This is a genomic window from Paenibacillus sp. GQ49, assembly GCF_059759055.1.
In genome coordinates, this window is sequence record NZ_JCAXEL010000001.1 from 57672 (window position 1) to 115342 (window position 57671).

Annotated in this window: 57 protein-coding genes (2 of these 57 cut by a window edge); 6 read left to right on the top strand and 51 right to left on the bottom strand. The window is 44.8% G+C overall.

The window, feature by feature from the left end; genetic code table 11:
- On the bottom strand, positions 1-945 hold the 5' portion of the coding sequence (locus AC6CIF_RS00260; RefSeq protein WP_498197241.1) for an NADH-dependent flavin oxidoreductase. Its footprint begins 186 nt before the window's first position; only the first 945 of its 1131 coding nucleotides appear in the window; its start codon is at positions 943-945; the stop codon falls past the left edge of the window.
- 187 nt (positions 946-1132) lie between these two features.
- On the bottom strand, positions 1133-1810 hold the full coding sequence (locus tag AC6CIF_RS00265) for an SOS response-associated peptidase (RefSeq protein WP_036608866.1): 678 nt from the start codon (positions 1808-1810) through the stop codon (positions 1133-1135).
- Positions 1811-2038: 228 nt separating this feature from the next.
- Here AC6CIF_RS00265 and AC6CIF_RS00270 point away from each other — a divergent pair, with 228 nt between their 5' ends.
- Positions 2039-2560: a zinc metalloprotease gene (locus AC6CIF_RS00270; protein WP_215075283.1), complete on the top strand. Its 522-nt coding sequence runs from the start codon at positions 2039-2041 to the stop codon at positions 2558-2560.
- Positions 2561-2603: 43 nt separating this feature from the next.
- Entirely contained in the window at positions 2604-3275 is a 672-nt protein-coding gene (locus tag AC6CIF_RS00275; RefSeq protein WP_498197243.1) for a hypothetical protein, read from the top strand.
- A gap of 137 nt (positions 3276-3412) precedes the next feature.
- Here the strand turns inward: AC6CIF_RS00275 and AC6CIF_RS00280 are convergent, their stop codons facing one another.
- The 10 genes from AC6CIF_RS00280 to AC6CIF_RS00325 form a co-directional block, all read right to left on the bottom strand.
- Positions 3413-5323, bottom strand: coding sequence for an AraC family transcriptional regulator (locus tag AC6CIF_RS00280; protein ID WP_498197245.1), 1911 nt, complete (start codon positions 5321-5323; stop codon positions 3413-3415).
- A gap of 237 nt (positions 5324-5560) precedes the next feature.
- A complete protein-coding gene (gene msrB / locus AC6CIF_RS00285) occupies positions 5561-6649 on the bottom strand; it encodes a peptide-methionine (R)-S-oxide reductase MsrB (RefSeq protein WP_498197246.1) in 1089 nt (362 codons plus the stop codon).
- Between the two features lie 16 nt (positions 6650-6665).
- Complete coding sequence (locus AC6CIF_RS00290; protein ID WP_498197248.1) at positions 6666-7247, bottom strand: redoxin family protein; 582 nt, start codon at positions 7245-7247, stop codon at positions 6666-6668.
- An 18-nt stretch (positions 7248-7265) separates the two neighbouring features.
- On the bottom strand, positions 7266-7991 hold the full coding sequence (locus AC6CIF_RS00295; RefSeq protein ID WP_498198160.1) for a cytochrome c biogenesis CcdA family protein: 726 nt from the start codon (positions 7989-7991) through the stop codon (positions 7266-7268).
- Positions 7992-8025: 34 nt separating this feature from the next.
- On the bottom strand, positions 8026-9066 hold the full coding sequence (locus AC6CIF_RS00300; protein ID WP_076249627.1) for a sensor histidine kinase: 1041 nt from the start codon (positions 9064-9066) through the stop codon (positions 8026-8028).
- Positions 9063-9767 carry a response regulator transcription factor gene (locus tag AC6CIF_RS00305; RefSeq protein WP_498197250.1) on the bottom strand — a complete coding sequence of 235 codons (705 nt, stop codon included), beginning with the start codon at positions 9765-9767 and terminating at the stop codon, positions 9063-9065. The genes AC6CIF_RS00300 and AC6CIF_RS00305 overlap by 4 nt, the downstream gene beginning before the upstream one ends.
- 77 nt (positions 9768-9844) lie before the next feature.
- On the bottom strand, positions 9845-10396 hold the full coding sequence (locus tag AC6CIF_RS00310) for a hypothetical protein (RefSeq protein ID WP_498197252.1): 552 nt from the start codon (positions 10394-10396) through the stop codon (positions 9845-9847).
- Positions 10397-10562: 166 nt separating this feature from the next.
- Entirely contained in the window at positions 10563-13112 is a 2550-nt protein-coding gene (locus AC6CIF_RS00315; RefSeq protein WP_498197254.1) for a beta-mannosidase, read from the bottom strand.
- 247 nt (positions 13113-13359) lie between these two features.
- Positions 13360-14391: a LacI family DNA-binding transcriptional regulator gene (locus AC6CIF_RS00320; RefSeq protein WP_498197256.1), complete on the bottom strand. Its 1032-nt coding sequence runs from the start codon at positions 14389-14391 to the stop codon at positions 13360-13362.
- 189 nt (positions 14392-14580) lie between these two features.
- The gene (locus tag AC6CIF_RS00325; protein WP_498197257.1) at positions 14581-15528 is read right to left on the bottom strand and encodes a DMT family transporter; all 948 of its coding nucleotides are present in this window, start codon (positions 15526-15528) and stop codon (positions 14581-14583) included.
- Between the two features lie 165 nt (positions 15529-15693).
- Here AC6CIF_RS00325 and AC6CIF_RS00330 point away from each other — a divergent pair, with 165 nt between their 5' ends.
- On the top strand, positions 15694-16569 hold the full coding sequence (locus tag AC6CIF_RS00330) for a LysR family transcriptional regulator (RefSeq protein WP_498197259.1): 876 nt from the start codon (positions 15694-15696) through the stop codon (positions 16567-16569).
- Between the two features lie 45 nt (positions 16570-16614).
- On the opposite strand, the gene AC6CIF_RS00335 is transcribed toward AC6CIF_RS00330, so the two are convergent.
- The 5 genes from AC6CIF_RS00335 to AC6CIF_RS00355 form a co-directional block, all read right to left on the bottom strand.
- Positions 16615-16812, bottom strand: coding sequence for a hypothetical protein (locus AC6CIF_RS00335; RefSeq protein WP_498197261.1), 198 nt, complete (start codon positions 16810-16812; stop codon positions 16615-16617).
- A 29-nt stretch (positions 16813-16841) separates the two neighbouring features.
- On the bottom strand, positions 16842-17324 hold the full coding sequence (locus AC6CIF_RS00340; RefSeq protein ID WP_498197263.1) for a tetratricopeptide repeat protein: 483 nt from the start codon (positions 17322-17324) through the stop codon (positions 16842-16844).
- A 196-nt stretch (positions 17325-17520) separates the two neighbouring features.
- Positions 17521-18378 (bottom strand): heme o synthase, encoded by an 858-nt coding sequence (gene cyoE, locus AC6CIF_RS00345; protein ID WP_076216203.1) that lies wholly within the window; start codon positions 18376-18378, stop codon positions 17521-17523.
- A 157-nt stretch (positions 18379-18535) separates the two neighbouring features.
- A complete protein-coding gene (locus AC6CIF_RS00350) occupies positions 18536-19102 on the bottom strand; it encodes a hypothetical protein (RefSeq protein ID WP_498197265.1) in 567 nt (188 codons plus the stop codon).
- A 646-nt stretch (positions 19103-19748) separates the two neighbouring features.
- Entirely contained in the window at positions 19749-20102 is a 354-nt protein-coding gene (locus AC6CIF_RS00355) for a DUF3243 domain-containing protein (RefSeq protein WP_498197267.1), read from the bottom strand.
- 246 nt (positions 20103-20348) lie between these two features.
- Here AC6CIF_RS00355 and AC6CIF_RS00360 point away from each other — a divergent pair, with 246 nt between their 5' ends.
- Positions 20349-20564, top strand: a complete 216-nt coding sequence (locus AC6CIF_RS00360) for a hypothetical protein (RefSeq protein WP_076216209.1) — start codon at positions 20349-20351, stop codon at positions 20562-20564.
- A 111-nt stretch (positions 20565-20675) separates the two neighbouring features.
- On the opposite strand, the gene AC6CIF_RS00365 is transcribed toward AC6CIF_RS00360, so the two are convergent.
- From AC6CIF_RS00365 to AC6CIF_RS00425, 13 genes are all read right to left on the bottom strand, one after another.
- Positions 20676-21593, bottom strand: a complete 918-nt coding sequence (locus tag AC6CIF_RS00365; RefSeq protein ID WP_498197268.1) for an NAD(P)/FAD-dependent oxidoreductase — start codon at positions 21591-21593, stop codon at positions 20676-20678.
- Positions 21594-21981: 388 nt separating this feature from the next.
- On the bottom strand, positions 21982-23613 hold the full coding sequence (locus AC6CIF_RS00370; protein WP_498197270.1) for an S-layer homology domain-containing protein: 1632 nt from the start codon (positions 23611-23613) through the stop codon (positions 21982-21984).
- Between the two features lie 94 nt (positions 23614-23707).
- On the bottom strand, positions 23708-24307 hold the full coding sequence (locus tag AC6CIF_RS00375) for a nitroreductase family protein (protein ID WP_036670536.1): 600 nt from the start codon (positions 24305-24307) through the stop codon (positions 23708-23710).
- 148 nt (positions 24308-24455) lie between these two features.
- Complete coding sequence (locus tag AC6CIF_RS00380) at positions 24456-24710, bottom strand: YczO family protein (RefSeq protein ID WP_498197272.1); 255 nt, start codon at positions 24708-24710, stop codon at positions 24456-24458.
- A gap of 136 nt (positions 24711-24846) precedes the next feature.
- Positions 24847-25695 (bottom strand): AraC family transcriptional regulator, encoded by an 849-nt coding sequence (locus AC6CIF_RS00385; RefSeq protein WP_235200750.1) that lies wholly within the window; start codon positions 25693-25695, stop codon positions 24847-24849.
- Positions 25696-25775: 80 nt separating this feature from the next.
- The gene (locus AC6CIF_RS00390; RefSeq protein WP_036609037.1) at positions 25776-26324 is read right to left on the bottom strand and encodes a glutathione peroxidase; all 549 of its coding nucleotides are present in this window, start codon (positions 26322-26324) and stop codon (positions 25776-25778) included.
- Positions 26325-26513: 189 nt separating this feature from the next.
- Positions 26514-27410, bottom strand: a complete 897-nt coding sequence (locus tag AC6CIF_RS00395) for a carbohydrate ABC transporter permease (RefSeq protein WP_017688969.1) — start codon at positions 27408-27410, stop codon at positions 26514-26516.
- A 17-nt stretch (positions 27411-27427) separates the two neighbouring features.
- Positions 27428-28309 carry a carbohydrate ABC transporter permease gene (locus AC6CIF_RS00400; protein WP_339302849.1) on the bottom strand — a complete coding sequence of 294 codons (882 nt, stop codon included), beginning with the start codon at positions 28307-28309 and terminating at the stop codon, positions 27428-27430.
- 208 nt (positions 28310-28517) lie between these two features.
- Complete coding sequence (locus tag AC6CIF_RS00405) at positions 28518-29834, bottom strand: ABC transporter substrate-binding protein (protein WP_498197275.1); 1317 nt, start codon at positions 29832-29834, stop codon at positions 28518-28520.
- A gap of 168 nt (positions 29835-30002) precedes the next feature.
- Positions 30003-30854 (bottom strand): response regulator transcription factor, encoded by an 852-nt coding sequence (locus AC6CIF_RS00410; RefSeq protein ID WP_498197277.1) that lies wholly within the window; start codon positions 30852-30854, stop codon positions 30003-30005.
- A gap of 23 nt (positions 30855-30877) precedes the next feature.
- Positions 30878-32698, bottom strand: coding sequence for a cache domain-containing sensor histidine kinase (locus tag AC6CIF_RS00415; RefSeq protein WP_498197279.1), 1821 nt, complete (start codon positions 32696-32698; stop codon positions 30878-30880).
- A gap of 198 nt (positions 32699-32896) precedes the next feature.
- Positions 32897-35230 (bottom strand): endo-1,4-beta-xylanase, encoded by a 2334-nt coding sequence (locus AC6CIF_RS00420; protein WP_498197281.1) that lies wholly within the window; start codon positions 35228-35230, stop codon positions 32897-32899.
- Positions 35231-35592: 362 nt separating this feature from the next.
- Entirely contained in the window at positions 35593-36357 is a 765-nt protein-coding gene (locus AC6CIF_RS00425; RefSeq protein WP_498197282.1) for a helix-turn-helix domain-containing protein, read from the bottom strand.
- Between the two features lie 146 nt (positions 36358-36503).
- Between AC6CIF_RS00425 and AC6CIF_RS00430 the strand changes: the two genes are divergently transcribed.
- Complete coding sequence (locus tag AC6CIF_RS00430) at positions 36504-38753, top strand: FAD-dependent oxidoreductase (protein WP_498197284.1); 2250 nt, start codon at positions 36504-36506, stop codon at positions 38751-38753.
- Between the two features lie 59 nt (positions 38754-38812).
- On the opposite strand, the gene bglB is transcribed toward AC6CIF_RS00430, so the two are convergent.
- The 19 genes from bglB to AC6CIF_RS00525 form a co-directional block, all read right to left on the bottom strand.
- Positions 38813-39883 (bottom strand): beta-galactosidase BglB, encoded by a 1071-nt coding sequence (gene bglB / locus AC6CIF_RS00435; RefSeq protein WP_498197285.1) that lies wholly within the window; start codon positions 39881-39883, stop codon positions 38813-38815.
- A gap of 35 nt (positions 39884-39918) precedes the next feature.
- Entirely contained in the window at positions 39919-42474 is a 2556-nt protein-coding gene (locus AC6CIF_RS00440) for a hypothetical protein (protein WP_498197286.1), read from the bottom strand.
- 5 nt (positions 42475-42479) lie between these two features.
- Positions 42480-43304: a carbohydrate ABC transporter permease gene (locus AC6CIF_RS00445; RefSeq protein WP_498197288.1), complete on the bottom strand. Its 825-nt coding sequence runs from the start codon at positions 43302-43304 to the stop codon at positions 42480-42482.
- On the bottom strand, positions 43304-44209 hold the full coding sequence (locus AC6CIF_RS00450) for a carbohydrate ABC transporter permease (protein ID WP_498197290.1): 906 nt from the start codon (positions 44207-44209) through the stop codon (positions 43304-43306). The genes AC6CIF_RS00445 and AC6CIF_RS00450 overlap by 1 nt, the downstream gene beginning before the upstream one ends.
- Positions 44210-44301: 92 nt before the next feature.
- Entirely contained in the window at positions 44302-45573 is a 1272-nt protein-coding gene (locus tag AC6CIF_RS00455; RefSeq protein WP_498197292.1) for an ABC transporter substrate-binding protein, read from the bottom strand.
- Between the two features lie 22 nt (positions 45574-45595).
- Positions 45596-46477 (bottom strand): AraC family transcriptional regulator, encoded by an 882-nt coding sequence (locus AC6CIF_RS00460; RefSeq protein ID WP_091031576.1) that lies wholly within the window; start codon positions 46475-46477, stop codon positions 45596-45598.
- Between the two features lie 238 nt (positions 46478-46715).
- Entirely contained in the window at positions 46716-47510 is a 795-nt protein-coding gene (locus tag AC6CIF_RS00465; RefSeq protein ID WP_498197293.1) for a phosphotransferase, read from the bottom strand.
- A 17-nt stretch (positions 47511-47527) separates the two neighbouring features.
- Positions 47528-47803, bottom strand: coding sequence for a hypothetical protein (locus AC6CIF_RS00470; RefSeq protein WP_498197295.1), 276 nt, complete (start codon positions 47801-47803; stop codon positions 47528-47530).
- 175 nt (positions 47804-47978) lie between these two features.
- Entirely contained in the window at positions 47979-48518 is a 540-nt protein-coding gene (locus AC6CIF_RS00475) for a GNAT family N-acetyltransferase (protein ID WP_498197297.1), read from the bottom strand.
- Between the two features lie 204 nt (positions 48519-48722).
- Complete coding sequence (locus tag AC6CIF_RS00480; protein WP_498197298.1) at positions 48723-49910, bottom strand: glycoside hydrolase family 5 protein; 1188 nt, start codon at positions 49908-49910, stop codon at positions 48723-48725.
- A gap of 207 nt (positions 49911-50117) precedes the next feature.
- Complete coding sequence (locus AC6CIF_RS00485; protein WP_498197299.1) at positions 50118-50534, bottom strand: hypothetical protein; 417 nt, start codon at positions 50532-50534, stop codon at positions 50118-50120.
- A 26-nt stretch (positions 50535-50560) separates the two neighbouring features.
- Positions 50561-51589 (bottom strand): alpha/beta fold hydrolase, encoded by a 1029-nt coding sequence (locus AC6CIF_RS00490; RefSeq protein ID WP_498197300.1) that lies wholly within the window; start codon positions 51587-51589, stop codon positions 50561-50563.
- Between the two features lie 165 nt (positions 51590-51754).
- On the bottom strand, positions 51755-52288 hold the full coding sequence (locus tag AC6CIF_RS00495; protein ID WP_047842591.1) for a GNAT family N-acetyltransferase: 534 nt from the start codon (positions 52286-52288) through the stop codon (positions 51755-51757).
- Between the two features lie 361 nt (positions 52289-52649).
- Positions 52650-53117, bottom strand: a complete 468-nt coding sequence (locus AC6CIF_RS00500) for an NUDIX domain-containing protein (RefSeq protein ID WP_498197301.1) — start codon at positions 53115-53117, stop codon at positions 52650-52652.
- A 116-nt stretch (positions 53118-53233) separates the two neighbouring features.
- Positions 53234-53692: a GNAT family N-acetyltransferase gene (locus AC6CIF_RS00505; protein WP_498197303.1), complete on the bottom strand. Its 459-nt coding sequence runs from the start codon at positions 53690-53692 to the stop codon at positions 53234-53236.
- A 236-nt stretch (positions 53693-53928) separates the two neighbouring features.
- Positions 53929-54258: a P-loop NTPase family protein gene (locus AC6CIF_RS00510; RefSeq protein WP_498197305.1), complete on the bottom strand. Its 330-nt coding sequence runs from the start codon at positions 54256-54258 to the stop codon at positions 53929-53931.
- Complete coding sequence (locus tag AC6CIF_RS00515; protein ID WP_498198162.1) at positions 54255-54797, bottom strand: GNAT family N-acetyltransferase; 543 nt, start codon at positions 54795-54797, stop codon at positions 54255-54257. The genes AC6CIF_RS00510 and AC6CIF_RS00515 overlap by 4 nt, the downstream gene beginning before the upstream one ends.
- A gap of 2 nt (positions 54798-54799) precedes the next feature.
- Positions 54800-55300 carry a GNAT family N-acetyltransferase gene (locus AC6CIF_RS00520; RefSeq protein ID WP_498197307.1) on the bottom strand — a complete coding sequence of 167 codons (501 nt, stop codon included), beginning with the start codon at positions 55298-55300 and terminating at the stop codon, positions 54800-54802.
- Between the two features lie 19 nt (positions 55301-55319).
- Positions 55320-55679: an NIPSNAP family protein gene (locus tag AC6CIF_RS00525; RefSeq protein WP_498197309.1), complete on the bottom strand. Its 360-nt coding sequence runs from the start codon at positions 55677-55679 to the stop codon at positions 55320-55322.
- A 422-nt stretch (positions 55680-56101) separates the two neighbouring features.
- On the opposite strand from AC6CIF_RS00525, the gene AC6CIF_RS00530 reads away from it, so the two are divergent.
- Positions 56102-56689: an SMI1/KNR4 family protein gene (locus tag AC6CIF_RS00530; protein ID WP_498197311.1), complete on the top strand. Its 588-nt coding sequence runs from the start codon at positions 56102-56104 to the stop codon at positions 56687-56689.
- A 173-nt stretch (positions 56690-56862) separates the two neighbouring features.
- Here AC6CIF_RS00530 and AC6CIF_RS00535 read toward each other — a convergent pair whose 3' ends face one another.
- Both AC6CIF_RS00535 and AC6CIF_RS00540 read right to left on the bottom strand, forming a co-directional pair.
- Entirely contained in the window at positions 56863-57393 is a 531-nt protein-coding gene (locus AC6CIF_RS00535; protein ID WP_498197313.1) for an AAA family ATPase, read from the bottom strand.
- 12 nt (positions 57394-57405) lie between these two features.
- Positions 57406-57671, bottom strand: partial view of a GNAT family N-acetyltransferase gene (locus tag AC6CIF_RS00540; protein WP_498198164.1) — the 3' portion only. The gene runs 220 nt beyond the window's last position; only the last 266 of its 486 coding nucleotides appear in the window; its start codon lies off the right edge, out of view; its stop codon occupies positions 57406-57408.

Consider the following 57671-nt stretch of genomic DNA (forward strand, 5'->3'; position numbering starts at 1 on the left):
TGGTACTCCCGTTTGAAGCGCCTCAGCAGCCTGATCTGCCGTATGAATTGAACCTACGCCGATCACAGGCAATTTGCCGTTCACACGATCCAGGATGAATTCCATTCTCGAACGCGTGTCTGCTTCGCCACGTCTTGGCTTGGACCAGAATTCGTTCAGGGAAACGTGCAGGTAATCCAGGTTTTTATCTTTCAGCGCATCCACCAGTGCATACGTATCTTCCATTGTGAGTCCCGGTGTTTCCGGTTCTTCGGGGGAGAAACGGTAACCAATGATGAACGGCAGTTTGGTATGTTCGGCAACCACTTTCTGAATCTCATCCACTACAGCAAGGGGGAAAGTCAGACGTTTCTCTACACTTCCGCCCCAACGGTCTTCACGTCGGTTGGAATGCGGGGAGAAGAATTGCTGGATCAGATAACCATTAGCACCGTGAATTTCAACACCATCAAATCCGGCTTCAATTGCACGACGTGTCGCTTCACCAAAGTCTTTGATAATTGAAGTAATCTCTGCATCCGTCAATTCTCTTGGTTCAGGAGATCCTGGACGCTCACTTGCAACTGCACTAGGAGCAACCACTTGACCCGCAGGTACAGCTTGTTCAGGCGTCAGACGGCCCGCATGGAAAATTTGCAATACAGCTACGGAGCCCTGTTGTTTAATCGTATCAGCCAGTTTTTTCAGACCAGGAATGAAGCGGTCGTCATATACGCCAAATTGAGCCGGGAAACCAATGCCTGTCTCTGTTACATGCCCTACAGCCGTAATTGACATGCCCGCACCACCGGTGCGACGTGCATAATAAGCAAGTTCAGCGTCGGATATCGTACCATCAGCATTCGAGGACATATGAGTCATGGGAGCGAGCACGATACGGTTTTTCAGTGTAATGCCAGTCGGTAGTGAAACTTGTTCAAACATCTGGTTAAACTTTGGATTCATTCGTGGTTCCCTCCTGATTATAAATATCTCTTTTAATAGATATATGAATATATGCGTTCACTTACTGTAATGATTATAGTTACGTTTCACTGCAATTGCAACTTTTCATTTTCAGAAAGGAAAAAAAGAGCAGAGTGTCTCCAGACTCTCAGCCCTCTTCATTTTCTTCACATCATCCAAAAGATACTCAGAAACTCCGAACGTAAGCCAGCTTCTGATCCATCTCTTCTACGCATTCGTAACAGTCGTGTTCATCGTTGGCGACCATTGGTGTTACCGGATACAGATTCATCTCTGTACTGTTATACGATTTCAATAGCGGTAACAACTGAGTCACCCGTGTATTAGCCGGGTCAAGCCAGGTGTTGATCTCTTCTTCGGAAAGGATCGCTGGCATTTTACTGCCAAACTCGCGTGTAACCATGTTTGCGCCTGTCATAAGCATCGTGCAGGTCCGAAGCGGTTCTTTCCGTGTATCTCTCCACACCTCGTATAACCCGGCAATACCGAACAGACCGCGATCCGGCATGACAACACGTACCGCATAACTTTTTTTGCCCTCTTGCCGCCAATAATATAATCCATTGCAGGGAATGACGCAGCGCTTGGTCTCTACCAGTTTGTAATAGGAAGGATTCTCATGCACGGTCATGAGATTTGCGTTAACGGCATCACGACCCCAGAATGGAATGAACCCCCACCGGAACTCATCCAATACACGCTCACCATCCTGATGCAAAATAATTGGCGTATGCTGGGTTGGGCTGATATTGTATCGGTTTTTGTAATAATACATCACTCGCTGAATCTTGAAATGATCTCTGACATCGTCCAAATCGGCTGCCAATGAAAAACGGTTGCACATGTTCAAGCACTACCTTTCCCTATGAGAAGTTGAACGTATTGTTTGTAATTTTAGGGAAATTATTCATGAACATTGAACAGAAAATGACTTATTTTGACACCATTAGGGTCGGATCAAGATATATTTCATGTTTTTCACGACAAAAACAACGACCTCGGACTCATTTCAACTCCAATATTACTTGTTACTATAATAGAGAATAAAATACATTTATTGGAGGTTTTAAGTATGAAAAGGAAGTTTTTGATGAGCATCATGTTGTTCTCAGCGATTGCGATGTTTGGCAGTACCATCTATGCGGCAACCTTTCTAACCTACGGTTATCCCAGCACCACCATTCCCATTCGTACGTATAATTACGCCTCCGCATGGCAGACTCCCATGGACGCTTCCCTTACCAACTGGAACAATGCAGGTGCCAAAGTTAAATTCACCAAAACAAGTAACTCCCCAAACACCATCACCGCAGGAAACTTCAATAATACAGCATATGGTGTCAACTACGCCTCCGTATCCGGCAGTCAAGTCGTAAGCTTCCGCATCGAACTCAATGCATCCACGATCACCCCTGACGCAACCAACTTATCCAACTTCATTCAAAGCGTATTTGTCCACGAACTCGGACACTCCATCTGGCTCGGTGACAACCCAACAACAAGCAGTCCTTCCATTATGTCTTACTCCCGCAACCGCAATTCCATGACCAAACCCCAAACTTTTGATATCAATAACGTAAGATCCAAGTACTAATCCGCTACGAACTTATTCTAAAATCCAAGGAGGATTCCTATCCATGAACAAAAATCGAGTATTAACGCTGCTTCTCTCTTCCATTTTCATTTTATCTGCTGTTGGATGTTCTTCTGTCACACCTACCGCGTCCCCATCCGATGCACCCATGACCATTATTGCTTCTGAAGATTACCCGAGTTATGCCAGCATTGGGGACCTGTCCGAGAGAGCAAATACCATTGTGAAAGGCAGTGTTGTTGAGACTCGTGTGGAAGCTATAAACGATATCGTACAAGTTACCGATGCTGCCAATGAAAACGAGTTAAACCCCGCGTCCGATCCGGGCGGAGAGCCATCTTCTTTTGACAAAATCTATACGATCCACACGATTCAGGTCGCTGAATCCTATAAGGGCGGTTACACTGCCGGGGAAAAACTTGAAGTGAAGCAACTTGGCGGACAACTTGGCAACACCGAGATTATTAATGATGACAACCTCAAGCTGATTCCTACCAAAGACTATGTACTCTTCCTGGAAACGTATGAAGACACCCCTGCCAGCCTGCTCAACTCCGTTCAAAGTCTCTACGTGATCAAACCTGCCGCCAAGTCGAATCAGCCAGGTCAGCAACAATCACCGTCAGAAGTCATTGTGAGCGCAAACCCCGAAAATGACCTCACACTGCAACTGGAGGATCTGCAAGAAATTCAGAACGAACAAAAGAGCGAATAAACTCTTATACGGTAATCACACCACACTGTTATTTCATCTCCGTACAGGCAGCTAATCCCCTCTACTGTTCAGTCCTACATAAGAAAATGAAAACCGTGCTGCTCAGCAAACTGGGCGGCACGGTTTTTTGAAGTTCCTTATTTAGACGGTGTATTAAGTCCAATAATCCATTCAGCCAGATCCTGTGTCTGTTTCAACAAGGCGATCGGATCACGGAACCAGGATTGCTCTTCCGTCCATATGTACACTTTTCCATTTTTGATAGCAGGTAATGAACCCCAGATCGGATCTGCCTGAAGGTCTTTCAACTGAGACTTGCTGGTTAGCACAATGTAATCTCCAGCGTATTTGGAGAGCAGTTCTATGGAGAATTCATGATAGGCGCCCTGCATCAACTCGGATGGAATGTTTTTTGGTGCTTGCAAACCAAGCAATTCATAGATGTTACGCCCTCCCCGGCCCGACTGATTGCCAAAAATGAAGACTTGGCGATCATATTCCTGCATAACGGAGAATGTAGCATCAGCTGGAACAACACTCTGCACCTCCTGCTTGATTTTGGCAATCTCCTCATCAAAATCAGCCAGCCACTTCTCTGCTTCCGCTTCTTTGCCAAGGACTTTACCGAAATAGTTCACTTCGTCCTTGAGTGTCGGAAAAGTGATGGATGCGATCGAAACGGTCGGAGCAATCTTGCTATATTTCTCATAAGCCGCCTTGTCCGGATTCAATGTAATAATGAGATCAGGTTCCAGCTCCATCAATTGTTCAACGGAATCCCCTATCGTTTCAAGACCATCCATGTGACCTTCCAGATAAGGACTGTTCATTAGAAATTGGCCTCCACCAATCGGTTTGACACCAAGAGCAAGCACCGTTCCCAGATAATCTATGGCAGCAACTCGCTCCGGATGTACAGGAATCTCTACCTCACCAAAGGTCGTATTTACCATTTGGGTTTCCACGACTGCCGGTTGTTCGGGTTCAGCCGCAGCTTCGGATGTTTCTGCCCCCTGCTGGGCTGTTCCACAAGCACTTAATGTGAGTACAAGCGCAAGCGACATAATCGCTGATTTAAAATGGTTAAACATATTGATTTCCTCATCTCCCTTATATTGATAATGATTATCATCGTCAATTAAAGGATAACGTTCATCCCCTCCTGTTACAATGGATTCATTTGTTGCATTTAATGTACTTTTTGAAACTGATTTCGAGTTTTCCTGCTGCATCAACCGATATTGCCCCGGTGTGATACCGGTCTCTTTTTTGAATATACGATTGAAATAAAACGGGTCCGTATAACCCACATACGCAGCAATCTCCTGTAATGAAGCTTCTGTGGACGCAAGCAGACTCCTTGCCTCACCCATTCGTAACCGAATCACATATTCTGTCGGTGTACATCCCGTCTGTTCCTTGAATTTGCGTGATACATATTGCGGACTGTAACTCAAGGACTGGGCAAGCAAATCAAGTGAGATGGATTCCCGGTAATGAGCTTTGATATATCGCAAAACCTGATCGGTAAGCGAAGGCTGTTGAACTTCGTTAAACATGCGACTCCGCTGTAACAATACAAGCTGTACCAGTTGAAAAAAATACACTTTAACCTGAATTTTGCCCACTCGCTCCTGCCCTGACCAACATTCATGTATATTCCGCACAAGCTCACGCAGCTCAAGTGTATGATCCGGCACTGTCGCCCAAGACTCTTCAAACGGATTACGCTGGTTCAACATCATTCGGTACTCCACAAGCACGTTGGAGGGCAAGGTTGATTTGTACAAAATCAGATGTACCTCCATAACCCCTGTCGCTTCAAGTGTTAGACGTCTTCCTTTTCCCCCATGCAGCAACAAGAACTGGTTTGTAGTCCATACCTCTTCATCAAGCCAGACCTGCCCCCTGCCTTGAACATACACAAATGCACTCGTCGGTAACACATAATTGCGTATGAACTCGTGTGTTGCGAGTGATATAAGACGCACATCAAGCACGCGAACCTGAACCTGATCCCACAGCTTGATGTCATTCTGAATTCCCATATAAACTCCCTCTCCTAAGCGATCAAACACACACAATACCTTGGCATTGTGACTAAAAACCCACCTATAATTGATAATGATTATCAATTATAACAATGATGCAACCATCTTTGAAGCCTACCTTCGTTTTTGTTAGATGCTGCAAAATAAAAAAACGGTCGAAATCCCTCATAGAGAGGTCTCAACCGTTCTAAGATTATGGCCTTATTATGTTTTGATAAAGTCAGCTGCCCTTCTCTACTCGATAAATGACAATAAATACCCGTACCGTTCTTCCTCCATCTTGTCTAACGGAATAAACCGGATTGATGCACTGTTAATACAGTAACGTTTGCCGCCGCGATCTTCGGGACCATCATCGAACACATGACCGAGGTGGATGTCACCTGCCCGGCTTCGTACCTCCGTGCGTTCCATCCCAAAGCTCGTATCCGTTGTATAGGTAACAACCTCAGGTACAATCGGTTTTGTAAAACTCGGCCACCCGCAACCGGAATCATACTTATCCCGACTGGTGAATAACGGCTCTCCCGTTGCAATATCCACATACAGACCGGGCTCCTCATTATCCCAGTATTCGTTACTGAACGCATGCTCCGTATCATTGTTTACCGCAACCGCATACTGTTCGTCTGTTAATTTTTCCTTTAATTGTTCATCTGTTGGACGTGGATATTGAGCGGGATCAATTCCAATCTCCAGGTCATCCAGGACAGTCATATCAATGTGACAATATCCGCTCGGATTTTTTTCCAAATAATCCTGATGGTACTCCTCCGCCAAATAATAATTCTGCAGAGGCATTACTTCTGTTACAATGGGTTGGTCATATTTTTCTTGCTCTGCCTCTACAGCCTGTTCAATAATTTTGGCATCTTCAGGCAACGTATAATATATTCCAGTCCGATACTGAATGCCACGATCATTGCCCTGCTTATTCAAGCTGGTAGGATCAATAACCCGGAAATAAGATTCAAGCAATTTCTGCAAAGAAACTTGCTGCGGATCATATTTTACATGAACAGTCTCCGCAAACCCCTGCTCCCCGGAAATAACATCCTCGTAGGTTGGATTCTCTCCTTCACCGTTGGCATAACCGGAAGTCACATCCTGAACCCCCGGAATACGAGCCATATATGCCTCCACACCCCAGAAACAGCCTCCTGCCAAGTACAGGTTACTCAGGTTTTCCTCGGAAATACTCGATGCCTTGACAGGTTGAGTGGATATCGAAGATGAAGCTGAATGATTCTCAACTCTGTTTCCACAAGCAGACACAACTATCGCTATAACAAGGAGGCACAAGCCGAGCAGCGTCCTCTTCATGACACTTCCTCCCTTCTCACAAAATCTCTTGTAATGATTCCATGATCTGTTCATTGGATGCATGCCCTGGCTGCGATTTCGTTAAAATACCATCAGAGCCAATATAAAAGGAACTAGGATACGCTCTTACGCCAAATTTCTTGGCCCATACACCTTTCTCATCCAAAAGAACAGTTATGTTATCATACGGCTGTTGGTCAAACCATTCGGTAAACGCTTGGGAGGATTTCTCCCCTTTGTAGTCTGGCGTCACAATCGTAATGACTTGAAAATCATTGTTTTGACCAGCCAGATTGTTCAGGTCTTCCAAACCCGCAAGGCAGATGGAACACCAAGAAGCCCAGTATTTCACATACACTTTCTTGCCTTGAACATCAGAAAGTCCAACCGTGTTTCCTTTCAGATCACGCAATGAAAATTCAGGAGCCGTCTCTCCCTTGTTCACCATGGTTGACGAACTCATATCGGATGTTGATGCTGGGGCTGATGATGACCCCGTTTGTTTTGATTCAGTTTGCTGTGATCCACATGCGCTCAAGATCAACAGGGTTCCAGCAAATACGATTACAGATACCATCCATTTCCGTGCCGTCTTCATACCAAATTCCTCCAATGATTATTGAAACCAGGTCACTAAGCTGTTTAGTCGGTCTGTCATTAACAATAGTCCCATGATAATAAGAATACAGCCGGAAGCTATTTTGATGACACCCATGTACTTGTATAAACGACGTATCCGCTTCATAACATATTCCGAAAAAACGGACAAAATCAGGAAAGGAATCGCCAATCCAAGGGTATACAGGAACATGAGAAACCCGCCATACAGTGGAGAGCCTTCTCCTGCGGCGATACCAAGAATGGCCGCCAGCACAGGCCCGATACAAGGCGTCCAGCCAAAACTAAACGTTAGACCCAACAGGAACGCTCCGACATACCCTCCTCGTCTGGCATGATCGTTTGACAGCTTTCTCTCCCGTTCCAGCCAGGATAGTCGGATCAACCCGGTTTGATAAATCCCAAAAAGCACTACGATGGCTCCGCAGATCGCAATAAACACAGGACTTGAGATCAAATTACCAACGATGCCAGAACCAAAACCGAGTAAAACAAATACCAGGGACAGCCCAAGAACAAATAAAAATGTCCGCAAAACAAGTGTGGACCGCAACCGAACCGAATGGGTGTCAGGCTGCTGCTGATTCGTACCGTTGACCATGCTTCCGGATAGATAAGATACATATACCGGGATCAGCGGCAGAATACATGGCGCAAAAAACGATAACAATCCTGCACCAAAAACCCCGAAAAGAAAAACCAAATCACTGGTCAAGTCATTCACCACCTGAATAAATACTACGTTTGATTAACCAAGGTTAACGACTGACGTAGATCGGAAGCGTGAACCAGAAGCAGCTTCCTTCTCCTTTTGTACTCTGAACCCCGATCTCGCCACCATGGAGTTCCACAATCGATTGAGCGATGGCAAGGCCAAGCCCGGCCCCCCCATTACTCTTGCTGCGTGATTTGTCAATTCGATAAAAACGTTCAAATATACGCGAAGTCTCCTCCGCTTCAATGCCTTCCCCTTCATCCGTAACTGAAATTCGTATAAACGGCCCCTTTTCTTCGGCAGCCAAAATGATTTTTCCTTCAACAGGAGAGTATTGAATGGCATTTTGCAGCAAATTGGAAAGGACCCGCTTCATTTGTGCAGGCATCATGACCGCGGCTGGTAATTTATCGGGCAAATTGATTTCAACGTTCAGCGTTTTCTCGGCGAGGTGAAACGAAAAACTCTCCAATGTACTGAGCAGCAACTCATCGACGTGACAAGGCTGAGGGTCAAATACCTCCCCTTGCGCTTCCAGGCTGGATAATTCAAACAAGTCTTGAATAAGCCCTCCCAAACGCTTCGTCTCAAGTCGTATCGTGTTCAGGTAACGTTGAAAGGTTTCTTTATCCTTAATGACATCATCCTCCAACGCTTCGACGAATGACTGAATGGATGCCAAGGGAGTCCGTAAATCATGGGATACATTGGCGATCAACTCTCGTCTCGCGGTTTCTGAGTGATGCAGATGATCAAAGCTTTCCTTCAGCTTGGAACTCATTTCATTAAATTGCTGTGCCAGGAGCTTAAATTCCTGCGTACCGATGAGAGGGACTTCCGTATGGAAATCCCCTTCGGCAATTCGTATCGTCTGCTGTGTAATTCGCGCAATTGATTTCTCTAATGGCTTAGTCAGCAAATATTGAAGAATAAACGAAAGTAAGCCTACCCCTGCCGTTATAGCCGATAACCAATACAATTGTTCGATCGTAAGCAGCATTTTGGAATAACTGATGAACAAACAAATTAATAATACGCCAATGCCTGTGAGACTGGATAACACCAAGTATGTGCGAAGTTTCATGAACTGCCACCCGCAAACTTGTAGCCTATACCCCAAACTGTTTTAATATATTTTGGCTCAGAAGGATTCTGTTCGATCTTCTCGCGTAATCTCCGAACATGTACAGTCACCGTTGTTGTATCTCCCTCATAGCTAAAATCCCAAATCTTGCTTAACATCTGGTTACGGGAGAACACCTGACCCGGGTGACTTGCCAGCAAATACAACATCTCAAACTCTGTAACGGTCAATTCAATGGCCTGCCCGCTGATATGCACTTCACGCTTGGTAAAATCAATGGTAAGCCCTTCATAATTGATCGTATATTCAGATGTTGTAACAGGTGATGCCTGCGCAATTCGCATTCTCCGCAGGATTGCCTTCACACGCAAAACAAGTTCTCTTGGACTGAATGGTTTGGTCAGATAATCATCCGCCCCCATCGTCAGTCCCATCAGACGGTCCTGTTCCTCACCCCGGGCCGTCAGCATTACAATGGGCACATCCTCAGTTTGCCGAATCTCGTTGCAAACCTCCCAGCCATTCTTATGTGGCATCATCAGGTCGAGCACAATCAAGCTTGGCGTTTGGCTGTGCCACAGCTCAATAGCCTCCAAACCGTCCTTGGCCGTCACAACAAGATAACCTTCCCGTTCCAGATACCTGCGACAAACGTCCGTAATATTTGTATCATCATCAGCAACCAGTACACATTCATTCAAACGAACCCACCCCATATTCCAGAAAATACATTTGAACCAATCATATCATATGGTGATGGCGATGCTTAGCCCTTAAATTACTTCATTCCCATGGCTGGCATCATGTATTGTTTAATTACTGACTCAGCCGCATACGAATTCCCTTCATGGATGACAGGCATCGATTTCAAGTTAACTTGCATACCGTCTACCATAATTTTTTTCGATCCAATCCACAATTTAATCGTTTTCCCCGCTGGCATCATCGTTTCTTCCATCATCATGTCGTCTTTCATCATCTTATCGTCTTTCATCATGTTGTCGTCTTTCATCTTCATGTCGTCTTTCATCATCATGTCATCTTCCATCATGTTGTCATCTTTCATCTTCATGTCGTCTTCCATCATGTTGTCGTCTTTCATCTTCATGTCGTCCATTTTGCCCATATACATCAAAGTTACAGATCTGTCCTTGCTGTCCCACATAATGCTGTAATCATACATTTTCGCCGCCTGTCTCAATTGAACAAGCTCCATGCCATCCTTTTTAATCGTTTTCATATCTGCAGCACTTGCCAATCCAGAAAAGGCCATAGACATCATCAACACCGCTGCTACCATCACTTTTTTGCTCTTATTTGTTTTCATCATTCTTATCACTCTCCATTCGTTTATTTCTTACAAGGATTACAATAAGCAAGACAGCTTACGATTCTCTAAGCGAAGTATTACGAAACCATTACGATATATAAATGGGGTCAGGTTTCAAAAAAAAAACGGTTGAAATCTCTCTTACGAGAGACTCCAACCGTGTCTTCTAGGTCAAACGAATAAAATCAAACATGGATCGAACCTCGATCGGTCCCGGATTTGATATCACATCATTAGACTGCATTCCCTCTCTGGACGTAAAGTGCACCTTCACCGGAATGCCAGGAATCAAGTCGAAGAAGTTATCTGAGAAGACACCCTCCACATCCGAAGATAGCCATACCTGTTTAGCAAGCACATCACTCTCCAGTACCAGATGAACGCCGTTCTCATCCGCTCCTCCGCTTACATTGATGTTTGCAGGCTGCAGAGCAAGGTCTTTGGACGGTACAAAATAGTGTTCCTGTACGATATTCGCCGCACCCTCCTGTTTCAGATCCAGGCGCAGCAGCGTGTTAGCTGTATCATGACCTTCAAGCCACTCCACGTTACGTAATGACAGCACTTGATCACCTGTATTAGATGCCAAGGTCACGTCATGTGTTTCATTACGATGCACCGTTCCATCGAACCCGAGCAAACGAATCTGTAACTGCCCTTTTACAGGTTGTAATTGATCCGAAATGATATATATATCTGTTGTATCTTCTTTTGTTCCATCTACCGATACCAATACATCGCTGAAGCTGCGTTTCGCATAATATTGCAATGCTTTCCAGCGACCAAGGTAGTCCATACCTGCCCATGAAGCCACCGGCCAGCAATCATTCATTTGCCAGTAAAGTGTGCCCATGCAGAATGGTTTGCGGCGACGGTGTGCCTCGATCGCTGTCTTCATCGCTTCGGCCTGAAGCACCTGGCTCATATACAGGAACGATGGGAAGTCCTTCGATTCATGCATGTACATATCCATGTACTGTTTGATCAGACGATTACCAGCGCCATTCTTCTGATGTGCAAGCATGACTTCCGACTCCAGAGCCAGATCCTCTTCTTCCGCGTAAGTGCGTACTGACTTGTACTCCGGGAAAGACTGGAATCCGTATTCACTCATGAAACGACCCACATGCACGTTGTAGTTCTCGAATGGTTCTACATTGTGCCACACGCCCCAGTAGTGGATATCCCCCTCAGCTGTGGACGGGTGCGCATGCTGTGTCTCATCCCCTGTCAGGGATACCAGTGGTGAGGAAGGCCAGTAATCAACACCTGGAGCATACGCTTCAACCACTTCTGGCAGTAAATCATGGAAGATGGCTTCGTAATCGGCCCAGATGCTTTCACGCTGCTCGGCAGTAAATTCCTTTTTCCAACCCCAGCCACCATTCTCAACATAGTGAGCCCACGCCGAATCAATCTCATTGTTCCCACACCAGAGTGCAATACTTGGATGATTGCGCAGACGTTTCACATTATCAATGGCTTCATGTCTCACACTGTTCAGGAACGCTTCGTCTCCCGGGTACATGCTACATGCAAACATGAAGTCTTGCCATACCAGAATTCCGTATTCATCACACAGTTCGTAGAACACATCCTGCTCATAGATTCCGCCACCCCACACACGCAGCATATTCATATTGGATTCGGCTGCGGATACGATCTCATGACGATAACGTTCATGAGTAATTTCAGTGATGAAGCTATCATTTGGAATGTGATTGGCCCCTTTGGCAAAGACCGCGACACCGTTTAGTTCAAAATAAAAGGATGCTCCTGCTTCATCTTTGTCACGTACCAGGCGAATGGAACGAAGCCCAGTCTTCACTGTAGTTTCAGCCACAGCTCGTTCACCTTGAAGCACTTCGGTAAGGAAGGTGTACATATGCGGATCACCAAGCCCACGGCTCCACCACAGTTTTGGTTCATCCATGGAGATTGGAATCTCCACAGTCTGAGTTCCGGGTTGTAGTGATACGGATCTTTCCCATCTCTGTCCATCTGCGCCGATACGAATAATCGTATCTACGGCTTGTGATGTCTCAACTTCCACAACAGCAGTTAATGAAGCTGAGGTAGCGCTTACTTCATTTTGCTGGATATACACATCATTGATTCGTACTTGTGTCCAACCTTCAAGACGTGCTTCACGCCAGATCCCACTCGTTACAAAACGCGGACCCCAGTCCCAACCATAGTGATACGGAGCTTTACGTGCAAAAATACTTACTCTTTTATCGCCAAGTCCGCCAACATCGGACTGATCATTGGATGCAGGTAATGCATATCCGAGCTTCTCCAGCTTCGGCAGATCTTCCTGAATCGGTGACCGAAAACGTATTCGGAGAATGTTGCCGTTCCCCTTCAATACAGACTTTACATCTGCCTTCCATACCCGGAACATATTATCTGCTGATAACACATGCACCTCATTCACATACACATCCGCATATGTATCCAGACCATCAAACACCAGTTCCAGATGTTCCTGCGAGAACAACGCATCGGCAACGTCAAATTCCGTCTGATATTCCCAATCTATCTTATCAATCCATTGTACTTCCTTCTCGTTTGTTCCATAAAAAGGATCTGGAATCTTGCCCAGCTTCAGCAAATCTGTATGCACACAGCCGGGCACCTGAGCCGGCATCCACTCCTGATCTTCGCAAGCCTTGAACGTCCAATTCTGAAAAACCTGTGATTGTATTGTGCTCATGACAGCCTCCATTGTTGTTAGAGTTGGTAAACATTGTTTTGTTAGGTTTTGTTAGTATAAAAACAAATAACTTACAAAACAAAATTAACACGATATGCTTCTTATAGTCAATCTGTTTTGTAATTTAATTTGTTAAGCAATCTCTGCATAACAAAAAGACATGAAGCTCCAACCTCTCCATGTCTCTCACCTGATTTCATTTACCCGTATGTTCATTGTTAGAATGAGCCTATAAGTTCATATCCCATTACTCTATACTGGCGTTATATTCATCACGAATAATTAATTCCGAATAGATCAGCTTGCGTTCATAAGGTTCATCGAGATGTTTGATCCGCCACAACAGCTGATCTACTGCTCTTGTTCCCAGATTCTCTTTGTTAATATGTACGGAAGCAAGAATGGGTTCATCCGTCTGCGTATTGTCAAATCCGGTTACGGCACAGCGTTCAGGCACCTGAATGCCTCGACTTTGGAGTGCCTGAATGACAATGACAGCTGTATGGTCATTTGCACACACGATAACTTCAGGGATATCCTCCAGCTCCATTTCAGCAATGGATCTCCGGATCTCATCATACTCTGGGCCCAGCAACCCTTCTTGCTGTTCCCCCTCCAACTGCTTCTCTTCCAGCACCGTACGATATCCAAGCCAGCGTTCTCTAAAACTTGCTGCATCGGGCAGTTGCCCGGCAAACTGGAACCTTCTATACCCTTTACCAACGAGCATGAGAACCAGTTCTTTCATACATTTCATATTGTCCGTAAAAACCGAGTCTGCGTATATGGCAGGGTCTTCATGATCCACCATGACAAGCGGAATACGCAGTCTGTAAATCTCCAGCAATACCGATGTCGAGATGGTGCCCACGGTAATGACTCCGCTGATTGCTTCGGGATTAAGGACCGAGAACATCCGATCTGAAGAGGGTTCTGTCAGCGTTAGAATATCCATCCCCTTCTCATTCAGCCTCTCAGAAATGCCATCAAACACAGGCCCCCAGTATAAGGAAGCTCGATTCTGAGAACGAATGTTGGGAAACAAAATCAATATGGTGCCTTGACGCTCCGCTTCTGGCTTCATCTCCGTTGATATCTGTGTCTCCCCCGGATAACGCTTAGGCTCGGTTCTGAAATACCCGAGCTGCCCCGCCGTTCTGACAATCATCTCGCGTGTATGCTCACTCACACCAGGCTTGCCTGTCAGCGCACGGGAGACTGCGAATTTGGACACCCCCGCAGCATCCGCAATTTGCTGCATCGTTACTCTTTTGGCCATCCTACTCACCCGTTTTTCCTAATTTTCCATTCAGTGTAGCATAAAAAACAAAAATCAACAAAACAAGGTTATGTTATTCTATTTTTGTTAGGTAGTTGTATATTTATTTCACAAGGTGTACGACATAACCAAAAAAGGCCCTCTCCCCACCTTCCATAGAAGATGACGAAAGAACCCTTTGTCCGCCAATTATACGCTTGGTGCTCCCTGATCGCCGAGTTCCGACTGTAAAACCGGGCGTTTTCTGCGCCAGAAGATAGGCTGTGGAAGTTTGATCTCTGTGATCAGAACACCGACCAACATCAAAGTTGCTCCCGCATACCCTTGCAACGTTAGCGATTCCCCTTGAAAGGTAAATGCAAAGGCTGCTGCAAACAGTGGTTCGAGTGAAAAAATCAGACTTGTTCTTGTGGGAGAGGCATGACGCTGCGCGAGTGTCTGCAGAATATACCCCAAGCCGCTACACAAAACACCTAACCCAAGAATGGCTGCCCAGGATTCAGCCGTATCGGGCATACGCGGCGTTTCCAGCATAAATGTAGCTGCAATTCCCCACATCGCTGCAACACCCAATTGAACTGTTCCCAATGTTAACGGATCATGCTTCGGTGTGAACTTGCCAGCAATCATTATATAGATGGCATACACAAGTGCTGCTAGTATGCAGAGAATATCTCCCGTGTGCAGACTAAGCTGATGTTGAAGCGTCAGCAAGCCAAGACCGGTAACGGCAACCAGGATACTGAGTGTCAATCGTTTGTCCGGCATACGACGATGCTGGATCGTCGTCAGGATCGGTACAAAAATAACGGCCAAACTTATTAGGAATCCCGCTTGGGATGTCGTTGTTCGTTGCACACCATAGGTGATAAATACAAATGCAGCAAATAAAGCTGTCCCCATATTAGCGCCTGCCACAAGTGTTCTGCGATCCATCTTAAACAATCGCCGATGAAAAAGAAGCCCTGCCGCAATAAAGGCAATTCCAAAACGAAATGCGACCAGATTCAATTCTTGCATGGACTCCAGACCCGATTTCATAAACAGATAGGATGATCCCCATATAACCGTTGCGAGCAACATCTGTATGTCCGCTCTTCTTGTTGCCTGACCTTGATTAACCTGTACACCATTCATCTTGCTTCAACCTTCATTCTATGTATTCTGATCTGTGTGATCGTGCGTCAAACTAACTCGCCTTGGCAAGTATAAACGATGTCTTTGCATTATAAAAATGAATATTTATAATGGATTATATGAAATAAACTCATGTATTAAAAATGGGAAGGAACGGAACCATTCATGTCACTGATCAAATACGAAATTTTGACTACCGTTGTGGAATATGGCAGTCTCACCAAAGCGGCAGAAGCGTTGAACATCACCCAATCCGCAGTCAGCCATGCCATCGCCAGTCTGGAGACAGATTGTGGTTTTTCCCTGCTCCATCGCGGCCGCTCCGGTGTGCGTGTTACCGCTGAAGGCGAACGCATTCTGGGATACACCCGTGAGATTCTGCGCTGGACAGAACTGATGAACCAGGAAATCTCCCTCATTCGCGGCGCGGAGATTGGTACCGTGCGTATTGGTACTTTCGCCAGTGTGTCCACACAGTGGTTGCCGGGCATCCTGAAACAATTTCGTCTGCGTCATCCCGGAATTGAGATTAAGCTGTGGGAGGGCGATTATGCTGAGATTGAGGGCTGGTTGGCTGGAGGTGCTATCGATCTTGGATTTCTGTCCCTCGGTGATTCATCACCTTTTGAGACGATCCCATTACAAAAAGACAGGATGATGTGTATCCTGCCTCTGGATCATCCTCTCGCCTCAGAGGAGTCTGTTTCGTTTGATATTCTGCTGGAGCAACCCTTTATTCTGCCCAAGTGGGGTGGAGATAACGAGATTGAACGACTGATCCGGCAGCATGCAGCCAAGCTTAATGTCGTCTATGAAGTCGCAGAGGATCAAGCCATCATGGCGATGGTCCGGAATGGTCTCGGAATCAGTTTGCTGCCGGAAATGGTACTTCAAAATCATACTGATTCACTCGCGCTCGTGCCACTCACTGGAGATCCTTATCGTACGATTGGCATGGCCTGCCCATCTTTGGGTAATCTATCGCCCGCTACGCGCCGGTTCATTGAAGAGGTGCAACAGTGGCTCGGCCAGGCTATGTAAGTAAATGTGGAGAATCACTACCTTTTTCTGTATGATCCTTTTCTCCTATCCGATACTCACAAATTGGATAACACCAAGAGTCAGCAGCAGTACAGATATAATCGCAATCGTGATGCCAAAACCAATCAGGAAGCGTACGCCAGATGAGCGTTTGTTCCGTTGGCTGCCTCCCAGGTTATCCAGCTTTTGCTCAATCTGATCCAATCTTTCATTTACCTGTTTCAGTTCTTGATTGGAGTTCATTCATACATCCCCTTTTCTGTGTATTCGATCTATTCCCACACCCGATTGAGCTGATCTGCGTAGTAACGGATGGCTCTGTTATAGTCATTGATTCTCTTGTCACTTGATGTGTCCGCAAGTTGTACGAGCAGTCTTTGCATCGCTTCTGCATGTTCACCCAGATTATAGAGCACCATGGCATAGAAAACTTCAAATTCCCGGTACACCGGGAATTCTTTCAAGCCCGTTTCAAACCAAACCTTTGCCTGTTCATACTGTCCAAGCGTTCGATATGTACTGCCTAGTCCAAGTATTGCACCTGCTCTGTCCTCGCCAGAAAGTCCAAGACTCAGTGCCTTCTCATAATGCGGGACAGCCTCCCGCTCTAACCCAAGCGAATCATGTGCCCAAGCCAGCTGATACCAGACATTCGCATTCTCGGGTTCCTGGACTGTAATCTCTTGCAAAAGTTCAATCGCTTCCTGCACCTTGCCTTCTTGTCTCCATCGCACGGCCTGTTCCAAATTACTCATGCTGTCACTTCCCATCTTGCATTATAATTTCCACTTATATGATTCAATTGTTTTATTATACCAAAAAAGCACACTGGAGAATATGTTGTAACAACTCAAGGTTGTCCAAACGCTATTCCATAGTGTGCTTTTTCATTCGATGCAGCCAGCTAGCTTAAGCTGAAATCTCTCTGAAAACGATCTGTTCATCGTCTAATTATGACCATACCGTATTCGCTACCATAACAATAAATACGAGCATCAGATAGTTCACCGAGATCAGAAAGTTCACTTTTGCCCACTTCTCATCATCCTGTGTCTTCAGTCCGCTAAGTGTATGCACGAACCAGATCAGTCCACCGACCAGAGATACAATCAGAAATACCAGACCTACGTAGTCGTAATAATACAACAGAAATACAGCAGGAAGCAGCAGAAAAACATAAGGAATCATCTGAAACTTGGTGCGTTTCACCCCTTTAACCACTGGCAACAACGGGAAGCCAGCAGCACGATACTCCTCTACCCGGCGAATACCCAATGACCAGAAGTGTGGTGGTTGCCACAAAAATAATAGTGCAAACAGCAACCAGGCACCTGCATCAATCTCATTGGTTACAGCCGTATAACCGATGACAGGCGGCATCGCTCCAGCAATTCCACCCAGCGATGTGCTCCACGTTGAACTGCGTTTCAACCACATCGTGTAAATCACGATGTACGCGAACCACCCAAGCAGTGCCATCCAGCCTGATAACGGATTCACCAGGAGATACAGTACTGCTAGTCCCACAACACCAAGGATAATGCCATAGCCAAGTACAAACCCTGGCTTCAGATGGTTAATGTAATCCATCCTTTTTTTGGTGCGCTCCATCTTTTGGTCCAATTCACGATCCCAATAATTATTGATAACACAAGCTGAAGCAATAACCAAAGTTGATCCAATCACGACCATGAGCAGAGATAACCAGTTGATATCCCATTTTGAAGCTACCCAGAATCCTACCGCCACCGCAAACACATTTAACCTTAGAAGTCCGGGCTTAGTTAATGCAATCATGTCTTTAAGCATGAGGCTCCTCCTGAACTATGTAAAAACGCCATTCCAATAATGATACATGTACCTACCATTAATTACAATCGCTTTCATGAATTTGTCATAACCAAAAAGCATCCCTCACCGTTCCAATGAACAGGAGGAATGCTTGAATGATGAATTTCATCTTATTTTATGGGATGTATTGTTGCACAATTTTAGTCACTTTTCCGTCCTGCACCGTCAGATGATACGGGAATACGGACAGATCAAGAATACGGGTATTCTCATACAACGATTCGAATTTGGATAATGTCACGGGTTCATTCCACTGAATGTCTACGCCCTGCATCGTACCATCCCGATCATACAACTGCATCAACACTTCAGCATTGGCACTAACCTCAACTTTTTCCTGCTCTTTGCTGTCATTGACAATATAGTAACCATCTGGAGCACCGTCTATACCTGCTTCGGGATTACGCTGTGCAAAAATCGCATCGGCTTCTTCACCCTGATACCAGCCAATCTTGTCCACTGTCATAAACAATTTGCCGTCTTCTACATGCATACCTTCAACATAGGCTGTAAACATCTCGGAGTTCGCAACTTGTGCTTCTTTGCCAGAAGGCTGTTGAGCGTCCGTACTACCTTGAGCATTCGCAGGGGTAAGTAAATATGTAGTCAGCACAATCATACCAAGTAAAGCAACAACTGCACCGATCATTCGTAGTTTCCATTGTTTTGTCGCGTTCTTCATAGGTAACATCTCTCCTTAATATGAACGTTATTATTCCTTAACCGGAAGTCTTGCTTCTCAAACGCTCATGTGAACTATCGATTCCAACGTTCTTTCTTTTCCTATCATACTTGGAACAGGGATTATAAAAGTATCAGCCAGATTAAAAATAGTTACAATGTGCGTCATTACTCCTGTCTGTAGTCTCCGTAAACGGCAATAACCCCTGAAGGCATCGCCATTCAGAGGTTATTTACTAGGGTGTGTCTTTTAAACTCAGGCAAGTGATACGTTGAAGGATGTCTGTGTCCAAAACATCTTGAAGTCCAAGCTGCCTAGTCCTGACGAATGATCCAGACAACTAAGGAACCGAGGACGTCTTATTTGGCCTTCTGGCGCACCTTTTATTTTGTAAGGAACATGAGACACGTTATTTGCCAAAATTCCCTGAAAACACGCTACAAACGGCTGTTTGTACTAATATAACGTGTGTCAGATTCCTTAGATTGCTGCGGGACTTTCAAACCCTTGAATAAGACGTCACAGGTTCGTTAGCGATCCACGCTCTATGCCCTGCTCCAGATACGTTCAAGAGTTACGCTCCGGTTTTTGGCAGGTTTGAAGAACTACTCAAAATATTACTTATGCTTACGCATAGATGCTAATCTTAATGATTGGGTGTGGAGCTTTGTGCCAAACGAACGAGCATATGAGCCAACATGTGGCGTTCATCTTCCTTGCCGACATTCCACAGCTCCTGAAGCAATTTTTCTTCACGGTTACGGGGTTCTTCGTTAGTAGCCAGATGGTCAGCAACTTTCTCGGCAATTTTGGCCATCTGCTCCTCACTTAGTCCAATCGATTCTCCCATGGCAATTCGCTTACCCAGGTATTCTTTGAATGCATCAAAGTTCTGTAGAATCTGTTCTCTTTCTTCCGGCGCAATCTTCTCGATTGCATTGTCCACCTTGTCCGTTGAAACTTGGCCATCTTTATGGATTACATGATTTTCTTCATTCATTTGAATAACCTCCTGTATAATAGTTGTTTATTGGTTTTAAGCTTTAAACTTAATACTCATTGGTTATCTATAATATAAACGTATTGCAGAAGTTTAATCAGTACGTTCAATTCTGTATATATCTTCTATATATGAGCAAGTACACGTTTCAAAAGAACTACAGCGGTTAATCGTTTACATATACGTAACGGTGTTTGGATATGTTAATGAACACCTTATACAATATCGAACCAGGAGGGATTCCCCATGCGTGATAAAACTAAACATGAGAAGACAAACGATGAACTTGAACCAGGAGTGAATACCGTTATCCATCCAGACAAAAATAATCCCGGACCAACCGATATGATCGAAGGCGTGGTTGGTGATATCGTGGACAACATTCGCAAAGATTTCTCACATGACTCAAAGGACGAGAAGTCTTCTTCCAAGTCAACCGATTCATCGGATAAACAAGCGTAATCCTTTTCTCCATAGCAAAAGTTAGCTTAAAAAGTCCTCCTGCCATACGCATGGCTTGGGAGGACTTTTTGCTAATAATTGAATAATCAGCCTCTTATCCAGAGGTACATTTCAACGTGAATCCTTTGTCATCTGCTGTAACGCCTTATGAATCCAGATCGCGGCAATGGAACCTTCACCCATCGCAACGGTTGCTTGCTCTGCGTGCAGGCCCAGATCCCCGGCAATCCACACATTTGTCGCTGCCTGCAAGCTGCGTGGATCAGCTTCTACATGTTTATTATCTGCGATTACAGCTCCAAGCTGCTCCGCCAGTTCATAGTGTACCCGATTGCCTCCAAATGCGATAAATCCACGCTCCGACTCAAAAATCTGTCCATCTTCGGTCAGAACACCGGTGATATGGCCATCCTCAATCTGTTGCACTTCCTGAACAGCCGCTTCCAGATAACGAACTCCCGCCTCTTTCATGCTGCGATGCAGATCTGCAGATATGGGAGCCTGCTCATGATTGATATATAACAGATCATTCGTACGCTGAATTAAAATCATCGCCATATTGGCACCTGCTTCGCCAGACCCCAATAGTACCGTACGTTGATCCTGAATCTCATAACCATCGCAATCGGGGCAGACATAGACTGTTCGGCCCAGGGTTGGAGTTAATCCCGGAATGTCCGGAACTCTATCCGAGAGCCCCGTTGCCAATAACACGGTTTTGCTCCTATATTCAGATCCGGAAGTACCGAATAATTGAATATGTTCTCCCTGACGTTCCGCTTTAACGATACGGTCTTTCTCAAAAGATACACCGGTCCGCTCTGCCTGCATCCTGCCTCGTTCTCTAAGCTCTTCACCGGATACCCCATCGGGGAAACCGAGGATATTATGATAAGTCCGGCACAACGTCGATCTGCCCTCTCCCGCGTCGATTACCAACACCTGATGAGCTGAATAACGTCCAAGCTGAATGGCTGCCTGAAGCCCTGCGAGCCCTCCACCTACTATTATGCAATCAACCTCTCGCATGCTCCTTCTCCTCCTGAACTATATACATTGAACTAAAGAATATTTACACTGGTCACTCCGATGACAGAACAACCTTCCGATCGCTGTTATCCCCAGATTTTTTTAATACCTTCTACAAAGGGTAAATCCGGGGATAAGCGTATGCTTTCGATGCAGCTTTCTTTCAGAAAGCTTTTAGGCGCACGCTTCGCTTCTTCAGGCTCTTTCTGTCCTCTCCGTTATTGTGTAAATGTTTAGCTCAATATATATATATTTTGTCCTTATATACATTAAACCGTTCAGCCAAGCTTAAACGATTCCTCATATTGCTTATCTTATACCAAAACAAACAGACCCAAACCATCCGGCAGCATCCCGGTTCGCTTGAGTCTATCAGATTCATGAATATTTAGAAGTTATACGATTCAAATCGCGATGCATTCGAAATGGCGCTCCATACATCCGCTGTTTCACCGCCCATATACCAGTAAGCCAGTCCAGCGATTTGCCGTTGCTCACTCATCAACACTTTGGCTGATAACGAACGACTGTCCTCTGCCCATATATATCTTGGCTTACCGTTACTGTTGTACCCGATAATATATTGAACCAGACTTGCATCCCATCGTCTTACAGATCCCGTGGCATGCGCACGCATTCCCTGGTCTGCCAGTGTAATGTCCCAAGAACTGGTTGCCGGATTCACGGAAGACCAGTCTCGTGTATATAGCGGAAGGGCCAAAATTGTTTTGGCACGTACCACCTCGGAGAGCATGGTATCCAATGCCTTTTCCACCCATGGAAGAGACGCCACTGATCCTGCTTTTGAATCACCGTTCCAGTGTTCCTCGTATCCCATCAGCACCATATAATCCGATACAGCGCCCAGTTTGGCATAATCAAATGCATCCGTCCAATCTGTACCCAGGTCTGGTGATACATCCACAGACACAACTGCACCCAGTGCGTGCAACGTAGCCGTCAAAGAGGTCACAAATGCCGTTAATCCTTCACGATCCACAGGATCAACATTCTCGAAGTCCACATTAATGCCGTCCAGTTTATAGGTTTTGACATAAGCGGCTACCTGTGAGATCACTGCCGCTCGGTTGGCTGAGCTGGATAACATCTCATGCGTAAGTGCCGAATCGGAACGATTCCCAAGTAATGGCCATAGCTGCCTGTCGGTGGCGGATGCCCAAGAGATCAATGCAGGGTCCGCGTGATCTGTTACTTTCATACTGCTGTTCAGGAAAAACCAGCGTGGGACAAGCGTATTGACCTCAGACTGTTCCACCTGCTTCTTGAATTCAGCGGTAGTGGAGTTATATTGCCAGCCCAACTGAACGCCAAGTTCATCCCCACGTTGTAACTGCTCAGACCATGTCTTCTTTTGTAAAATGGCATCAAGCATGACGGCTGCTTCTTCTCGCGTTACCTCGTCATGTGGCCGAAACACGCCTCCGCTTCCCCGCATTAGTCCAAGTTGATATACCGTCTGAACATAAGGACGTGCCCAGTCCGAGATATCCGCTGCGTCAAAATACGTTGAAGATAAGAGTGCGGTCTCTACGGGTTGTTGTTTTAACATTCGCACAAGAAGGGCAGCCGCTTCTTCACGCGTAATGGAAGCATTAGGCTGGAACGTTCCCTGACCCTTACCCTCCAAAATAAAAAGATTCGTCATGGCGGCAACGTTGCCGTAATACCAAGCATTCATACTTATATCCTGATAGGGATTTATATTATTTTTGACGGGCTTCAAACCTAGCAATCTCACTGCAAACGTCGCAAATTCTGCACGAGTAACGGCTTTCTTCGGTTCAAACATAGTCTCTGACGTACCAGCAGCAATGCCTTTTGCCACCAGATGTGTAATGGCATCCTTGGCGTAACTGGTGTGCGTATCCTGAAACTGTTGCTGCACGGTTGCAGCCTGAACGGTAGAGCCATATCCAGCCACCGATCCAAGTGTTAATAACCCGCATAAAGCCATTTTCCATATCCGTTGGTTTGTTATTTCTTTTAATCTATTATTCACATCAAAAAGCCTCGCTTCATTGGATTACGATCAACTATCATCGTATCAAATTGAAGCGAGGCCGTATGTGGTTAAATGTTGGGAAATGCGAAGCTTACTTGTGTACTTTTACGCGCTCTTCAATGGGTTGGAATTCTTTCTCACCCGGTGCTGCCGTTGGTTTACCAAATGGCATCTGAGCGATCAATCTCCAGTTCTCAGGAATGTTCCATTCTTGCTTCACTTTCTCGTCAATCAACGGGTTGTAGTGCTGCAAAGATGCACCCAGACCTTCTTGTTCCAGAGCAGTCCAGATTACCAGTTGCAACATACCGTTAGATTGGTTAGCCCAGATTGGGAAGTTATCTGCATAAGCTGCAAAATTTTGTTGAAGCTGTGCGATCGCATTGTTATCTTCGAAGAAGAGAACCGTACCATATCCGCTGCGGAATCCAGTCATTTTCTCTGCTGTGGATTTGAAGGCTTCTTCATTACCTACCACTTCACGCAAAATTTCTTCTGTGTGATTCCACAATTTATCATGTTGTTCACCGAGCAATACAACGGCACGGGATGTTTGTGAGTTAAAGGAAGTTGGTGTATATTTCACCGCTTCTTCTACGATTTCCTGGATTTTAGCATCCGAAATTGTTGATTCCTTGCTGATTCCATAATAAGATCTTCTGTTTTTCAACGCATCAAAAAAAGTTGTCATTCTTATTCGCCTCCCAAAATTTCTTTTCAATTGCCAACATAGTAACTATAATATAGTAACATACAATAGTCAACAAACTAATTTATTTTCACTAAATATACATTCACCGAAAACATTTCAACAAGTTTGCCCAATACAGCAATTGAAATTATCCTTCGCCCGTCTTTTTACGATAATCCGCCCGGTATTTCTCTTCCGTAGACGAGTTACTTTTTGTCTGATCTTTATTCTTCTCTTCCTGTGCTTCCATGTTCAGGTCTTCCATTGGAATCGGGTCTACGGTCTGTTCTTCCTCATGCATGTCCAGCAAACTTTTCTTCTCCGTTTGATACTGCTCGGGATTGTCCTGGAAACGTTTTGTATGGTTATCGTTGTTATTCTGATCCGGTGTGCGCTGTTTCATTCATATTCGCCTCCTCTGGGTTCATTACCTTTCTTTACCTGTTCTGCGTGTCCTCTAAACACAGTGGTATGCATTCCTCAAACGAAAATCAACAAAAAAAGCCAACCAGACAAGCTGGTCAGCTCACAGAGGGCTTCTATGATTGGCGATGCAATTGGGTACGGTACAGATCAGGCGAACATCCCACACTTTGTTTGAACATCCGACTAAAATGCGAAAGGCGTTTGAAACCGGACAATCGACTTGCTTCTGTCACGGTGATCTCAGGCTGGAACTGAAACAAAAGCTTCGCCTGATTGATGCGACGGTCATACAGGTATTTGAATATCGTCAAACCTGTCATTTCCTTAAACATGCCTGCCAGATATGGCTTGGACAGATGTAATTCCAGTGCCAGATCATCCAGACCAATGTCCTTCATATAATGGGTATCCACATAACGAATAATGTGTTGGACATGCCGCTCCCTCTCCGATGAGGGAAGTTGTTCCTGGACATCACCCTGGCAGATCTCTGCTACAAAATACAACAGATCACACAGTCTGACATTCATTCGCTCTTGCCTGAAATTGCTCTGACTTTGAGACAGACGATGAAGATCATGCAATAGAGCTTCGAATTCAGAGCGGTTATCTCCCTTCAGATTGACCCGGCAATTTCTGAGTTCTTCAAATGGTCTCAGGACCTCAGCCATACGGTCCGGATGCAGGCTGCTGCGGATTGCAGACGGATCAAAATGCAGTGTGCTTCGCTCATAAGCACTGCCTGGCTTCGGATGTGGTCGATGAAGAGTAAGGCCATGCATTAACACCAGATCACCCGGCTCCAGGTTATATACCCGGTCTCCTATGATATAGGTACATTCTCCATCATGAAAATAATAAATCTCATAATGTGGATGTGAATGGAATCCATCTGACTTGCCTGGGTTAAACGTGCTGGTGGATCGGTAACTATACTCCAGTGAAGCGCTAAATTGCATCATGCTCGGCACATTCATGCACCTCCTGTTCGGAAGAGGGAAACGATTTGTATCATGCCCCTGTAGGATATATGAAAGTGAAATTATAGAAGCTGTTTAATACTCTCTTGAATCTCGTCGATGGAGTCGACAGGTTCGAAGCGTCTGACCACACGACCCTCTGCATCAATCAGGAATTTTGTGAAATTCCATTTGATTGCATCGCCGTGTAACCATTCTGGTGCCTTCTCAGCCACCATTAATTTCAATAATTTTGCCTGTATATCTGTTTCATCAAAGCCTGCAAAAGGCCCTGATCTTTTCAAAAAGTCGTAGAGCGGGTGCGCCGCTTCTCCATTCACATCCAGTTTGGAGAACATCGGAAATTTCACACCATAGTTAATCTGACAAAAGGACTCCGCTTCCGAACTGCTTCCAGGCTCTTGCTCTGCAAACTGGTTACACGGGAAACCAATAATCTGAAGTCCTTGATCCTTGTACTGGTCATACAGCTTCTGCATGTCATCAAACTGGTGCGTATATTTACATTTACTTGCCGTGTTTACGATGAGCACAGGTTTTCCTTCATATTGATAGAGTGGGAAACGCTCTCCACTGGTTCTGGTTACGGTAAAGTCGTAGATGGTTGGCATAAGTCTAGTGCACCTCGCGATAGTTATGTAGTCATACAGCATCATATGTCATTGTTAATTATATACGAAGTTTGAACTATTGTATTGGAGAAGATAAGTTACTCTCCCTTTCAACAGAAAACCCTTCTGCCGCGAAAATCTCTTCGTTCAGCAAAAGGGTTATTATATGGGATCACAGTGACAGCAGCTTCAGCCCTTCACGGCACTTCCGGCCACGCCCTGGATAATATAATGCTGACCCACGAGGAAAACGATGATCATCGGAATAATGCCTGCCGTGGCAGCGGCCATCATGCCGTTGTAGTCCACATTGTTCTCCAGAATAAAGTTCTGCAGTCCGAGCGGCACGGTGTACAGGTCTTTGTCGATCAGGAACACGAGCGCATTCTCATAGTCATTCCAGTGCCAGGAGAAATCGATGATCGCCAGGGTAGCCAGCGCAGGCTTTGCCAAGGGCAGAATCAGCCTGAAGAATATGCGCAGGTGACCGGCACCGTCGATGAACGCCGCTTCCGAGATCTCTGAAGGCACGGACAGGAAGAATTGCCGCAGCATAAACACCCCAAAAATCGTGAACATCCCAGGCAGGATCAATGCCCAATGCGTATTATATATGCCGACCCATTCAAACATCAGGAACTTCGGTACAAAGAGTACCTGCGGTGGCACCATCATCATCGAGAGATAGATCAGGAACAATGTCTCCCGACCTTTGAATTGAATCCGCGCGAAGCCATAGGCTGCAAAAGCCGAGAGAAATACAGCTCCGATCGTGCTAATTAGCGATATTTTCAACGAGTTCAGATAATATGTGGCAAAGGTATCCGCTCCACTCCAAACCTTAATATGATGCTCCCAGTTCAGACTGGAGGGTATCCACTGGATGGGATAGGTGAATACGTCCGCAGGAGATTTGAACGACGTGCTGATCATCCAGATGAACGGCATAATCATCAGCAGGGCAAACCCGGACATCAGAAGTGTCAGTATGATTTTTCGAATCTGCGTCAAGGACTCCATGCGGACTTTAACTTTAGGTGAATGTGGAGCTGTGGGCTTCGCATTCGCGGCAATTTGTTTCTCCATAACGATCCCTCCCCTCCTTAATAGTGAACCCAACGTTTCTGACCGAGCCACTGCAAAACAGTGAATATCATGATGATGGCAAAGAGTGCCCAGCTTATGGCGGCAGCATATCCCATCTCGTAGTAGCGGAAGGCATTCTGGTAGATAAATAGCGACAGGACGGTTGTGCTGTTCCCCGGCCCACCCTGGGTAATCGCTTGAATGATACCAAAGTTTTTGATGGTCATAATCAGCCCCGTAATCAGTAGCAAAAAGGTCGTTGGGCTCACAAGCGGCCAGATCACTTGGCGTATGGTCTGCCAAGGCCGGGCTCCATCAATCCGTGCTGCCTCAACCAACTCCTCCGGAATTTCCTGCAAAGCGGCCAGATAAATAATCATGTTGTAACCCAACATGAACCAGATCCAGATGATATCAATCGCATACATGGACCATTCGGTTGTTGATAACCATCCGGGTGGATTCGTAATACCGATTCCCCGCAAGAAGCCATTAATGGGCCCCGATGTTGGCTGGAACAGCAGCATCCACACAAAGGCGATGGCAACACCGCTGGTGATATAGGGCATGAAATAGAGAGCACGCAGCGTTTTTTGCCAATACACCGACTTGTTCAGCGCCACCGCCACGATAAAAGCCAACCCCATCGATACCGGAACCGCTAACAGAAATACAAATGTATTTCGCAGCGCCACGCCAAACAGATCATCATTCAACATCCGGCGGATATTGTCCAGCCCTACGAAATGTGTCTCTGGGCTCATAAATTTGTAATCGGTGAACATGAGATAGAACGAATAGACAGCTGGTATAATAAAAAACAACAGCACGCCAATCATATTGGGCCCAATAAACAGATACCCGAGCCTGCTCTGCCGTTTCATCCAGGATTTATGCATATGCTCCCCCACTCCTTAACATCTGTTCTGTAATTAAGCATAACAAGATGTCCTCTAACATTTAAGGAACATAACCCTGTAACTGATATCACAGATATATGTATTTCGGCAGTTCCTTTCGGGAGGGAAACAACATGGAATTGTTCTATTGCTTATATAGAAAAAACCGTCCCATTGGGACGGCCTTTGGACTCATTGCTTTTGCAATCTATTGATTCTGCTTCAGCCAGTCATTATGGCGTTTGACCATGTTCTGTACCGTTACTTCGGCAGTCTGGTTACCGAGGAAGAACTTTTCATACTCCTGTGCACGCAGATCGACCACTTCCTGCGCAATGCTGCGGACAAATGTAGGTGTCTCGTCACCGTACAACACAAATTCCAGAGACTCTTTATCATAAGAATCGGCATAATCACCGAGCAGATGATCGATCGCAGTCTGTTGATCGACCGCATTGGAGGAAGGCAAACGTCCACCCGCAGCCATTGGCATCATTCCCCCATCGGCGTACCATTTCAGGAACTCCCATGCGGCTTCTTTATTTTTCGACTTGGAATTGATCGCAATAAAGTCACCAAGTCCTCCACTCTTCACCATATCTGCTTCTTGTGCAGCCAGTCTCGGTACAGGGGCAAAGGCAATTTTCCAATCCCGCGGGAACTCGGTCATATTGTTTGATGTGCGGATCAGCCATTCGCCGATATTAATCATGGCAGACTCACCGCCAAGGAACATGTTTTCCACAGGCATTTTGGAAGTCAGTTGCTCCCCGAGTGGAGGCGTAGTTGCATCCTCTTTCATCATTCCGTTCAACGTCTCAAGCCATTTAGTGACAAGCGGATCATTGAGGTTGGAAGTGCCGTCCGCCTTAACATAGCCGTTTTTCACCAGAACAGAATCGAGCGGATCTACATAGGAAGCGGTATGCTGCACCAATCCGTACTTGAAGCCAGCTGCCTTCAGTTTGAGTGCATATTCACGGGCTTCATCCCAAGTCCAGGCTGTTGGTACACTCAGTCCGGCCTGATCAAGCGCTTTCATATTTAAAGCGAAGAAGGCAGCGTTTTTCTTGGTTGGCATCCCGTAATATTTGCCGTCCACTTTCCAGGAAGCCGCATCTTCACCCATTTTCTCATCAATGTTGTAATCGGTTAACTCGCCCAGATCCAGTGCTGTACCACCCTTGATGCGTTTATCCAGATTTGTGAGGGTATAGTTGACATACAGGTCAACGTTCTGGCCGGTGGACAGCGCCGTATCCAGCTTCAGGTTGCCATCATCGTCATTCACAAACCGCACATATTCCACCTGAATATCAGGATGCTTCGCATTCCAGGTATCCACCACTTCCTGTGGACCATTCTCTGGCGGCACCGCGCCCCACATGGTGAGCTTCACTTTTCCCCCTGCCGCTCCACCTCCGTTATCTCCACCGTTCGTCTCATTTTTACCTACACAGCCGGCAAGCAAGCCCAGCATCAACGCACCTACGATTAATCCCGTTAATCCTTTTTTGATTCTCATCTGGTCACATGACCTCCCTGAATTGAAGTGTACCTTCCGTTACATCGTAGCAGGGACCTTGCTGGGTTCATAAGATACATATCCATGATTCGGATTGAACAAAAATACGGATTTACTTGTGCTTGCCTGAGCACTCGGTACACATATTCCTTCTACTCATCCTGTGAGTCACGAGCGATGGCGATACTGGCTGGGCGTGCAACCGGTCCAACGCTTGAATATTTTAATGAAATAATTATCACTTCCGAACCCTACCCGGTAACCAATCTCCTGTACAGGAAGATCCGTCTCGCGCAAGTATTCAGCCGCTTTCTCCATCCGTACCCCATGCAGGTAATGAATCAGGGTATGGCCGGTTTTCTTTTTAAACAGAGCACTCACATAATTCTCGCCCATCATCACATATCGTGACATGGATTTGACGGTAATGTCCTGGTCGTAATGCTGTCCGATGTACTGAATTATTTTGCTAATCTCCGGATGCTTCACAATCGGCTCACGAACAGGTGTAAAGGGAAGATCAATTTCAGGCGAGGGCGCAGAAGAGACCGTAAGAGAATCAGGCAAAGCAGGCGTTGATGTGAGAACCGGTGTGGAAGGTGGCACTTCATGATGATCTGTCTCTGTCCGGGCTTCAGCCGAAGCTCCCAGTTCTGCACTTACTTTACGAAGTGTATCACGCAGTGAATTCACACTCATCGACAGCTTCAGAATATAATTGGAAGCTCCGTATTCCATCGCACGGCGTACATATTCGAACTCCCCCATACAGGTGAGCATGACAAACTTGGTTTTTAACCCGGCCTGACGTGTCTGTTTAAGTAATTCCAGACCATCCATACCTGGCATGACAATATCAGTCAGTACCAGATCCGGTGTATCCTGTATAATCATCGCCAGCGCTTCGGTCCCGTTACCGGATTCTCCGATGACCGTGAAACCCAGCTCTTCCCAGGAAATAATCTCTCTCACCGACTCTCGTACGAATACCTCATCCTCTACAAGTAATACTTTCCACATGCCAGATTCCCCTCTCCAGTCGTCTAGTCTGACCGCTTCTGTAAGTAAGGCGTCGACAATAAAAAAGGAATGCTGAACCTCACTAATGTCCCCGGCTTGGTATCCATCACTTCAAGTTCACTTTGGCCTTTGAACAATAATCGCAATCGTTCCTTAAGGTTGGACAGGCCAATCCCCGGACGTGTGCGGGTCATCTGCTGACGCCGGGATTCCTCCATGCCAATTCCGTTGTCTGCCACCTCCAGCATCAGCTTTCCTGTGTCTTGCCTGTAAATTCCGATGCGGATCTGACCAAGCTGCTCCAGTGGCCCGACACCGTGATGAATGGCATTCTCCACCAGTGGCTGCAAGCTCAGCTTGGGCACGAGCGCATACTCCAGTTTATCGTCAAATTCACAAGTCACCTCAAAACTATCGCGGTAACGAATCCGCTGAATATGAAGGTAGGCTTGAACCAACTCGATCTCATCCTTCAGGTATACCAACTCAACCTGTGAATTCAGGCTGACCTCCAGTAATTTGCCCAAGGAAACACACATTTCGGAGATCTCTTCATTCCCGCTGCGGATCGCACTCCATTTCATTGTATTCAATGTATTCAGGAGAAAGTGCGGATTCATCTGGGCCAGGAGCATATGAAAATGTACCGCTTCCTTCTGGCGTTCTTCCGCCTTGAGTCTGTTGATCATCTGATTGGCATCATCCAGCATGGTATTGAACGTACGGGTCAGTTCCAGCACTTCTCCGCGGCTGCGGCCTTCAGGGATACGGACCTTGAGGTTTTTGCGTACAACCTCCTTCATCTGGTTCTGCAGATGTGATAAAGGCCGAGTGAACGTCGCCGAGATCATAAAGGCCATGAGCACAAATGCTGCTGTGAAGCCAAAAAACGTTAAAAAATAGCGCTGCTTAAGCCCCGATATCTCCGTAAACAACACAGCTAGTGGAATACGATTTACCATGTACCAGTCCAGTGACTCGATGTATACGTAGTTAATCAGCGTATCTGAATCATTATCCGTCAGATAGGCCTCTGCCGGATGAAGTGCAATTTCCCGGGTCACGTCTGGGGAAAGTACCGCTTTTTCGGACGAGCGGGCAATCGTTTCCCCATTGCCAGTAATCAGGAAATACTCCTGATTGCTCTGCGAATCCTTCAGCATAGACTGAAACCAGTACGAATAATCGATGCTGATCCGTGCCATTCCGTACCTTTTGCCGCCACTGTCCTTCATATACGCATAGAGGGACAACAGATACGGGCTGGAGGATAGCTCCCGCAGGACATGGTTGGTATCCCGGGCATCCCAGCGGTAGAGCAACTCTTCTGATGGAAACGAGTTTGAATCAGTGTTGCCTTTGATGAAGGTCATTTCTCCAAGATGCTTGCGAAATTGTTCCCGATAAGGGCCATAGGCCAGAGCTTTTTTGGGCAAATACGAAGTGTAAACGTTATCATGAAAATCTAACAGCGTGAAGTACACGGAAGGATTATATAGAAAAAAGCTGTTGTTGATCATCTTGAACTTCTCTTCCACCAACGACTTATTCTCAAGCGGAGAACGATTGTCTGGAGAAGTCAGGACGTTTCTTACGGCTGAATCCTGTTCCAGAAAAATCAGGGTTTTGAATGCAATACTCATCTGGTCCTCCAGAGAACCATATATCTGCACCAGTTGCTCGTGGCTCTGTTCGCTGATTTTTTGCTCAACCAGAGATTCGATCTGTCCATAGTTGTAGACATTAAGTACGCTGAATGGCAGCAGAATCAACACCACAAACGCACCAAACAGCCGATACCTGAGCTTATGCGGCAAAAAGGTCTTCCAGTCGGGCTTTGTCATCCCCTCAGCGCTCCCCCTGCAATTATTGAGATCATTATACCATCAGTTCCCCCGCTTCGGCCGGGGCCGGGCTCATTCGCATGGATATGTGATACCAGTTGCCAGGGACGGGATAGGGATACACAGATTTGTTCTATTGCATTAAAAAAACCGGAGATCTGGGATCTCCGGCTAGGCTAGATATAACGACTTAGCAAATTAGGATATAGGCTCCACTCCCCAGACAAGCTCGCCGTTCCGGTAAAGAGTTACCTTGGTCCAATCGGCAAAAGAGGTCTGCAGCGGGTTAAAGGAATAATCATCCCCTTCGCTGTAATTGGACCAGTCCGCTTTGTGCAACCGGGTATGTATCTCCCCAGAGGTTCCTCCGACCGGGATCACGCCTGCTCCGGTACCGAACTTCAGTTCCAGATAATGGTCCGCTCCAGGAACAGGTCCAGGCAGTTTCACTATGCTGCCGCTGATCTGACTGCCTCCAAGCTGTGCATAATCACAGAAAAAGGATTGTTGTTTCTCCCCGTCCACTGTATACCAGTAACGAATTGTCAGTTCATTCAGGCTAACTGTGGAGGTACCGTTGTTGTGAATGACAAACTGCGGTTTCATTTGGTTATCGAGCAGATTTGTATCCCCTGCACGATAGGCTAGAGTCAGATTGCCAGCAGGCTCTGGCGGCCCTCCACCCTGGACCTTTGCGGAAGCTTGAACGGAGTTCACACTCTTCCCAACGCTGTTAACCGCATTCACCACATAGTAGTAGGTGGTTCCAGCAGATACCGCCATATCCTTATAGCTTGTTCCCGATACAGCGGCCACAGATGTATACGGTCCGGCTGCTGTCAGCGACCTGTTTACCGTATAGGAGGTCGCACTTGCAGATGCACTCCAGCTTAGATTGATGCTGTTGTCGCTAACCGCAGTGGCGGTCAGATTCTGGGGAGCGGCTGGTACTGCCTCGACCTGAACCGTCTCTAATACGGACCAATAGGCTGGCTTGGACTGGAGTCGCTCGTCGAAAAGCAGCGGCCAGTTGTTGCGGGCGACCGGGAAGGTTCGTAGCCAGGTATTGGCATCATCCTTGCCCCACAAGGTAACATTTTTGACTGTGTCCGTATGCCTCAGGAAGATCTGGAACAGGGACTTGTACAGCGCCGCCTGCTGTGTCTTCAGTTCTTCCGGGAAGATATCATAAGATTGCGAATCATTGGAATATACACTTACATCAAGCTCAGTAATATGTGTTTCGAGGCCCAGCGCCTTAAATTTGACAATGGAACTCTCAATTTCCGAAAGGGTTGGATAAAAGAGGCTGATGTGTGTTTGATGGCCGACTCCGTCAATAGGCACACCCTTGGCTTGAAGGCGAGTGATCAGATTGTAGAGGGCCTGGCTTTTGGCCGGCTCATGGGTATTGTAGTCATTAATAAACAACTTGGCATCCGGGTCGGCTGCATGGGCGAATTCAAATGCTTTCTCAATATATTCTTCCCCGGCAATCTGGTACCACAGACTGCGCCGCAGGCCATCCGGCTCGGAGGCATCAATGACTTCATTCACAACGTCCCAAGCGTAGATCTGGCCTTGATAACGCTCCATTACCGTCTCAATATGCTGCTGCATCCGTTCATACAGTACCGTTTTGCTCACCAGATTGCCGTTGGCATCGTGGAATACCCAATCCGGAGTTTGTGTATGCCAAACGAGGGTATGCCCGCGTATCTCTTGTCCGTTCGCTGCTGCAAAAGCGACTGCTGCATCCGACCCGCTGAAATTATACATACCCTCTTGCGGCTCGGTACTGTCCCATTTCAGAACATTGCCTGGTGTCAGACTATCAAAATGCTTCGTAAGCAGCTGCTTGTCCGGTTCGGTCAGCAGTTCATTGTTCGTGAAGGCCGTCCCAATTCGAAACTTGCCCGCAAAAACATCCTGTAGGGAAGGAATGTCTTCTTCGATCACAATGGGTCCGAGATCTGGCAGCTTCTCCAATCGGAAATCATCCATATAAAAAGAAGCTGTGGCACGGTCTGGCACTTCAAAATAAACCGATAACTGATTCGCTGGTTCCAGCATTTTAAACTGTGCAGTAAGCTTGGTCCATCCGCCTGCGGATGCGGTACCGAATGTTAAATTTTCATAATGTGTTGTATCTGGCAGGGTACGCTGTAAAGACATATTGAGGTTTGTGCTGGACGCTCCCGCCGGAAGCTTCACCCAGCCAGTGAACACATACGTCTGTCCCACCTCCAAAAGTTCTGTCACATCCAGCGCTGGCCCATGCCATGTCATAGCACGCCCGCTCACTTCCAGTCCATAATCTCCGGTACGAGCTGCAACGGCGCTTGCATGAAGCGTTTCTACTTCACCGCGTCCGCTCCAGCTCTGGACCGTGCCGTCTTCAAAATCATGACTCAGAATCAAGGTATTCTCCTCTTCTGCCGCATGAACAGATGGAGCTGCCCAATACAAAGGAACTAACAAAGTTATCATCAAAACAAATTTAAACGCTTTCAAAAATATCATTTTTCTCATCGCTTCCATTCTCCTTTATCGAATATTAGGATGAATTCCTTATTCCAAAGGCTAAGGCCATATCCACCTCCTTGGTTTTAGTTATAAAATCAGAGTCCTCATTCAAACGGATACGGGGGCATACGTTCGGATAAGGACTAGATATGGTAAATTATAGTATGAATTGTCCATAATCTACAACTTAAATTGTACTTCCCCTCTAATTTCGGTTAGAAATGCAGTATCCGTTGCTTCTGCACTCATTCACACCAGCTCCTCCATAATCTGGGCAACCCGTAACGAAGGTGTATACCTGGTGCTCCGCTGGCTTCAAAAGTTGTCTTTAAAGTTGTCTTCAAAGCTTTCTGCTCACTTCTTTCAGCTTACACCCTGTGTCTCCTGCGATACTCAGATGGACTTATGCCCAACGTTTTGGAGAACACTCTACTCAGATAAAAACCGTTCTCATATCCGCATCGCTCGGCAATTTGGTTAAGGGTCAGGCTGCTGTCAGCCAAGAGGTTCTGCGCTTTTTTCAGACGGACCCGTTTGAGATAGCCTGATGGCGTCTCCTGAAAAGCTTCCCGGAAACGCCTTGTCAACTGCACCGGACTCAAGGCCAGTCGCTGTGCCAATTCCTGAAGGCTGATCTCCTCTTCCGCCCGCTCCTCCAGCAGCGCTGCCGCTTCAGCCATTCGTGCGTCTTCGGTAAATCTCCGCTCCTTTAAGCGATTCTGTCTGCGTTCCACCTGATACAACTGCCACAAATCCATCATAAAATGTGTCTTCCAACGGACAACTTCCTCCTTATTCTCCTCACTGTCCTGGCGTAAATAAGCGTACGTCGAGGCTAACCGCTTCGTGTCATTAATCTGCGATTTTCCGGCTGGTGGCAGAAGCTCCTCCTCCTCCAGGCTACTGCTAAACTGTAAATAGTGAAATGTTAGTGGGGTAATGACTGTCCGCCGAAAAGGAACCGCCGGGGGGCACAGCACCAGATCGCCAAAACTCGCTTCTCCGATCTGACCCCCAATCTCATAATGGAATATTCCCTCTTCGACGGCAAAAGCCACCCAAGTCGTATAGATATCTTCCGTAAGAGCAAATTCCCCTTTTTGCTTCCAGTAGATGTGGTTAAGCAGCTCCATGACTTGACCACCCTTTCTGTGAAATAAAGTATATGTTTGATGATAGTATAGTGCATTTAAAAAGTGAATATATAAATCTAAGATGAAATTATAGATATGTAGTTGGAGTCAAGGTGGATCTAACTTCAGTTAAGGAGGTCACAGATATGAAACAAGAGCATGTACAGTACGACATCACCGTCATCGGCGGAGGACTTGCTGGCGTATGCGCTGCTATATCTGCTGCCCGGCTGGGCCAGCAGGTCGCGCTGGTGCAGAATCGTCCTGTACTCGGCGGAAATTCAAGCAGTGAAGTACGCGTATGGGTCTGCGGCGCTACCGCCCACGGGATTAACCGTTATGCCCGGGAAACGGGTATTATGGGAGAACTATTTGTAGAGAATCAGTATCGTAATCCAGAGGGCAATCCTTATCTCTGGGACTTGATCATTCTGGAAACCGTTCGAGCTGAATCCAACATTAGCCTGTTCCTGAACACGGATGTACATGAAGTCGAGGCCACTGAGGATGGAGATGAACGCATGATCACCTCTGTTACCGGGTGGATGATGGGTTCTGAGCGCAAAATCCGATTCGAAAGTCAGATCTATCTGGACTGTACAGGTGATGGATTGGTTGGCTTTCTGGCTGGAGCCAAGTTTGCACTCGGCCGGGAAGCCCGCAGCGAATATGGTGAAGAATGGGCACCTGAGGTGGCTGATCAGATCACGCTGGGCAGTACACTTCTCTTCTATACCAAGGATGCTGGTGCGCCTGTCCGTTATATCCCGCCTTCTTTTGCCAAGGATATTACACAGACCAGCATTCCGATTCGCCGGGTCATTCGCAGCGGGGATTCCGGTTGTCATTACTGGTGGATTGAATGGGGCGGTGAACATGACACCGTTCATGACAATGAGCTGATCCGTGATGAACTGTGGTCCGTGATCTACGGGATCTGGGACTATATCAAGAACTCCGGCAAGTTCGATGCAGATCATATGACGCTGGAGTGGATTGGTTCGCTGCCTGGCAAAAGGGAGTACCGCCGCTTCACGGGTGACTATGTGCTCACCCAGAACGATATTATTAGCCAGCGGGAGTTCCCGGATGCCGTTGCCTTTGGCGGCTGGTCCATTGACCTGCATCCCCCGCAGGGCATGTACGCCGAAGCGAGTGGCTCGAAGCATATGCATGCCGATGGCGTATATCACGTGCCGTTCCGCTCGCTGTATTCCGCAAATGTGCGGAATATGCTCATGGCCGGGCGCGACATCAGTGCATCACATGTCGCCTTCGGCACAACGCGCGTAATGGCAACATGCGCGGTCATCGGCGAAGCCGCGGGTACGGGCGCGGCGCTCTGCGCGGCCATGGGGGTGTCGCCGCGCGAGCTGTACGCGAGGCATCTGGCGGTGCTGCAGCAGACGTTGCTGCGGCAGGATGCTTCCATCATCGGGGTGCGCAGCCACGATGAGCTGGATCTGGCCCGGCGTGCCAAGGCTACAGCCTCCAGCACGCTGACGGGCATCGCTCTTGAGCAGCCTGGCGAGACGTACCCGCTGGGTACGGATGTTGCCCTGTTGCTGCCTGTGTATCCAGTGCTCAGCGGCCTGGAGCTGCTGCTGGATGCATCCAGCGACACCGAGCTGACGGTAGAGCTATGGGATACGGGGCGTAAGGAGAACTACGTCCCGCATTCGTTACAAGTTACGGTGACTGTTAACGTTACAACAGGAACTGCGCAGTGGGTGAAGCTGCCGCTCGAATGGCGACCGGAAGAACCACAGAATGCTTTTATAATCATCCGCTCCAATAAAGTGGTCTCACTCTATCATTCGACAGAAGCACACAGCGGGGTGTTAATCTTCTTCAAAACAGAAGAAAACCACGTGTCCAAAAATCTGGAGGATCATGCCACGGATCAGCCTGTCGTATTATGGTCCATGCAGGGGTTGGCGCGTCAGCCATTCTGCTGTCGTACCCTCTCTGAGACTTCGGCCTATTCATCGGACAACACGATCAACGGTTACCACCGCCCTTACGGTGGGCCGCAACAGTGGATGTCGCAGCCGATGCAGTCTGGCAAGCCTGAATGGGTACAACTGACATGGGAAGAACCACAAACCTTGGCTGAATTGCACTTGACGTTTAATGATGATGTGAACGAGGATCTGGTTAATTTACATCACCATCAGACTGCATTCCGTGTGATGCCTGAGCTGGTACGTGATTATCGCGTGGAGGTACTGACTCCGGCTGGCGAATGGACACAGGTCGCAAGCGTTCAAGAAAATCACAAAAGAAAAGTTATTCATTCCCTGGATATCCCTGTGTCAGCTCAGGCTCTGAGAATCATAATTGATGCCACAAATGGCAGCAGATATGCCGAATTAATCGAGATTCGAGCTTACTAAAACAAAAAGGAGGATACAGGAAACTGTATCCCCTATCCTCCGTACAAGTCCGCCTGATTCTAGTCGGCGGTTGGAACCCGCAATCCCTCAATCAGGATAAACAACGTAAGTGCTTGTCCATAGCCCATCGGACTGATCGCTATATCTTTATAAAACTGAGCATCCTGCCCCACAGGAGTACCATAGGACACCTGCTGTACAACTCCGTGATCATCAATTTGTTTCAACACCGCTTCAAGCGCACTCAAGCCATTCTGGCGATAGGATTCATCCAGGTATCCATACCGGATTCCCTTGAGAATACCGTATCCAATCGCTGCTGTTGCCGAGGTTTCTTTGTAAGAGGTTGGATCATCCAGCACAGTGTGCCACATGCCATCCTCACCCTGAAGCTTGCTCAGTGCTCTGACTTGAGCGGTTGCTGTATCCAGCAGATAGGCCTTTAGCCCGGCTTCGATCGGAATGATATTCAGGAAATCCATAACTCCCGCCGTATACCATGCATTGCCTCTTCCCCAATGAACAGCACCATAATTATGATTTTCGTTGAAATCCCAGCCATGATAGAATAATCCGGTTTTCTTGTTATATAGATATTTGATATGCACAAGGAACTGTCGTTTGGCTTCTTCAACCATGTCTGGTTTCTTGAAGTATACCCCTGCCTTGGCCAAAAATAGCACCGTCATAAACAGGGTATCAATCAGAATTTGACCCTCATTGGCATCTCCCGTGATCATATGCTGAAACGCACCATCTCCGGTTCGCAGCAGTCCGTCCATGATCCAACTGCTCCACTCCTCACAAACCTGTTCGTACTCCCTGTTCCCGGTCAGCTCGCATAATGAGATCAAAGTAAGGAGCGGAGCGCAAGTGTTCACATTTTTTTCCGGTAACCCTTCCATCAGCCTTGCATTATACCATGATTCCAGAAATTCTAGCACTTTGGGATCTTTCGTTGCCTCATGGAGCTGAAGCAAGCCATACAGACCGACACCTTGCGGCCATTCCCATAGATGTATGTCGATTAGTCCGATGGGAAACTGTTCATTGATGCTTGTGTTTTTCATAGACTCCATCGCTTGGGATACCTTGCTTATTCTCTCCTGCAGCACCATTTGATTCAGCATGTTGGTTATCACTCCCTTGGTTTCTTACACACGATTCAGCGCTCCATGTCCAGTAACTTCAGTTGTCCCTTCACTCCATAACCTTCGTGTATAATTTCCTCTTCTTTAATCAGAAAAGGCTTGTTCATTCCCCATTGAATTGGACCATATACCGGGTCTGTTAGAGTGAGAGTTAAAGCTTGATTATCGAATTGCGGGCTTGCAGAACAAACTTGGTTGATAAAAGCGTCAAATGACCCGAATTGCTGTTCGCTTCCTGCTCTTATAATCCAGGCGTTACGCAAGCCAAGGGAAATAAGCTCACGTTCTCTTGTTACCCCGCTGCTCTCCATACTCGTCCCGTTAGCCGCATATATAGCTGCATAACCCTTATCCAAACGAGCAAAATGCCAGTTCTCATGCCTTACCCATTCCGTGAAGGAGTGAGTAGGAAAATAAGCATGTGTCCAGTCAGAGTTGTGATCCGCAGGAATATCAAACATCATCAAAGCGATCCCCTCATGCTGAACAACATCGGGCAATATCCCATTCCCAGCCCAGAAGCAAGGTCGACCATCCCCATGCTTGTATATTTCTGCCGGATGATTCACCCAAATCTGCGCCTCAGGTGACAGAGATAAATGCTGAACATGCTCCTGATAACCTGGCTTGCCTGGACGGAAGCGAATGATTGAGGATAAAGAGTATTCCTCTGTCCGACAATGATAGAGCTTGGCGTAACCTCCCTTGCCCTGATGATTAGCGAACACCAACTGCTGATTGTCCCCAAGCAACAGATGCTCCTGATATTCTGCTGGAGGACTGTAATCGGATAAACTCAAGGCAACATTGCTTATTGAATAATTGTTTACATTGCCAACGCCATAAGCGATCCAGCACATTGAAGTGGTTCCCGCTGCATAACCACCCAGCAGTTCCTTCTCATAGCTGCGCCCAAACGTTGTGGACAAGACTCCTTGATGCATCTGAACGGTAATATAATAGAATAACAGGTCCATTGCCTTTTTGGCTTGCTGCCTGAGCTGTTCATTATGGGCAAACTCATAGATATGCAATAGCCCAACCGCATCAATCGGAATGTATGCACTTGAATTCCATTCTGCCAATCCTTCATCCAAAAAGCGCTCAAACCATAATGCAAGCCTCTGCTCTGCTTTTTGACGGTGTACTTCACCGGATTCACCACTGTTGCTGAACGTTTCATCTCCAAACAGCTGTCCGGCTAACAGTTCATTGGTATGGAACAACAAGGCATGGTTCTCACTGAAGAACCACATCACATCATCGCCAGGTTCATCAATCCAATATCGATAGCCCAAAATGCTTGCTTTCACCCGATCCCAGAACGATTCACTGAACAGACCGCTATTTCGCTCATCTCTCCAAAGTCGGAACAGTCCCACCAGATAGAAGTCACTGCAATCCTTCCGTTGCTCAATCCCTTCCACACCCTCAAGCAAAATGTTCTCCGCTTCTTGCAGATTGCCTCCTGTTTTGAGCATGGCAATGGCCTTATGAATATTGGGGCTGCCCTTCTCGGCAATGCAGCGCAGAGCCAAGGATTTGCGGGCTTCAATATCCGCAGCTTGCTGAGCAGCCTCATCATAGCTCGTATCATAGGATTGGCAGCCAAACTTCTTGGTTAGTACAACATTTGAAACTGAAATAGCCAGCGTGAAATATACGTAATGATGACCGAGTTGATTCGTATGTGCAAGGACCAGGTCCGTTTCCTTTTCGGCGATGTGTATCGTCTTGTTTTCGGTACCGTCAAAAAAATTGCCATACTGGATATCAACCTCTCTAACGATGTCCGGTAAGGGAAGCGGCAGCTTGAGCTTAATCTGCTCACCTCTGAAGAGATCCGAAGGAAAATAAGCCTGTTCGAGGGCTTCCTCTGCGGATTTTACAGACTCCGCCAAATGAGGAGCAATAGGCAGGGAAATCACTAATTCCTCGTCTCCTAGGTACTCCACCGCAAAAGCATACATCGTATCCCGCTCAGCCAGATCCTCCCAGCAGGCATAGATCTCATTGATTCCAGCTTCTAATTCAGCTTTAATAACGATTTCCTGTTCCTTGTTACGCGTGAGTGGTGCAAAGTCCGTTACCATTTCCCCATTCATCCACAACGTCAGACTGCCATAGGTCTTAATCCGCAAAGAGGCGGTATGAGCAGTCGGAGAAATGAGTCTTGTCGCCGCGTAACTGCGCAGATGTGTCGGTACAAACCAAAATCCTGATTGCTCCACCCGTGGATTATTCCAGGGAGAGTACAGTGCCCAAGGCATTCCGTTCTCTTCTCCAACGAAGTCGTCTCCCGGGCTAGGAAACTCGCTCCATTGATCAAAAAATCGGTTCACAAGCTGCGTTCTCCGATGTTCTACAAATTCCTTTCTGCATGGATTCTCATGAATGGCAAAACCATCGATAAGCCAATCATTAATATCTCCCTCCATCGTTGTTGGAACAAAGGCAACAGGCTTTGTATATATGCCGCTGATCATCCAATGATTAATGACCTGATTGTGACCTAATTTCATAGGTTTATAATTCAAGGTATCCATCCCAACACGGGTGGTATCTGACATTCAACTCATCCTTTCATTCCTGAAGTAATCATACCGCTGACAAAATATCGCTGGAAAACCATAAAAACAATGAGTACCGGAAGCATCGTGATGACGGACATCGCAAGCAGACTTCCCCAATCTACGTTGTATTCACCAATAAAATTAGAAAGCGCAAGCTGAATCGTATATTTCGATGGATCACTAATCGCAATTAACGGCCATACAAAATCATCCCATCTCCACATGAAGGAGAAGATTGCGAGCACCGCAAGAATTGGCTTCGCTATCGGAAGAATAATGCTCCAGTAAATTTTCCATTCGCCCGCTCCATCCATCCGGGCAGCTTCCAACAGCTCGTCCGGTACGGACAACAAATACTGCCGCATAAGGAACACACCTGTCGGGGTTGCTGCTGGCGGGATAATAATCGCGAGTAGGCTATTATACAACCCCAGTGCGCTCAGCACCTTGAATATGGGGATCATAATTACCTCAATCGGAATCATGAGTGTTGAGACAAAAGCAATTAATATGATCGCGCTTCCGCGGAAGCGATATTTCGCCAATGCAAAACCTGCCATGGAGTTAATCAATAACAGTAGCAGCGTTGAGCTTACAGTTACGATCGTACTATTCATAAAATACAAGCCAAAATCGCCTTTACTGAATGCATCCTTGAAATGCTCAAAGGTGATTGGCTGCGGCCATAGCTTGGGAGGGAAGCTGTACAGATCGCTATTCGTTTTCAAAGCAGAAATCACGACCCACAGGACAGGCAGGAGCCACACCACTGCAGCAACACTTAACATACTGTAGATGACGACTTTGACCATAGGCTTCATGACCATTACGTAGCCCCTCCTTTCGATAGACGGAATTGCAGAGCCGAGAATCCACCAATAAGGATAAACAGAATCACCGACATGGCACTGGCCAGACCGAGCTCCTGTCTGTTAAAGCCAATCTCATAAATATATTGAACAATATAGGTGGTATCTTTGCCCGGCCCACCACCTGTAAGCGCAAACATAAGTGGGAATGCTTTGAACGCGTCAATCAGAGTCAGCATAACAACAAGCAAGCTTGTGGGTTTCAACAGCGGGAGCGTGATATAGCGAAACACCTTGATTCCCGTTGCTCCGTCCAATCGGGCAGCCTCATAATAATCCGTAGGTATAGCCTGCAAACCCGCGATAAAAATGACCATGAAAAAGCCTGCACGTGACCATACTGTCGCGATGATTACAGCCGTATTTGCCCAAAAGGAAGAGGTTAAAAAGCCGACAGGTTCCACACCAACCACGGTTAACAGATGATTCAAAATGCCAAATGAATCTCCGAAAATCCACTTCCAGGTCAATCCTACGATAATGTAAGAAATCATGGTCGGCCAGTAAAATACAGCCCTGAAGAACCCGCGCATTCTAATCTCGCGCGCAAGCAACAAAGCAATGCCTAACGCTGCTGCATATATTAGCGGGACAACAATTGCTGCATAAATCCCCGTTCGTCCGATGGTCGACCAAAATTCCCGATCTCCTATAATTTTGATATAATTGTCCAGCCCGTTGAACTTCATCGGGTTCAATCCATCATAGACATGGAAGGAATAATAAAGGCCCAATAAAGAGGGAAATACGATAAAAGTTCCAAAGATCAGGAGGTTGGGAAGTATAAACAGATAAGGAGCAATAACGAGCTTCCTGTTCTGTTTTGCCAGCGTATTTCTGTTTAATCGTTGTCCTTCACTCATCTGCTTGCCCCTTCCTTATGTGTTATTCGAAAGGGAGGCTTTACAGGTATCGATAAGCCTCCGTTATGTGAATTAATCAAATGACTTTACGTTTATTGACTGCCAATAGCCTCGTTAATCAGCTTGGCTGTTCGATCCAATGCCTCCTGCGGAGTTGCCTTATCGGATAGAACCTCAACAATATTATTTTTCAGGTCCGTTGTAATTTTGGATATAATGGTCTGTCTGGACCAGTCATTAGCTGCAAGAGGTGAACTGTTCTTCAGTTCATCCGCGAAAATTTCAAACATCTCCTTGCCGAATTCATAATTCAGGACAGCGCTGTCCTTCCGTGGACTCATAAACAATGATTCCTGGTTATATTTTGAATTCACTTCTTTAGACGTTAAGTATTCAATAAATTCTGCCGACTCCTGCTCATATCCACTGCCTTTGAAAGCCATCAGAAACTTCCCGCCGGGTACTGAAGAGCGTTGTGTTCCTTTTGGCATATAGGTGACTCCCCATTCAAAATCGGTGATATCCTTGTAATTGCTGATCATCCAGTTGCCAGCCCAGTGGGTAGCCACCGTCCCGGAACGGAACAGGTTGTTTGGATTTTCCCCTCCGAGCCATACGGATTCGGGCATGATCCCTTCTTGATGAAGCTGCTTGAACTGCTCCATGCTGCGGATTCCGGCTTCACTGTTAATCGCTGCTGCAGTGCCATCCTCTGTTAAGATGCTTCCGCCATTCTGATACAAAAGAGTGGACCATCTATGCGGTGTGACATCCCATACCATGCCATATCGTGCTCCACCTTTGTCCATAACCTCTTTTAACGCAGCTGTGTATTCATCCCACGTCCATACTTGGTCAGGAGAGGTCGGTACTTTGACGCCCGCTTTATCAAATAAGGTTTTGTTATAAATAAGCCCATTCGCTGTAACATCCATAGGCGCCGCTACCAACTTGTCATTAATAACATAATAAGGCTTAAGTGAGTCAATAAATTGATCCTCGAATTGATCCGCATTGTCCACGTAGGGTGTCAGATCAACCGCCTGATTAGCAAATGATCCGGTATCCGTGACCCGGCTCAGGGCAGGTGGCTTTCCACCGGATAACATTGTTTTTAATTTGGTTTGGATATCCTTGAAGCCAACTTCAATCAGATTGATCTTAACCTTGGTGTTGGTCTGCTCATAATCTTTAATGATTTCCTTGATGACTTCTCCTTCTTTTCCGTCAGAGAACCACAGGAAATCCAGGGTTGTTTGTTTTGGATTAGCATTGGTACCTGAATTTCCGCAAGCCGTCAATACGATGAGTAACATGACCAATACCATGCTAGTGGTGAGCTTAAACGTTGTTCTTCTTGTCATATCAACATCTCCTTGGAAGGTTCTAATGAATTTTGGCTTCGTTGAGCAATTCACTTTTACGGAATAACTGTGGTGATACACCCACATATTGTTTAAAGGCCCTGCTAAAATATACAGGTGTGTTAAAACCTAGCGTCTCAGATATGGATAAAATCGGTGCATCTGTAGACAGCAACAATTTTTTGGCCTCTGCAACTCTTTTCCGTATTACATAATTGCTTATGGTATATCCCGTTGTCTCTTTGAAAGAGTGACAAATGTAGTACTTATTCAAATGGAGTGTTTTGGACAGTTCATCCAACGAAACATTCTCCGTGTAGTTCTGGTTTAAATAATGAAGAACCCGGCTTACGCTTGTTTGCTTCTGGGAAGAACATAAGATAGGATTGGCGGATTGCTCACTGGTTGTTTTCCGGTAAATCCGCAGTAGCAATTGGGTAAGACTTAATTTGACCATTGTTTTGTACCCTGTATTTCCTGCCCCCATCTCCTCCTTGATTCCCTTAAATATAGCTGTGATATGCTCACGCTCCTCCGGAGGCCAATGCACCAATAACCCATTGGGATGACGGAATATGGACATCAGATTCTCCAACTGACTGACAGCAAGCATGTCCAAAAGCAATAATTCCGTGAAATTGACAAAACTTCGCTTGTACACGATTTCTCTTGAAGGATTGATTCGGTGGGGCACACCGCCTCTGAATATAAACATATCTCCAGGCAGCGGCTTATATATTCGGTCACCGATTAGAAAGGTTGCATCTCCTTGAATAAAATAATGTATCTCATACCCATTATGCGTATGAACAGGCCATTCATCCTGAAAATTATCTGCTTCTGATCGCACATAAACTTCATTTTCCTGCAAAGCAATATTCGTCGGGGTGTGTATGGTTAGCATCAGTAAAGATCTCCCTTCCCAGAATATAAAAAGCAATATAGTTTAATAATTTACAATGATAGCGCTTTACAATGAATTGTATCACAGTTATTTCGATCTAATCTGAACTATATTGCTGTATTGTTGATCACAATTGTTGAAAATGAATAGAAAGGAATTTATAGGGATTTGAAAGATGAAAACAAAAAAAACCGCTGTCCAGCCCGTAGGCTATCACGCGGTCCATTAACAATACCTTTCAAACCCATTCATCCCAATGGTTTTCAAGAAAAATGACTTCTTTCTCATAGTGAGCCAGATGACCCTCTTCGACCATCTTCATAAAAGCGACATCTCCATCAGCCGCACGATCAGTCAGTGTTTTACACATGAAACGGATACGGGATATGACCCAATCCTTCAAATCTGCTGGAACACTCAGCCCGTACGTAGCCATGAATAAGGCAATCCGTTCTTTTCGAATAGTTCCGTGCGCCTGACTGGTGTATGGCATTACACCTGTTCCATCCATCTCTGGTGAGAAATCTGCGAGTGGAACGGATGTATACAAGACATAGGCGATATCCCACATTCGCGGACCCGGACCCGCCATATCAAAATCAATAATGCCTTGAGGACGGCCATCCTTGTACACCACATTATACGGCGCAAAATCGTTATGACATACAACTTCATCTTCAGTTATGCCTGGATATCTGTTCGTTGATACTGATGTTGTTGTAAATCCAACGGTCGCATCATGGTAACTTCTCAACAGTTTTGCGACTTCAATCAAAGATTCGTCTGACCACATATACTCTTCTAGATCAGGGTAGTCATTACCTGGAACGATGCCTTCGAGGTAAGAAAGTACTTCTCGCCCCTGTTCATCTATTCCCAGAAATCGAGGGGAATGATCATAATCAACTTTTTCGAGATGTAAAAGCAATTCACTCACATATGGATTTGTTTTCGCATGCCTGCGAACCGTCTCACCTATTCTGACGACCTGATTCACATTACCTCCCGATAACACTTCCTCCTGTTGGGCCACTTTCATCCCTCCTCAAGCTAAACTTCCTTGCTATGCCCATGATTACGATTTTTCTTATAACTCCCCGGGAATCCCGCCACCAATAGTATGAATCCAACAAAGAACATGAAGTATACGAGTAAACCTGTTGGATGTTCGTTCATCTGAGCGAACTGAGGTACGTTCGTCCCTCCTGAAGCGTATCCTGCTTCTACTATAGCGACAGATACTCGTATTGAAATTCTCTCCATCGTTGAAATAAACACACTGCCAAGCATGAGGGCTACACCCAAAATCTTGTTAATATTATTCATATTACGCCTCCTACATTAACCGCACACAATATTGCATACGCTTTATCTACTTATGTGACTTTCGATTCTCTATTCCACATTCCTGCATTTATGTCCAAATATGTTCTATTTTCAATCTCATCATAGCAAATAGCGCCGTCATCTCTGACGCCGCTGTTAACGCTCTCTGTATAAGTTACGTAGCTACCACTTGGTGCAGATCCATACTATTTTCGAAAAAGGCTGACCGTTCAACATAATACAGATCATACATCTGTTCGTTCATATTAATCCGTTGATATACATCTGGATACACATCATTGGCTAACTTCACATAAGGCAGTTTTTGTACCGCTTTTCTGGATCTTATATTCTGCTTGCGTATCTTCATAAATACCGTTTTAATCCCATGTTCCAGAAACAATTCAACAAAAAAGGCGGATTTGGCTCTTTGGCTATACCCATTTCCAAAAAACGGTGATCCAATCCAAGTGGCTAAAAAACCGCTTTGATGCTCAATATGATATAGATCAATGGTTCCAATAGGCTGCCCTGTTTCATTCAAAATCGTTCGGGAAATCACTGTCTTTTGCTCTTCTTCGGCCATCAATTGTTTGGTGAGGAATAGATATTCTTCATACGATTGGCATTGATAACGAACGTAAGGAGAAACTGCGGGGTCCATCATTAAGCTGTACAGTGAAAGGCATTCCTGCAAATCACGTTTTTTTAACATTCTGTCTACCACCTAGTCCTTTTAGTTCGCTATATCAAGCAAATTAAGTATATAAAAGCTATTGTGGGATTTAATGAATTCTGTATGTGGCTTATGTAAAATGCATTGGTAAATGTTGTTCATCTTCATCTCCGGTAGCACAAAAAAACGGCATGTCCCTTTTACAGGAACACGCCGTTTACACGGATACAGCCAGACAGTAATTTATTGCATACCTTGCATGATGGCATTAATGATATTTTGCTGCGTCACGGTTTTGTTTGAACGGTTAAACAATGCGAATCCATGTTGACCGTTATGCCCGTTATCCCAATAAACAGGAACCATTTTGTATTTCTTGGCTTTTGCTGTAACTGCTTTGGCATAAGCAGCACGATATACATTGTTGCTGGAATCGTAGGACGTTTTATCAATAGAACCGAACTCACCAATCACTACAGGATAGCCCTGAGTCACAAATTTGTCATACATGGACTTGAACTGCGATTCAAGATAATCCTCTTGTCCCCAAGTAGACTTCTTGGCAGGATTCGTAGAAGTTGCACCCCACTGTGTGATATTGCCGTTTTCCTCACCTGCAAAATCCCACGGAGAGTAATAGTGTGCCGAGATCATGATTCTCTTCTGCGAACTAGGAATAGCTGAGGATCTGTAATTATCTGTTGGAAGAGCAAAGCCATAATTACCAACAGTGTAGTCAATATTGGTGTTCCAGCCTGGAATCAGCAACCATCTGGCATTGTTGTTACCTCCAGTCTGACGAACGGTATCCACGAAGATTTGATTGTACGCGTTCAGATTGGCGTAATAGGCCGAGTTTGGATTGCCATAGTTACCATCAAAAACTTCGTTCATGGATTCGAAAATAAGACGATCATTGTAGTTGCTAAACTTGGTGGCAATCTGCTGCCACACCTTCTTATATTTTTCCTTAATGGCAGTCTGATTGCCACCATTCACGAGCAGCCATCCACCCTGTACGGAATTATACCCATCACCATGAATATTGATGATCACATACAGACCTTCATTGTACGCATAGTCCACGACTTGCTGAATTCGATTCAGCCATGCCGCATTGATTGTATAATTGGGAGCGCTTCCAATGTTATTCAAATAGGAAACGGGAATACGAATGGACTTGAAGCCTGCCGCTTTTACCTTTTTGATTAACTCTGGAGTTACCGTAGGATTGCCCCAAGCTGTCTCATTCGGTGTACCGTTCACCGCTGCTTCCAGCTGATTGCCGAGATTCCATCCTGCACCCATCTCAGACACTATTTGCGAAGCGTCTGCTGCTGATGCTTTAGCGCTCCATCCCGTAAAGGCTACCGCAGCCACTAATACCAGTGCCAAGCTGCTGATGCCAAATTTCTTCCATTTTTCGAACATAACCATACCTCCGCTTATTCTATTATTTTTAACAAGCAGTGCAGTTAATCTATCCATACAGATTGAATGATTCGAGAATACGTGCCTCCTCTCCCTATCGATCAAACAAATGAATTTGTCGTCTATCACCAACATAATAACACATTTATGGAAAATAAAGCGATATCTTTATTGTTTTTTGTGACTATTTACTACAAAATAATCCATCTATCCGTTTAAGTGGATCGCTTGGATTTGTTCTCTATCAAAATCAATAATCATGATGTGATCGCGCAAGATATAATCTCCGCAAGATATTGTTGCGCCGTAGTCGGTTATACTGTTAAATGTGATATCCACACGATAAACTTTAATCTCATTAAACCAATTCTGATGTACTTTTTCCTGAAGTTCATTCTCATAATAATCTCGAAAGACAGTCTCACAAGTTGAAAACCACTTAATGTAATCTTCTATTTTATGAACAATTGAATCTAACGGTGTATTAGTGGTCACATATATTCGAAAGTCATTTAAATCCTCATCCTGTATGCAATGTTTAAATATTTGCACAGTATTTTGCAGAGTGTAACACCGGTAACTCTCATCACTCTCTTCTTCAAGCTCAATGAATTCATTTAACAATATGATCTTGCTCCTCTCAATGCATATTAAAATAGCTCATTTAACCACTTTACGAATTTTTCTTTCTCTTCAAACTGTGGGTAATGCGCCGACTCGTTGAATACAATGAAGTCTTTGATCGGTGCATCCAATACGTCAAAATAATCACGTGCTGCATTCGCAGTGGTCATATAATCATATTTACCTGTTACAAAATAGGTGGGAATCTCCAGATGATCAACAATATCAGGTAAATTTTGATCAAATGCTTCCCTCAGTAAGATGTCTTGTGAACTGAACATCCCTGAATAAAAGCGAATCATATCCAGCCCATTATATTCGGGATTTAAAAGGAACCCTGAAATATAATCTCTATTCTCGTTGATGAGTCTGGCTGCACCACCGTACTTTTGCAACAAAATTCTAGGCGTAAGTTCCTTTCCTTGCTCGATCGAGCTGCGGATTAGCTCCAGTTTTTTAACATCATCTTCATTACCGGCTTGTTTCGCTTGCTCGTACGTGTACTCCAAACTTTCCAGTTCGCTCTGAAGTGTATTAGCCATCTGTCCAATCCCTATATAAGCGTGAAACTGAGCAGGTGCTTTAGCCGCAGCTTTCATCCCGATGTATGTACCAAATGAATGACCGATTAATATAACCTTCTCTTGACCTAACTCCTTAGATACATAATCCCTTAACTCTAACAAATCATCTACTAATACATCTGTTGTGAGATTCGAGTAATCTTCAAAAAAGTGATAGGACTTTCCACTCCCACGTTGATCGTAATGCACCACCGTGAAGTGTTGCTCAAGCTCTTTCTGATACTTCCTTACGTATGGAATCTCCGAGCATCCCGGCCCACCATGCACAAAAATCAGGATAGGGTTAGTCCGATCAACACCCCTGATCATGACTTCATGTCCTGTACCGTTAATTTCGACCTGCTCTAACATGCTGATGCTGTTTTCACCTTTAATTTTCGGTGTCCAAGTGGGAAATATCAGAGCTACTATAACTATTAAAATAATACTGAATATGCTGTACTTGAGTGTTTTACGTATTTTTTTGCGCATGTAATGCTCCTTAAATAATAAGTTTCATTTGTAATTCTACCAACGGTTCCTTTATCGTAACGGGTACAACAATTCAACGGGTTCTTTCACCAGCTCTTCTTGGAATATGTAATTGTGATCGGCTCCAACGATACATATGAATGGTGCCAAGTATCCCAACCGTTGTCATGTGCCCAGCTCCTTTATCATATGTATATCGTTCGGCTCTTTGTCATAAAGTTCTTGATCAATCTCGCTTGCAATCTGACTGCCCTGACTTTTATAAAAGGATACCGCTGATTTCGTCTCTGTGGAGGAGATATACAGATACTGTGCACCACGTTTCTTAGCCTCTTCACCTAACTCGTTTAGAATACGTTTTCCAATACCTTGTCTTCTGTACCCGCGTGAGACATACATCAAGTCAACTTGTAATTGATTTCGTTCTTTTCCTCTATATTGATGTGCCAGCACACCAAATCCGATTAATTGATCGTCAGCAAACGCACCATATGCCATGCCACCTTGTTCTAATTCGTACACATATCGATTTTGAATCTCTTTCAAAAGCATCTCATCCCAGTTTGAGCATTCATGATTTTGTTCAAGTTCAACCAATCGGTTCTCCCTCATTTCATAAATGAGATCAATATGTTCCGAACGATCTATTTCCTGCAGCTGATTCACATCATCAAGGGTCAACGTTCTATACGTTATCATGATCGTTGCCATCTCTCCTTCCCCATGTTATTTCTAAGATCCTATGGCTTTATAGATCGAAGTCTGTATTTATCAAAGACCCTTTTATCGTACAAAATAGTGTATTCCTTGTTCTCTTCAATTAGTTTTGACATATCCATTGGAACGGCTATTGTTCTTTCAAGATTATTAAAATTAATTACAGTCATTTCATTTTCACTAATCTTTTGAACTGTAACTGCTTCAAAAATTGAAGTTCGAAAGGAATTCCATAACAAAATTAAAAGCAATAAAAGTAATAGTGACATGATGAGTCCCTTATTCTTATTCACTAGTTCTTTTCATCTCCTTTAGTTTCAAAACAGAGTTCCTCCAACTAAAACTAGCTTATTTTAATTTCAGGTAACTCATTCAAATGATTTATTTCGATAGTGTATGTCTTAAGCTTATGGTTCTCAAGTCCATCCCATCTGTCTGAGAAACGATAAAACATATCTCCGAAGTTCATCCCTTCAGGTAATACATCCACAAGCTTTATTTCATCGATTTCAGACTCCGGTAAGCTCTCCAGCAATTTAACCTCAGCATAAGAAACCATACCAAAGCTCCCATTCCATTCATATACACCATAAGGTATTAATTCGAAGTGCACTGCCCCTGTCTCTTCGTAGAGTTCTCGACTTGCCGTGTGTAAAATGGTTTCCCCTATTTCTTTGTTGCCTCCTGGGATCTCCCAACCTCCTCTTTTCCTATTTTTTATAATGATGAATTTATTATTGTATTTAGCGATCATAACTGCAAATTTAATTAACTCTGCATCAAGTTCATCTAGATCAAACCATTGGCTCATGTTATCTCTCCCATAAACAGTAACAAGCTATCATCGGATATAATCGTTGTGAATACCGCAACCAATCCTCGCTTTTGGTTAACAAAGATATATTGCCCTCTGAGATATTGAGTCTATCATTTTATTTCCAACCTGTAGATCACTTCATCATCTGAATTGGTTCTGTTCTCACTAATGAAGGACATGCTCTTATACAAATTCTGTGCTATTTCGTTATCACGTTCAACCGTTAATGAAATAACCTTGCACAACGGATGCTGTTTTGTAATGTAATCTAGAATGGCTCTTAAAGCGGGCTTTCCCATTCCTTTACCTTGATAAGATTGATCGATTTGAAAACCACCAATCCAGTAATTATCTGTACTATCTGGCGTATAACTCAGATAAAAGAAACCAAATACCTTCCCATCGATCTCAAGTACGTAAGGATCAAATGCTTCATCCCACGGTTTTATATAGGCGTAAGCGATCCCCTCAACAACGGATGGAACTAATGACGCTTGGTGTTCATACAAAGAGATCTTCAGCGCTTCTTCCCAATTCTCTCGTGTGACTGGTTGTATTTTTATATTCACCACTGTATCTCCTCTTTCGACAATCCTTGTTTGATTCTAACGTTCTTTTCACTCTCACTTACAACCACTTCCAAATGATGTTCAATCAACTGTATCACTTGTTTTTTATTCTTCGTGATTGTTGCAGTCTTATGGTTTTTATTAATTGAACATATAACTTCTTCTATATTATATTGATGGTTCCATTTCACAATCATCTTGCATAAGTTCTTGAATGACTGCTTGTAATTCCACGGTCACAAACCAACTCTGGAAAGTACAAACCTCTTTATAATTCGATAATCTCTGATGAAAACATTTGGGTTTAATACAAAAATCAAATCTGCTTCTTGTATGGATTCTAAAGTCCAATCTTTGTACTGTACTCCTTCGATGATCCAGGCATCCGAACTGACAATAGATTGGATGGAGTCATCCCTAACACTTTCAGGATATCTCAGATTTTCGGCGCTTCTGTCCCATATGAGATTGTCTAATTCATAGGAAGGAATGCCATATTTATCCGACAATTGTTTAGCTAATGTTGATTTCCCACTGCCGCAAGATCCAATAATTCGTATTCTCATACATATTCTTTCTTCAAAAATGCATAGATGACATTATCAACAAATCGATTTTTCCAATAATAGTTTTCTTTCAATATGCCTTCTTCACTGAACCCAATTTTCTCAAGCAACGTTCTTGATCCCGCGTTCTCCGGCTCTACAAAGGCTTCAATCCTGTTTAATTCAAGATTCTCAAATCCGTATTCAACGATTTTCTGAGTGACCTCGGTCATGTAACCCTGCCGCCAAAACTCCGGTGCTAACTCATATCCCATCGCAGCTTTATGATGTTGTTTCATCCAACCATGAAATCCGCATGTTCCAATAATTCTACCATCCGACTTCAAAGCAATCCCCCAGCGGATAACCTGACCATTTTCGAATCGTTCATTCCATCTTTGTATGAGTTCTTCTGCTTGTTTCATATTTGTAAAACTTTCTACATCGTAGAATCTGGTTACTTCATCTGAAGAAAAAATACGAAATATATCTTGGGAATCACTCTGTTTAATCTCTCTTAGCAGCAATCTTTTGGTTTCTAGTTCAGGAAATGGAGTCATATTCACTTCACCTCAATCGAGTAAACCGCTACATTTTTCCCTATGATGTCTACATCCTTCTCGTGTTTCATGCCATTCTTTTGTGCGACTTTCATAGAACCCACATTGCCATGTTGAATTAACGATATCAATCGTCTCTGTTTCAAGTGATCTATGCCGTATTCTTTCCATGCTTTTGCTTGTTCGTAACCGTAACCCATTCCCCAGTGTTGCTCTACAACCCAGTAACCAACTTCAAGCTCATCAATGCCTTCAATAATTTGAGGAATCAGTCCAGAGGTTCCAATTAGCTTGTTACTCTCTTTATTGAATGCGAGGAACAGGCCCTTATCATCTTTATTCCAGTTGATGAACTTTTCCAGACTTTGCATGGTTTCTTCCTTTGTCCAGGGTCCTCCATGTCTTATAAATTTCATCATATTCGGCTCACGTGTCATTTCAAAAAGTAAATCGAAATCATTTTTGGTATATTTCCGAAATATAAGTCTTTCTGTCTCCATCATTCTCCAGCTCCTTATGCATTCACTTCAAAATCGTTTGTTTGCGATCTACTGTCGATGTGAAAAACTCTTGTCTAATCTCTTCTCGAAAAACTTCTTTATACCTGTGTCTTCCGATCTGATCATATCGCTCTTGAACTCGCTTTACGTGTTCCCTATCTGATTTAATCCTTTTCTCGATTTCTTCATATTGTTCAAAGGTATCGTATTCCCACATCGCAAAAATTTCACTGGTTTCATTATCGATAGGCGTGTGCCATCTCCCAATAAGTCTTGATCCGTATTTCAACTGTGATGGCAACAAAATATCATTAAATAGAGCGTTAAACTCTTCTACAAAAGAAGTCGCAATAATATAGGTTTTTCTCCGATATATCATCATCTGCCCCCTCATACAATGTAATCGTATTCATCAATATTCAAATATCATGGAAGATTTTCATTCACTCACATCCTGGTTGTTGAGCTAGTGAGCAGACCTCATAAAACTCCTATCATATTTATTAAAAATGCCGTGCAGCATATGTAATGACAATGTATTCCGCTCCTCTATATCGTTACTATAAAACTAAGCATTCCAATTACTTACATAATTGTACTACGAAAGCATGGGAGGGTCTATCTAACCTTAGCAGTTAATCCCATTCGCCTTCATCACCAGACGTATCAATAAACTAGAGAAAAATGATAAACTGATCTTAGAATACAGAACATATTGAAGGGGTAGGGGTTTTCATACCAACGAAGTATTTTGACTTTATCTGTTTATATTTGCTTTATATTTTGTGATTGGAGGACAACATAATGGATTTGGTAAACAAATTTTTAAATGGATTGAGAGCAGCATTATCAACTGAAGAACTTGAGGAACTAAATACAGCGAGCGGTGCTACAAAAGAAGATATAACTACATTAAGATCAGAATATCCAAATTGTCCAGAATCACTAATCGGTTTACTTGAAAATATTGATGGTACATATTGGAGGAAGTACGGAGAAAAAAAAATTACGGTTTGTATTCTTGGCTCAGATGTTGAAGAAGGTAGATATCCATATTATTTACTGTCTACCCAACAAATGCTCGAAAGTTCAAAAAAAGAAGAAGACGTCTCTTATCTTTTAGAATACGAAGATGAAGCGGATGCCGTTGACTCTAAGATCAATCCTGAGGGGCTTCTTCCAGGGAGATACATTCATTTTTCAGACTGTATGAACAATGGTGGAACATCAAGACTTTATATTGATTTTAACCCTACTGATGAAGGTGTATGCGGTCAAATTGTTCGCTTTTTGCACGACCCTGACGAATACGTAGTGATTGCAAACAGCTTTGATGAGTATTTACAGGGGCTTATTGACAGTGATTTTGTTTTTCTAAATGAAGAAGAGTAAATTCGATAGGTTTGTATAAAGTTGCACATACATTTGTTTAGGAGAATAAAAGAGACAGCTTTCTCGCTGTCTCTTTTATAATCAAGCATACAAAGTGGTGAAGGAAGGATTATTTTATCTGTCATATGTAAACCTTTTTATCATTTTTACAATTCGTAGATAATAAAATGTAATTATTTCAAACGATATTTCTCGTTATTTATAATTTCACTTACTATCTCAGGTATTTGTTCTTCTGTAAAATGATTAGTATAGAGCTTGTTATCTACTTTCAAATCCAGATTATTTTCAAACTCATCCAGCAGAATTATACTTCTTTCTTTCATTTGATATTCTTCTGCTCTTAGACGGTCTCTACGAATAATGGTTTGAGGATCAACCATTAATACAACATAGATTATGCTAACATTAAAGTCTGCTAATTCTGTTTTCAATCCACTAACGTCTTCCGGAAAGACCACATAGTCCAGAACTACATCGTATTTATAATCCAACAAGTTTTTCACTAGACTAGATATATTTTTCCAAGTTAAGTTATGTGTATCCTTATCAAGCCAGGGTTTACCTCGCCCTTTGACCGGAAAGTGACTAACCGCATCTCCTGAAATATAAGCACTTTTATCTAAAGTCTGAACCAGCAGCTTGGAAGTTGTAGATTTCCCTACTCCAGGGGGGCCAGATATAATATATAGGTTTCTACTCATTTCGTATTCTCCTTACAATATCTTTTGGAAACTTCCAATATCCAGTTTTCTATCGAATTTATATCCAATCTCTTTAAACAGAGCACATTGTTCATAACCATTTCTCTCAAATAATGATTTACTTCTTGTATTCTCCATGCAAATCGTCGCAATTAAGGTATGGAATCCTTGTTCTTTTGCAATCTTCTCAATAAAATGTAGTGCTTGTTTCCCCAAGCCTTTTCCCAAAATATTGGGCTTTAAATATATGGTGACTTCACCACAAATATCATATGCCT

What these genes read in the sequence shown, in the direction of transcription:
- AC6CIF_RS00270 (WP_215075283.1), top strand. Translation starts at nt 2,039, where the DNA reads ATGAAAAGGAAGTTTTTGATGAGCATCATGTTGTTCTCAGCGATTGCG.
- AC6CIF_RS00405 (WP_498197275.1), bottom strand. Translation starts at nt 29,834, where the DNA reads ATGAGAATCAAAAAAGGATTAACGGGATTAATCGTAGGTGCGTTGATG.
- cyoE (WP_076216203.1), bottom strand. Translation starts at nt 18,378, where the DNA reads ATGCTTAAAGACATGATTGCATTAACTAAGCCCGGACTTCTAAGGTTA.
- AC6CIF_RS00330 (WP_498197259.1), top strand. Translation starts at nt 15,694, where the DNA reads ATGTCACTGATCAAATACGAAATTTTGACTACCGTTGTGGAATATGGC.
- AC6CIF_RS00310 (WP_498197252.1), bottom strand. Translation starts at nt 10,396, where the DNA reads ATGATGAAAACAAATAAGAGCAAAAAAGTGATGGTAGCAGCGGTGTTG.
- AC6CIF_RS00415 (WP_498197279.1), bottom strand. Translation starts at nt 32,698, where the DNA reads ATGACAAAGCCCGACTGGAAGACCTTTTTGCCGCATAAGCTCAGGTAT.
- AC6CIF_RS00520 (WP_498197307.1), bottom strand. Translation starts at nt 55,300, where the DNA reads ATGATGGAGACAGAAAGACTTATATTTCGGAAATATACCAAAAATGAT.
- bglB (WP_498197285.1), bottom strand. Translation starts at nt 39,883, where the DNA reads ATGCTGAATCAAATGGTGCTGCAGGAGAGAATAAGCAAGGTATCCCAA.
- AC6CIF_RS00320 (WP_498197256.1), bottom strand. Translation starts at nt 14,391, where the DNA reads ATGGCCAAAAGAGTAACGATGCAGCAAATTGCGGATGCTGCGGGGGTG.
- AC6CIF_RS00360 (WP_076216209.1), top strand. Translation starts at nt 20,349, where the DNA reads ATGCGTGATAAAACTAAACATGAGAAGACAAACGATGAACTTGAACCA.
- AC6CIF_RS00515 (WP_498198162.1), bottom strand. Translation starts at nt 54,797, where the DNA reads ATGACTCCATTTCCTGAACTAGAAACCAAAAGATTGCTGCTAAGAGAG.
- AC6CIF_RS00440 (WP_498197286.1), bottom strand. Translation starts at nt 42,474, where the DNA reads ATGTCAGATACCACCCGTGTTGGGATGGATACCTTGAATTATAAACCT.
- AC6CIF_RS00280 (WP_498197245.1), bottom strand. Translation starts at nt 5,323, where the DNA reads ATGGGAATTCAGAATGACATCAAGCTGTGGGATCAGGTTCAGGTTCGC.
- AC6CIF_RS00475 (WP_498197297.1), bottom strand. Translation starts at nt 48,518, where the DNA reads ATGTTAAAAAAACGTGATTTGCAGGAATGCCTTTCACTGTACAGCTTA.
- AC6CIF_RS00265 (WP_036608866.1), bottom strand. Translation starts at nt 1,810, where the DNA reads ATGTGCAACCGTTTTTCATTGGCAGCCGATTTGGACGATGTCAGAGAT.
- AC6CIF_RS00325 (WP_498197257.1), bottom strand. Translation starts at nt 15,528, where the DNA reads ATGAATGGTGTACAGGTTAATCAAGGTCAGGCAACAAGAAGAGCGGAC.
- AC6CIF_RS00410 (WP_498197277.1), bottom strand. Translation starts at nt 30,854, where the DNA reads ATGTGGAAAGTATTACTTGTAGAGGATGAGGTATTCGTACGAGAGTCG.
- AC6CIF_RS00300 (WP_076249627.1), bottom strand. Translation starts at nt 9,066, where the DNA reads ATGAAACTTCGCACATACTTGGTGTTATCCAGTCTCACAGGCATTGGC.
- AC6CIF_RS00425 (WP_498197282.1), bottom strand. Translation starts at nt 36,357, where the DNA reads ATGGAGCTGCTTAACCACATCTACTGGAAGCAAAAAGGGGAATTTGCT.
- AC6CIF_RS00385 (WP_235200750.1), bottom strand. Translation starts at nt 25,695, where the DNA reads ATGATGCAATTTAGCGCTTCACTGGAGTATAGTTACCGATCCACCAGC.
- AC6CIF_RS00335 (WP_498197261.1), bottom strand. Translation starts at nt 16,812, where the DNA reads ATGAACTCCAATCAAGAACTGAAACAGGTAAATGAAAGATTGGATCAG.
- AC6CIF_RS00290 (WP_498197248.1), bottom strand. Translation starts at nt 7,247, where the DNA reads ATGAAGACGGCACGGAAATGGATGGTATCTGTAATCGTATTTGCTGGA.
- AC6CIF_RS00510 (WP_498197305.1), bottom strand. Translation starts at nt 54,258, where the DNA reads ATGAGAATACGAATTATTGGATCTTGCGGCAGTGGGAAATCAACATTA.
- AC6CIF_RS00500 (WP_498197301.1), bottom strand. Translation starts at nt 53,117, where the DNA reads ATGAGCCAATGGTTTGATCTAGATGAACTTGATGCAGAGTTAATTAAA.
- AC6CIF_RS00340 (WP_498197263.1), bottom strand. Translation starts at nt 17,324, where the DNA reads ATGAGTAATTTGGAACAGGCCGTGCGATGGAGACAAGAAGGCAAGGTG.
- AC6CIF_RS00535 (WP_498197313.1), bottom strand. Translation starts at nt 57,393, where the DNA reads ATGAGTAGAAACCTATATATTATATCTGGCCCCCCTGGAGTAGGGAAA.
- AC6CIF_RS00490 (WP_498197300.1), bottom strand. Translation starts at nt 51,589, where the DNA reads ATGCGCAAAAAAATACGTAAAACACTCAAGTACAGCATATTCAGTATT.
- AC6CIF_RS00460 (WP_091031576.1), bottom strand. Translation starts at nt 46,477, where the DNA reads ATGCTAACCATACACACCCCGACGAATATTGCTTTGCAGGAAAATGAA.
- AC6CIF_RS00315 (WP_498197254.1), bottom strand. Translation starts at nt 13,112, where the DNA reads ATGAGCACAATACAATCACAGGTTTTTCAGAATTGGACGTTCAAGGCT.
- AC6CIF_RS00420 (WP_498197281.1), bottom strand. Translation starts at nt 35,230, where the DNA reads ATGAGAAAAATGATATTTTTGAAAGCGTTTAAATTTGTTTTGATGATA.
- AC6CIF_RS00530 (WP_498197311.1), top strand. Translation starts at nt 56,102, where the DNA reads ATGGATTTGGTAAACAAATTTTTAAATGGATTGAGAGCAGCATTATCA.
- AC6CIF_RS00430 (WP_498197284.1), top strand. Translation starts at nt 36,504, where the DNA reads ATGAAACAAGAGCATGTACAGTACGACATCACCGTCATCGGCGGAGGA.
- AC6CIF_RS00275 (WP_498197243.1), top strand. Translation starts at nt 2,604, where the DNA reads ATGAACAAAAATCGAGTATTAACGCTGCTTCTCTCTTCCATTTTCATT.
- AC6CIF_RS00495 (WP_047842591.1), bottom strand. Translation starts at nt 52,288, where the DNA reads ATGATAACGTATAGAACGTTGACCCTTGATGATGTGAATCAGCTGCAG.
- msrB (WP_498197246.1), bottom strand. Translation starts at nt 6,649, where the DNA reads ATGAAGAGGACGCTGCTCGGCTTGTGCCTCCTTGTTATAGCGATAGTT.
- AC6CIF_RS00395 (WP_017688969.1), bottom strand. Translation starts at nt 27,410, where the DNA reads ATGGAGAAACAAATTGCCGCGAATGCGAAGCCCACAGCTCCACATTCA.
- AC6CIF_RS00525 (WP_498197309.1), bottom strand. Translation starts at nt 55,679, where the DNA reads ATGATGATATATCGGAGAAAAACCTATATTATTGCGACTTCTTTTGTA.
- AC6CIF_RS00375 (WP_036670536.1), bottom strand. Translation starts at nt 24,307, where the DNA reads ATGACAACTTTTTTTGATGCGTTGAAAAACAGAAGATCTTATTATGGA.
- AC6CIF_RS00365 (WP_498197268.1), bottom strand. Translation starts at nt 21,593, where the DNA reads ATGCGAGAGGTTGATTGCATAATAGTAGGTGGAGGGCTCGCAGGGCTT.
- AC6CIF_RS00445 (WP_498197288.1), bottom strand. Translation starts at nt 43,304, where the DNA reads ATGGTCATGAAGCCTATGGTCAAAGTCGTCATCTACAGTATGTTAAGT.
- AC6CIF_RS00400 (WP_339302849.1), bottom strand. Translation starts at nt 28,309, where the DNA reads ATGCATAAATCCTGGATGAAACGGCAGAGCAGGCTCGGGTATCTGTTT.
- AC6CIF_RS00390 (WP_036609037.1), bottom strand. Translation starts at nt 26,324, where the DNA reads ATGCCAACCATCTACGACTTTACCGTAACCAGAACCAGTGGAGAGCGT.
- AC6CIF_RS00480 (WP_498197298.1), bottom strand. Translation starts at nt 49,910, where the DNA reads ATGTTCGAAAAATGGAAGAAATTTGGCATCAGCAGCTTGGCACTGGTA.
- AC6CIF_RS00355 (WP_498197267.1), bottom strand. Translation starts at nt 20,102, where the DNA reads ATGAATGAAGAAAATCATGTAATCCATAAAGATGGCCAAGTTTCAACG.
- AC6CIF_RS00350 (WP_498197265.1), bottom strand. Translation starts at nt 19,102, where the DNA reads ATGAAGAACGCGACAAAACAATGGAAACTACGAATGATCGGTGCAGTT.
- AC6CIF_RS00470 (WP_498197295.1), bottom strand. Translation starts at nt 47,803, where the DNA reads ATGAATAATATTAACAAGATTTTGGGTGTAGCCCTCATGCTTGGCAGT.
- AC6CIF_RS00450 (WP_498197290.1), bottom strand. Translation starts at nt 44,209, where the DNA reads ATGAGTGAAGGACAACGATTAAACAGAAATACGCTGGCAAAACAGAAC.
- AC6CIF_RS00455 (WP_498197292.1), bottom strand. Translation starts at nt 45,573, where the DNA reads ATGACAAGAAGAACAACGTTTAAGCTCACCACTAGCATGGTATTGGTC.
- AC6CIF_RS00380 (WP_498197272.1), bottom strand. Translation starts at nt 24,710, where the DNA reads ATGAAACAGCGCACACCGGATCAGAATAACAACGATAACCATACAAAA.